The organism is Lactobacillus juensis (assembly GCF_036246285.1).
Lineage (GTDB): Bacteria > Bacillota > Bacilli > Lactobacillales > Lactobacillaceae > Lactobacillus > Lactobacillus juensis.
Genome location: NZ_BTTS01000004.1, coordinates 57,497 through 115,167 on the forward strand (window position 1 = coordinate 57,497; position 57,671 = coordinate 115,167).

Genomic DNA, 57,671 nt, shown 5'->3' on the forward strand with positions numbered 1-57,671 from the left:
CTTGGAATTTTATAATACCAATCCACAGCCTTATCCCTTTGTTACTAGCATAATGCTGGCTATGTATGATAGCGGTCAAAGCGAAAATGATGTTCAAGCTATTAAGATGGCATTGATGGGACCTTTAGCTGGTATCGGTGATGCACTATCACAGTTTGCTTTAGCTCCACTGTTTTCTACTATTTTTGCTTCACTTGCTTTACAAGGTATCATTTATGCACCATTAATGTTCTTCGCCTGTTTATTTGGAATTACATTTGGTGTTAGATGCTTAATGGGCTATTTAGGTTGGAAAGTCGGTACAAGTATCATTGATACTTTGAGTGACAAAATGGCTGTCATTGCTGATATTGCCAGTACAATTGGTTTAACTGTTATAGCAGGATTATCTGTTTCATTCGTAAAAGTGAATCTGGGACTTAAATATTCCGCTGTAATTAAAGGAAAGACGCAATTAGTCACAGTTCAGGCATTTTTAGATAAAATTATGCCGTATTTATTGCCAGTGTTGTTAATTTACTTTGTTTATTGGCTGATTACTAAGAAAAAGTGGACGGTTTATAAGATTATTCTTTTACTATTAGTCTTGGGAATAGCACTTTCTGCTATGGGCATATTAGTTCCTTGAGGTAAATAATTATGAAATATGATGTATGTATCATAGGACATGGTAATTTTCCTTCTGGAATAAGGTCAGCTGTTAAATTAATTGCTGGAACTTGTGACAGAATCGCATGTTTTAATTTGAACGAAGAAACAACTCATGAACAATTTGAGAAAGATATTGATCAATATCTTAAAGCACATGATAATGTGATATTTTTTGCTGATATGATTGGGGGAGCTCCATATCAAATCGTCGCTAAAAAGATTTTGTTGCAAAACGATAAAAATAAGTGTGTCGTTGCTGGAGTTTCATTAAATTTAGTCTTAGATATATATCTTAAAAATATGTCTGATCAGCTAACTACTCAAAACATTGATGAAGTAATTATGCATGTAATTACTGAATCAAAATCTTTAATGAAAGAAATTACTTGTCGAAAAGATTTAGAAAAAGAGTGCTAAAAAGTGTCGTGGATTAACATTTTAATAACCATCATGGTAATTATATTGATAATTCTTTATTTTGTAGTTATTCCCATTGCCAGAAAAAAGAGCAACGAAAGGAAAAAAACAGAAATGGATAACTTTTTTTCTTCGTTACAGAATGGTGAAAAAGTAATGCTGCTTAGTGGCGTTGTAGGAACCATTAAAAGCATAACTAAAGACTATATTAATTTAAAAGTTACAGATAATGCCGTAATCAAAGTCAATAAGCATGGTATAGCTTCGAAAGTCAAAAATGAATCTGAATAATATGGAAGAAAAACGAAAAATCAATTTAAAGAGCTTGGTTCATGAAGGCAGAATTTCATATGCAAAAGACTATTTGCAAAACGCAAAATTAGTCTTGAACAATCAATTTCGATTTCAACATGCTTATGATATGGAGCCGAGCCCCGAAATTTATCAGTTAAATAGTTGGTTAAAGTCACCTAATGGTGATCCTGAATGGCTTTATGTTTTAAAACGTCAAGAATACTTACAGGATCTTTTATATTCTTATCTTCAAACAAATGAAGTTAAATATTTATTTGAAATAAAAACTTTAATTTTTGAATGGCTAAAAAATAATGATATGCAAGACTCAATACGGTATAAAACTTGGCGAACAATTGATACAGGAATAAGGTTATTGAATTGGTCAAAACCTCTCAGTTATTTAATTAGCAAGGAAATTATTAATTTAGAAGAAATCACTCAAATTAATGACTCAGTAAAACGTCAAGCTAAGTATTTAAGAGATAATTACATTGAAAAGTATGATTTAAGTAATTGGGGCGTATTAATAACTACAGGAATACTAACTTTTTCTGCTGAACATCCTGATGTAATAAGCAGTCAAATTGCAGATTGGGCTTTAAAGAAATTAATTCAAGAGTTAAAACTGCAAATTGATGAAACAGGTCTGCAATGGGAACAGTCACCACTTTATTTTATTGAAGTGTTTAGAAGTTCGTTATCTGTTGTGGCCAGTTTTAAAGCTAATGGCGAGCCTGTCCCGCAAGATATTATAGTTGTTTTGAAAAGAATGCTTCAAGTATGTGATTACTTGGTTAAACCAAATGGCCAGCTTTTACAGCAAGGTGACACAGATTCAATTAAAATTGACGACTTAATTGCCACAGCAAAATACCTTTTAGATGGTCAATATTATCCAGATGCGTATTATGATTTTTTATTAATTTCTCTTGCAGATAATGCAGAAGTAGATTTTGCTTCACAAGATTTAACTACTAAAAAATATTATGATTCAGTTATTTCAGGGAACTTTTTCTTTAAGGATACGAGTAAAAAAGATTATTGGCATATATATAATGGCAATTTAGGAAGTGGTCATGGTCATGCAGCTTCCGGTCATATAGATCTGGTCATTAATAATGAAGACATTTTTCTTGATCCTGGAAGATACACATATGTTAATTCACATGAGCGGAGAAATTTGAAGTCGGGCTATTCACATAATGTTGTTCTGGTAGATAATTCTTTTCCTACTGTTCCTTTAAATTCTTGGAAGTTTAGCACAGTGGTCTCAAATCAAAGGAACGAAGTACAGCATTTTAAGAAATTTGACAGTGTTAAATGTTCGTATATTGATAAAAAGGCAAAATACATTGTAACGAGATATTATATCTGGATTAAGGCTCATGAAATAATGGTTGTTGTAGATGTTTTGGAAAATACTGGTAAACATCTACAGAGTGATAACTGGATTTTTAGCCCTATGTGCAAAATGAAAGAAATAACCCGAAGCCAAATTAAAATTAGCACTGAGAAAAATGAATATTATTTATTTCATTCGCTAAAAAAGGTTGAATTTGAAAAGCAAATCATTTCAGATAGGTACAATCAATTACAGGACACTTTTAAACTAATTATTTCGGATAAATTTGAAAACAACAATGTTTCCTACACAGTAATTGGCAAAAAAGATGTGATTGAAAATGTTGAGCATGTTAATTCAGTAAGAAATGGTAAAGTTGATACCAGCGATATTCACAATTACGGTTTAGTCATTTCTTTAAAAGGGAAAAAGAAGATAACTGTTGACATTCAGCATCAAAATACTATTAAAGGAAATAAATTATATTTTATAAATAATTTGCCTTTTTACGGCAACATAGGCGTTAAAGAAGGGTCCAATAAGGAAGAGGTGAATTAAAATGAAAAAGAAACAAACCCTTTCTTTTATAATAACTATAGTTTTAGCTGCTTTTGGCATAGCTTTTACCCAAACAGATGTTAAGGCGGCTACATATTATGTTGATCCTAAGGGAGCAGACTCAAACAACGGGTTGAGTAAAAACCACGCTTGGAAAACTCTGGGTAAAGTAAATTCTGTTAAATTTTTACCTGGCGATAAAATTTTATTTAAGAGTGGAGCTACATGGAATGGTCAACTTCATCCTCAAGGAAACGGTAATGAAAATCAACCAATTGCAATCAGCAAATATGGTGGAAAAATAAAGCCTCTTATTAATGGTAATGGTACAGCTAATTATGTTAGAAATTCTGGGACTGTGATGTTAATTAATCAACATGATTGGATTATTAAAAATCTGGAAGTTACAAATTATAGTACCACGGTTCATTCGCAAAGATCGGGAATCTTAGTTATCAATAATACCAATACACCTGAAAAGAATATTACAATTACTCGTAATTTTGTTCATGATGTTAATTCTGATACACAAGTGGATCACGCCTGGAAAGTAACAGGTGGAATCGTACTGATTGGAATAAATGAAGATCTTAATGGCAAAATCAACAAAAGCAAAAACTTCGGATTTCAGAATGTTTCGGTAACAGATAATCAAGTCAAGAATGTGGCTACCGCTGGAATTAGGAATAAAACAACGATGCTTTATTCTAATGGTTCGGAAAGTTATCCCAAGTTAAATAAAAATATTAATTATGAAAATAACACTGTCGACGATGTGTTTGGTGATGGAATGATTATCTCTGAAGTCGCAAGTGAAGGCACAGTCAAAAACAATGTTGTTAACAAGTTCTGTAATGCAAATACTAATTATAACTATGCTGGATTATGGGTAATGTCTTCAGACAACGTTGTAGTTGAAGGAAATGAAGTTGCCAACGGCATGTATGGTAGTAACGATGGCACAGCTTTTGATATTGACTTAAATTGCAAAAACGTTATTGTTCAGCACAATTATTCTCATGATAATGCTCGCGGCACAGTGTTATTTATGAATTATTCTAGAAATGGAGTATTCAGATATAATGTCAGCATTAACGATGGGTGGGACAATAATAAGTTAATTTCTTACTTACCGGATGTTGATACAGAAAAGGTTGACATTTATAACAACTTGTTTATTACCAATCCCAACACAGCTGAAATTTTTAAGACAAGTTCTCAAAATAGAGCTCTGAAATTCGTAAATAATGTCCTTGTGTCTAAATCAGGAACAATAAAAGCTTTTAATGATGATAATATGACTGGTGATATAGATATTTCTAATAATGCTACTTACGGTTTTAATGACAGATGGTTTGTTAATAGTCAAAATATTAAGTTAAAAAATCCGGAATTTGTAGCACAATTACTAGCTGATATTCAAAATAGCAATCCAGGAATAAAAAATATCAACATCGCTGAATTATTGCAAATGAAAGAGTTACAAAATTCTGGTACAAGAATAGCAAATAATTTAACAGACTTTTATGGGAATCCTGTTTCTGTAACGCCTTCAATTGGGCCCTTAGAATTAAAGTAATATAAGAAAGGTTTTTATTTTATGAAAATGAATATTAATTATGGTCATAATCCTGAAGATATAAAAAATTATTCAACTTCAGATTTAAGAGATCAATTTTTAGTTGAAAAAGTATTCGAACCAGGAAAAATAAATTTGACTTATACATACAATGATCGAATGATTCTTGGTGGAGTAATGCCCACCAAGAAGCCCCTAGAAATAGTTTTAAATAAGGATTTAGGAGTAGAATATTTCCTTCAAAGACGGGAATTAGGAATTATTAATTTAGGAGGCGATGGAGCTTTAGAAATTGACGGTAAGAAAGAACAAATGACCAAACATGATGGCTTTTATATTGGTAAAGGAAATAAGCATGTAGTATTCACTTCTACAAATGTTAAAGATCCCGCAAAGTACTATGTTGTATCAACACCAGCACAGAAAACATATCCTAATAAAAAGTTGTTATTTAAAGATGCTCTCAAGAAGTGCTTGGGGGATCAAGAACACATGAATAAACGGACTATTTATAAATACATTGATGCTAGTCAGATGGATACCTGTCAATTACAGATGGGATATACCGTTTTAGATAGTGGTTCAGGGTGGAATACGATGCCTGCACATACTCATGCTAGACGTATGGAAACTTACCTCTATTGTGAGTTTGCTTCTTCAGATACTCGTGTGTTTCACATTTTAGGTAAACCAAATGAAACCAAAGAAATAGTTATCAGGAATGAACAAGCTGTAATCAATCCCAGTTGGTCGATACATTGTGGAGTAGGCACAACAAACTATGCTTTTATTTGGGCTATGGCCGGTGAAAATCAAACTTATGACGATATGGATACAATTCCAATGGAAGATTTAAATTAAAAGAGGATAAAAATGGAACAATCAAAAGAAGAAATCAAGAATAATGAAAAAGCACTAGACAAGTTTAAAATGAGTTATTTTGATTTGTCAGGTAAGGTAGCTATTATTACTGGCGGTAATACTGGTTTAGGACAAGGATATGCAATTGCTTTGGCAGAAGCCGGAGCAGATATATTTATTCCTACTTTTGGCACACTTGAATGGGATAATACTCGCGCAATGATTGAAAAGCGTGGACGGAAAGTAGAATTTATGGATGTTGATTTGACTAAGCCAGGTGTTCCCCAACAAGTTATAGAAAAAGCACTAGAAACTTTTGGTCATATTGATATCTTAATTAACAATGCTGGCATGATCAGACGTAACCCATTGCTTGAATCAAAAGATGAAGATTGGGATAAAGTTATTAATATTAATTTGAATGCAGTTTACCATATGTCCATGGCAGCAGCTAAAGTAATGGCCAAACAAAAGTCTGGTAAAATCATAAATATCGGTTCTATGTTATCGTTCCAAGGTGGTAAATTTATTCCCTCATACACAGCTTCAAAGCATGGTGTTGCAGGACTCACCAAATCTTTTGCCAGTGAACTAGGTGCTTATAATATTCAAGTTAATGCTATTGCACCGGGTTATATTAAAACAGCTAACACTGCTCCGATTCGTGCTGACAAAGATCGTAACCAAGAAATTCTTGATCGAATTCCAGCCGGTCATTGGGCAGAGCCATCAGAATTAATGGGAGTAGCAGTTTTCTTAGCTAGTGCTGCTTCAAACTATGTTAACGGTATTATTTTACCAGTTGATGGAGGTTATTTAGTAAGATAGGATGATAGGGAGCGGCTCAAATGCCGCTTTTTTATTGGTGAAAAATAATGGAGTCTATAAAGAATAAAGTCTTAACGGTTGGTGAACCAATGATTGTATTTAGTTCAAGAGATTTGGATCAATCATTGGTTGATTCTGAACATTTTACAACATTTCCCTCTGGGGCAGAGCTAAATGTAGCTGTTGGTTTAGAAAAGTTGGGTATAAAAACAACATATTTATCAAATGTAGGTAATGATCTTTTAGGTAAGAAAATTGTCAATTTTCTGCAAAAACAAAAGATAGATGTTAGATATTTACGACAAGATAATGAATGGCCAACGGGGTTTTACTTTAAAGAATTGGTATCAAAAGGGGATCCTCAAATTGCATATTGTCGCAAAAATTCAGCTGCTTCTCACTTGTGCTGTTCAGATTTAGCGAATATTAATTTGGCTGACTATCAGGCAGTGCATGTGACAGGTATTTTAGCTGCACTATCAACTAATGCTTTAGATTTAACTAAAAAAATTTTAACAGAAGCAGAAGACAAAAAAATTCTTAGTTTTTTTGATCCTAATATTCGACTGTCTCTATGGAAAGACCAAACTACAATGATTCACATACTAAACGATCTGTCATTTCAAGCTAACGTTGTTTTGCCAGGGGTTAATGAAGGAAAAATTTTGGCTGGTACATCTGATCCAGAAGAAATTGCGGATTTTTATCTCAGTAAAAGTAAAATTACAAACTTGGTTGTGGTTAAGCTAGGTGCTAAAGGTGCTTATTACGAGACAAGAAGTGGCAACAGAGAATACATTGACGGTTATTATACAAGCAAAATTATTGACACAGTTGGTGCAGGTGATGGCTTTGCGGTGGGTCTAATTTCAGGATTGATTTCTGGTTTAAAAATAAGTCAATCAGTAAAGAGAGCCTGTGCAATTGGCTCTTTAGCGATTCAGTCACACGGTGATAATGATGGCTATCCAAACGTAAAGCAATTAGAAAGGTTTATGAGGGAAAAAAGTAATGAGAATAAAGATTAGCTTAAAAGATGTGAATTCGAATGTCTTATTAGAACGAACTCAGAATGATATAGTAACACTTGCTTTTAAAAAAAGGTATCAATTAGGAGATTATTATGAAATTGAACTGGAAAGCCCTTCTTCGTATTTAGTCGTTCAGCTCGATCCTGTTTTGAATCCTACTCTGATTTTTATACCAAATAAGTGTTGGAGATATAATATACCATTTAATTTTCAACGTTATCCTTCCATGCCAGACTTTTCTTTCGGTGGTATTGCACATTATGCATGCGTAAGAAAAGCAACAAAAGAAGAAATATCAAGAGAACAAAACTTAGCTTTTAATTCACATGATCAACTTCAAAATAATGGTGCATTTCCTCATGTTACTGCTAATGCTGAAACCAGAAATGAAGACGCTTTCTTAGCAAAAAATGTTATTGATGGTTATTTGGCAAATGATGGACATGGTCGTTTTCCTTTTCAGTCTTGGGGAATAGATCAAAGAGATGATGCTGAACTAAAACTGGATTTTGGTCGTAATGTATTAGTCACAAAGATTGGCTTACTTTTGCGTGCGGACTTTCCCCATGACAATTATTGGACCAAAGCAGATATAGAATTTTCTGATAAAACAAAAATCACAGTTAATTTAAAAAAGACAGATAAAATTCAGTACTTTACTGTTACAGAGAAAAAAATAAATTATCTCAAAATTACTCATTTACGCAAAGCAACAAATGGTGATAATACTTTTCCTTCTCTAAGTCAATTAATAGTTTGGGGCTCAAATAGACCTTGATTTTAATATATACGAAGTAATTTTTTAAAAAAGCGTTTGCAATTTTGCTCGCCTTTAAATATAATAGCAATAGACAAGCGAACAAAAACTAACATAATCAAACAAAAGCGAAAACTTGTCTATTGTTAAGGAGGGCCTAATTTGTGAAAGAAAATAACTTGTTTTCTGCAAATGCAGTATTTGTAAGTGATGCATCAGATCCGACCACAATTTTTAAGGAAGTTTCGGATAAATTACTTGCTCTTGATTTGGTCAACGATGGCTTTTTCAATGGAATTAACCAGCGTGAGCAACAATATCCGACCGGAATAGATACTTCACCTATTGCAAAGGAATTACCAAACATTGCTGTACCGCATACTGAAGGAGAGTTTGTTAAGACTTGTTTGATAGTACCTGTTGCTTTAAAAGCACCAGTATCTTTCAAAAACATGATTGCACCTGATCAGAGCTTATCGGTAAAATTTCTGTTTATGATTTTGAATAATAATCCAGAAGGACAGGCAAACATTTTAGCACAAATTATGGACTTTCTTAGACTTACATCCGTTTCAAAGTTACAAACATTATTCAATCTTACCGAGACTGATAAAATTTATCAGTTCTTAAGTGAGAATTTTAGTCAACAGTAGGAGGGCTTTTTATGAGCAGAGAAGTAAAATTTATAGCTGCATGTGGTGCTGGGGTAAACTCATCTCACCAAATTAAAGATGCAGTTGAAGAAGAAATGAGAAAGCGTGGCTATAACGTCAAAGTTGATGCCTATATGATTAAGGATGTCAATGAAGATCTTTTATCGCACTATGATGGTTATTTGACAATTGCCAAGACTGATCTTTCCTTTAAACCAAAAATTCCGTTAATTGATGCAGGAGCAATTTTATACCGTATACCTGCTATGGCTAAACCAGTTTATGACAATGTGGAAAAAGTTGTTAAAGAAATTAATGCTAAATAAGATTTCATGAGGAAATAAAAAATGAATGGGATAATTAGTTTTGCTAACTCACTTTTTAAACCTTTGATTGATATGGGTGCAGCTACAATAATGTTAATTGTTTTGACATTAATCGCTGTACTGTTTCGAGTCAAGTTCACCAAGGCCTTAGAAGGTGGTTTGAAATTAGCTATTGCTATTACAGCGATAGGTAATGTTATGAATATGCTGACGACAGCATTTCAAAAGCCAATGATGCAGTTTGTTAAGCACACTGGCATCCACATGGATATGCAGGATATGGGTTGGGCCCCACTTGCTACCATAACTTGGGGATCACCATATACCTTGTTTTATCTGTTAGTTTTAATTATTTTAAACGTTGTTCTACTGGTATTAAATAAAACTAACACGCTTGATGTGGATATCTTTGATGTTTGGCACCTGGCATTTGATGGTTTGTTCTGTGTTTATGTTGGTGCACCATTGTGGCTATCAACTTTGTTAGTTCTTTTCATTGGCACAATGAAGATTATTAACTCTGACCTAATGAAGCCGACATTTAATGATTTACTGGATGCTCCTGAAGGCAATCCTATGACTACTACTCATATGAACTATATGATGAACCCAATTATCATGGTGTTTAACAAGTTCTTTGACAAGTGCCTGCCTTGGCTTGATAAATTTGACTTTGATTCTACGAAACTGAATGAAAAAATCGGCTTTTGGGGCAGTAGATTTGCTATCGGTGTTTACCTTGGTGTGTTCGTTTCCTTGCTAGCTGGTAATAACTTTGCAACTGAGCAGGGATGGAAAGATATGTTTACACTATCATTTATTGGTGGTTCATGTATTGAATTATTCTCTGTAATTGGTTCATGGTTCATCGCATCCGTTGAGCCTTTGTCTCAAGGTATTGCCGATTTTGCTACTAAGAAATTCTCTGGCCGTACCTTTAATATCGGACTTGACTGGCCATTCTTAGCTGGTCGTTCCGAAATTTGGGCAGCCGCAAATGTTTTGGCTCCGATTATGATGCTTGAGGCAATGGTTTTACCTGGTAACAGATTAATGCCCTTAGGCGGTATTATCGCTATGGGTGTTACTCCTGCTTTGCTAGTTGTTACTCGTGGTAAAATTATTCGGATGATTATCATTGGAACCGTTGAATTACCTATCTTCCTTTGGGCTGGTACTATGGTTGGTCCATTTGTTACCAACATGGCTCACTCAGTAGGTGCCGCTATTCCTGCACATACATTGGTTTCAGACACTACTATGGAGGGTCCAGTTGAAAAATTCTTGGCTTACCTGGTAGGAAATGCTTGGAAACAACAAGGAATGTTTATTGTTTATGCCTTAATCGCTTTGGCAGTTTACCTTCTGTTATTTATCTGGTATGCAAAACAAATGAAGAAGAGAAATGCAGAATACGCTGCAGCTAAAAAGGCTAATTAATCATTAATAATGTATTTGGCTTAAGGGTGACTAAATTGAAGAAAACAAAAGTAACGGCTAAGGAAAAGGCAAGAAGGAATCGTATCCTTTTTTGGGCAGTTGTTGTAATTGTGGTTAACTTGCTACAAATTTTATTTAAAAACTGGATAACAAGCTTAATTGCTATGGTTGGTACAATTTATGCCTTATATAGAATCGTTGTTTTTGATAATCCTAAAAATCGCCTTAGTCAAAAATATTATGATTGGAAAGGCAATAAGCTAAGTAAATAAATTTATTAAATACCATTGAGAAACTCACTCTCAATGGTATTTTTATGTAAAAACCACTTTTAATTAGTAATATTTTGTAAAAATCAAATTGCAATAAACCGCTTTCTCTGATACACTTTAAGTGGTATCTACCAGTTAGCTAAGGAGGGGGAATTCATGGCAAAACCACTTTATCGCCAAGTAATTCTAGACTTGGAAAAACAAATAAAGAATATGAAGCCGAATGCTAAATTGCCAAGTGAAAGACAGTTATTAGTTAAATACGGTGTTAGTCGCAATACAATTAGATTGGCTTTACAAAATCTTGAAGAAAGAGGATTAATATACCGTCTTCATGGTAAAGGCACTTTTGTTTCTAGTACTTTTCTTGATCAACCTAATATTGGTGGGATGTATTCTTTTTCAGAAGAATTGAAACGAACTGGGCAAAAGGCTTCAACTAAAAATCTAAGTTTAGACTTAATTACTCCGAATAAAAATATTGCTGCACAATTGAATTTGGGACCGAGAGAAAAAGCCTACGAGCTGGTTCGTTTGCGTCTTGCTGATAACGAACCACGTATTTTTAGTAAAACTTATTTACCAGAAAAATTATTTTCCAAACTCAATCTAAACGATTTAAATGCTAAGCCACTTTATGATGTCATGAAAGAAAAATATGATCAAATCAGTGTGATGGCTTTTGAAGATGTTGCAGCTGTTTGCCTTAATCAAGAAGAGAGTAAAAATCTGGCTGAAAAAGTTGGTGCACCAAGCTTAAAAATATTTCGGAAGACTATTAATGACAAAAATGTACCAATCGAGTTTACGATTTCTTTGGCTAGAGGCGATAAATTTGTTTATCGTTCGCGTCAATATAATGATTTATTTTAAATAATATAAGGAAGGTAAAATTAATGTTTTCAAAAACAGATGCAGAATTAGCAAAAATGGGTGCAAAAATTACTACTCGTGAAATTGAGCAGCAACCTGAATTATGGCAGCAGACTTGGTCCATTTTTCAGAATAATAAGACCAAAATCATTGATTTTCTAAGCCAGATAAACCAAAAATGGGGTAAAGTTAGAGTTATTTTTACCGGTGCCGGTACTAGTGCATATGTTGGCAATACGATTATGCCGTATTTACAAAAACATGGTGATAGGAAAAAATATGACTTTGAAGCAATTGATACTACCAAAATTGTCTCTACTCCTGAAGATTATCTAGAAAAGGATACTCCGACGATTCTGGTTTCATTTGCACGTAGTGGCAATTCACCGGAATCTGTAGCTACTGTTGAATTAGCTAAAAAATTAGTCACGAATTTATATCAAATAGCAATTACTTGTGCACCAGAAGGACATTTAGCACAGGATTTAGCAGGTGATCCTACTGGACTTGTTTTATTAATGCCCGAAAAGTCTTTAGACCAAGGCTTTGCCATGACAGGTTCGTTTTCTTGCATGAGTTTAATGGCACTTCTAGTCTTTGATACTTTATCTGACGAAAAGAAAGAACATATTGTTAACCAAATTGCTCAAATGGGTAAGAGCGTCATTGCGCGTGAAGATGAAATTCAATCTTTAGTTGACATTGACTTTAATCGCATTACTTATATAGGTAGTGGTAGCTTAGGCGGTTTGGCTGAAGAAACACGTCTCAAAATTTTGGAATTAACTGCGGGAGAAGTTGCAGCATTATTTGATACCTCAATGGGTTTGCGTCACGGTCCAAAATCATTCCTTGATAAGAAGACGATCGTTTTTGATTTTGTCTCCAATAATACTTATACCAGGCAATACGACTTAGATATTTTAAACGAGATCAGGGATGATCAAATTGTTCCGCTCGTGATGGCTGTTGGTCAGGAAAAGGAGGATCAGGATTTCTCAGGAAAATCTTTCATGTTCGCTGAGAAAGAATTGTTGCCTGATGCGTACTTGGCATTACCTGACGTAATGTTTGGTCAGACAATTGCATTGCTCACTTCAATCAAAGTTAACAATAAGCCAGATACACCTTCACCAACAGGTACTGTCAATCGTGTAGTCAAGGGCGTTACCATTCACGAATTTAATTAGTGTGCTTTTGTTGTGGGTACTAACTGTATACATATGTTTTTAATGATAATCGTTTCAAATATAAAAAATACATGTTGACAAAAATTGGTTGGTACCTTATCATAAAAAGTGTGGAAGCGTTTTATATAATATTTAGATTTCCTTAAAAGATATGGAGGAATAAAACATGAATATTGTGGGAGCAAGAGTTGATGAACGCTTGGTTCATGGTCAAGTGGCAAACTTATGGACGCCTCAGTTGCAAGTAGAACGGATTATCGTTCTTGATGAAAAAGCAGCCGAAGATGATATCCAAAAGAGTGGTCTTAGAATGGCTACTCCAATGTCTACCAGATTGAGTGTTTTACCAACTGAGATTGCTGCAGATCACTTAAAGAAAAACCGTTATGGTAAGCAAAGATTGTTTCTGGTTGCCAAAAAACCTGATAAGTTTCTTGATTTGCTTAACATGGGTATCAAGCTTGATACAATCAATGTTGGTAATATGTCTAAGCAAGATGATACTACTGAACTGACTAAGCAAGTTAATATCAATGAGCATGAGGCCGATGTTTTCAGAGAAATTTCTGGCAAGGGCGTTAACTTAATTGCTCAGTTAAATCCTAGTGTTGAGTCACGGGATTTAATGAAATTGATTAATGAAAAGATGAAGTAGGAGGAGAAAAATGGCTTGGTGGCAAATATTACTGCTTACTTTGTATGCAGGATTAGAAATTTTAGATGAATTGCAAATTTATTCATCATTAAACACACCAGTTGGTGCTGGGTTGATCGCCGGTCTGATCATGGGAGATCTGCCTACCGGTCTGTTTATCGGTGCATCAATGCAGTTGACAGTTTTAGGTATCGGTACTTTTGGTGGTGCTTCAAGAATTGACGCTACTACCGGTACAGTTTTGGCTACAGCATTTTCAACTAGTATTAAAGGTATGAGTCCGCAAACGGCTATTTCTTCAATTGCTGTTCCAGTTGCTGCTATTATGATTGAATTGGACGTTTTGGCAAGATTTGCCAACACTTACTTTTCACACAGAATTGATCACTTGATTGATCAAGACAAGATTAACTATAAGGCTGTTGAAAGAAATGTTTTATACGGTGCAATTCCGTGGTCACTTTCACGTGCAGTTCCTGTCTTTATCGCATTGGCCTTTGGTCAGGGATTAGTACAACAGATCGCAAATGCTTTAAATGGAGACCTGTTATGGCTGGGTAATGGTTTGACTGTTGCTGGTGCTACCTTACCAGCTGTCGGTTTTGCTGTTTTACTGCGGTACTTACCAGTTAAGAGACACGCAGCATATTTGATTCTAGGCTTTACAATCACGACATTGTTCTCAGTTCTCTTTAGTGGCATGCAAGCTTTGGGTACCGGCTTATCAGCTGTTAACAAAGGTTTCACTACTATTTTCAACGGCTTACCAATGCTTGCAATTGCAATGCTGGGATTAGCTCTGGCAATTTTGCATTACAAGAATATTCCAATAAATAAAGGTACTGCTCAAGCACAAAGTACTGAAAGTCAAAGTAATAGCGCAAGTTCAAGCTCTGATGACGATGAAGGAGAGATTACTGATGACGAACTCTAAACCTAAATATAAATTAACTGAACAAGATTTTAATCAGATTAACCGTAGATCTTTATTTGGTTTCCAGTTGGGCTGGAACTATGAAAGAATGCAGAATAGTGGTTATTTATACACTATTCTGCCACAATTAAGAAAGATTTATGGTGATGATACCCCTGAATTAAAGGAAATGATGAAGACCCACATGCAGTTCTTTAACACTTCTAATTTCTTCAATACTATTATCACTGGCCTTGATCTTGCTGTTGAGGAAAACGAAGGTATCGAAGGAAAAGACACTGTTACCGGTATTAAAGTTGGTTTGATGGGTTCCTTTGCCGCAATCGGTGACTCGATTTTTGCTTCTTTGATTCCAACTATTTTTGGTGCATTGGCCGCATCCATGGCAACTCAAGGAAACCCAGTTGGGGTTATCATTTGGGTGATTGCCTGCCTTTTGATCTGTGTCTTTCGTTGGAAACAATTACACTTTGCTTATGATAAAGGTGTTTCCCTTGTTACTGATATGAGAGACCGTTTAAACGCTTTAACTGATTCCGCTACCGTTTTGGGTGTATTCATGGTTGGCGCGCTTGTTGCCACTATGGTTAATATCAAGTTCTCTTGGGCACCTAAAATCGGCAAAGTTACTATGAATGTTCAAAATAATTTGGATATGATTCTACCTAAGCTTTTACCAGCTGCTGTTGTGGGCTTTGTCTACTGGCTTCTTGGTAAGAAGGGTATGACTTCTACCAAAGCAATCTTTATTGTTTTAGTACTTTGTATTGTTTTAGGTGGTCTTGGAGTTATTGCTAAGATATAATTAAGTATGGTAATAGCTCTAAGCTAAATAGTATTGAGTATTAAATGGAAAGATAGAGTATGGCAGAAAAGGAATTAATTTTAATTAGTCATGGGAAAATGGCAGAGGGCGTAAAAGCCAGTGCTGAATTAATTATGGGTGAGCAAGAACATGTGCATACAGTGTGTTTGCTTCCATCTGAAGGCCCTGATGATTTTAAGTCAAAATTTGAAGAACAAATTTCAGGAATGAATATCGAAGATATTACAGTTTTTGCTGATTTAATGGGTGGAACCCCAGCTAATGTAGTTAGCCGTATGATTATGGGTGGTCAAAAGATTCACTTAATCTCGGGAATGAATTTACCACTAGTAATTGAATGGCTTAACAGTCAAATGAGCGGTACAGAATCCGATTTTGTGACTGCAGGTAAAGCTGGAATTGTCGATGTTAACGAAATGTTGTCTAGTATGAAAAAGTAAATTGATGTAAATAAATAGCGCCTAGTTCTAAAAAAGGACTAGACGCTATTATTTGTTTATATTAAATTTAGAACAGCAACTGAATAGTTTCAAGTGGTGCTATGGCTTCATCAATAGTAGCAATGCCGTTTTCAACATTAATGTGGACTTTGGTTTTTCTGACAGAGTTATTGACTTTTCTAATAATTGTAGCTTCCTTACCCTTTAGTGGTTCTCCTAAGTGCCATTTTATTTGTTGATAGCCATCTAAAGTAAAGTTGGCTAGCCAAGCTTTTTGACCATCATTTTCAATAAACAGCTTAACATTTGGCATTCCCACTAAATAGTCTACTGGCGTGACACTATCAAGTATTTGTTGCAACAGTCCTTGTTTGTATGTAGTAAATTGAGATTCCCAGCCATAGCGTGGATCTTGATCCATCGGGAGGACAACGATATGCTGGTCGATAACGGCCATAACGTTACCCAATTTTTCATCAAGTGCGTTATAAGCAAAAGACCATACATTTACAGCACTTTGCGGTTGATAGTCAATTTTTAAATAGTTTCCTGTTTGCTGCAACATTGTAATTCGCGGGCTTTCAACTCCGTCAACAATCTGTCCATCTGCCTGTTCAAAAACTTGATAGTTTGAACGAAATGGATGCCAGGCGGCTTTTTCAATATGCAGTAAATTGCCTAAATTTCTGTCTAGTAAAACTTGAATGCATTCACCATCAAGCAACACAAAATTGTTTTTAACTAATTCAGTAACTTGTGATTTTGACAAATTACGTAAAAGCTGGCCAGAAATGGCAACTACTTCATTTTTCAATGAAGTTTTTTTACTGATAGGCAGAATCGCTGTAGCAAAGCCAAAAGCTCCTAAAAGGCTGGCCCAATTCTTTTCGTGAGGTAAAAGTTCCTCGACATTTTTACCAGTTTTAGTTTGCAGATAGTAACTAGAGTCTTGATCAACCAAAACTTTTATTCCTCTTAAGTGGTTTATCGGCAGGCGATTTTCTAATAGTTGGTTAACAAACGGTTTAATTTGGGCGAGCATTTCTGCATAGTGCCAACTATCATTGATACCATTGCCCATCATGTCAAATAAATTAAGCAAAATTCCCTGACTGCCGATTAGGGCAGAAGTAATAATTTGAAATGCGGTAAATGCATTTGACTTGACTAATGGAGAATACATATAGCTTTCTAATTCAGGGTATAGTTCGGCATTTTCCCCTAAAAATGCAGCGGTAATGCGAGTATATTCTTCGAAATATCTGCCATATTGTAATGGTGCAACTTCATTGTAAGCAGGTAAATGAGGCCGGGCCACCTTGGGATGACCTTCTCCAGCCTGTGCCTTAAATAAATTATCCCAATCGCGACCTTCAAGGGCATGCCAATCAGGGTAGGAAGTCATTTGTGCCAAATCTGTTTCGGGACTAACCTTGTGAACAGCCTGCTCAATTATATGTTCGGTTTCAATCATCTCTTGACGAGCCTGATCAAGGTAAACCTGTCTTTCCTTAGTTGGTTCACCAGGCTGCAACATCTTTTTAACAAATTCTCCCCGCGTTTCCTTTTTGCCTAATTTTTCGTTATAAAGTTGCATGTGATAATCACAAAAGCACATTAACTTGAGGGGTGAATGGTTATAATGGCGAAAATCATCTTCTAGCCATAACCTGCGGGGATGGATACTGGCATATTGGGCATAGGTATTTGCTAAATATTTCCGCCATGTTGGATCAGCTGGGCAAGCCATATCCTTGGCCTTATTACCATCTATATCAACGAAAGTATTAAAGCCAATTTCAGGATTAACTTGGTAGCCTCGATCTGAATGCATAATGGTCGTCCAAGGGTTTAAGCTAGTTGTTACACCTATCTCAGATAACTTTTTTTGTAGGGGCTTTATGGCATCTAACCATACCTGAGTTTCAGCTTTAGTTAAGTGGCTATGGTTTAGCTCTTCACCATTTATAAAAAAAGCAACATCGTCAATTTTGCCCCTTTTAACAAATTCAATTAGTTTTTCGTCTTTTTCTGGAGTGTTTGCTCTGGGATCAAGCATGTATCTTAAAGTGTAAATAAAACTCATATTGTAGTTGCTCCTGTGTAAAAATTATTATTCATTTTATCTTAATTTTAGCATAATATGTTACTGCTTATCCTAAGATTTCGGCAGAAAAGAAAATAAGTGGTTGGACAATAATTTGGCTATTAGCTATTTATCCTTTTGCAAATTTAGCTTATAATCAGCTTTATCAAACATTTTAAGAAAGATTAATTTTCTTCTAATATGAAGGAGGAGAGAAAAATTAATAAAGCAACTAACTCAAATCAAAAAACAGAAACTAGTGATTTAGAATTGCAACATATCACTGAGGTAACACAACAAACAGATTATTTTGAGATTCATTATGCACATGGATTGACTGGTCGCCTCTACATACTAGATGCAAAAACATTCAGGTTATATATTGATCCAAGCCAGAAATTTCAGGAGCCGGAACAATCAGAAGAAGGATTGCATGCTCAAATTTTCTTGACAGATATTTATAGCGCCAAAGGAATGAATGGTACCAATCTCCAGACAACCAAAAACGGCTGGCAAATTGATACAGGTGCAGTTGAAATTAATTTAGTTAAAAATGACGCTACTATGAGTGTTACAAAAAAAGGTAGATTAATATTAAAAGAGGCACGCCCGATTGAACTGACAAATTCGGCCACTGCTCAAACTTTAGTTGATCATAATAGTAATTACTTTGGTGGAGGTACCCAAAACGGCCGTTTCACACTAGCAGGAGAAAAAATCGAAATTGTTAATACTAATAACTGGGTTGATCAAGGTGTAGCTTCACCTAATCCTTTTTACTGGTCAACTGCCGGTTACGGTGTAATTCGTAATACTTTTAAGCCCGGACATTATGACTTTAATAGCAATTCGAATGACGAGATTACGACTGTTCATGAAGAAAATCGTTTTGATGCCATTTATTTCTTTGCCAACTCAGCATATAAATTAATTAATGCATATCATAAGCTAACTGGCAGGCCTGCCCTGACACCAGTTTTCGGCTTTTATGAAGCTCATCTAAATGCATATAACCGTGACTATTGGGTTGAGGTCAAATCTGATGAAAAAGGAGCTATCAAATATCCTGATGGCAAGTATTATCGTGAATATCAGCCAAAAGATTTACCGGCAGAATTAAAACCAAAGTCAATCAGAGAAACGTTAAATGGCGAGCACGGTGGTATTTCTTATCAGTTTAGTGCCCGAGCAATGCTCGAACAATATTTGCAAAATGATATGCCTATAGGCTGGTTCTTGCCTAATGATGGTTATGGGGCTGGATATGGTCAGACAGATACTTTGGAAGGCAATCTCAAAAATTTAGCTGAGTTTGTTAAATATGCTAATAGTAAAGGTGTGCAAGTAGGACTTTGGACCCAGCAAAATCTTGCCCCAGTAGATCCTGAAAATCCTAAACCAGATGACCGTGATTTTGAAAAAGAACTGGTAGCCGGCGTCACTGCACTTAAAACAGATGAGGCCTGGGTTGGCCACGGTTATTCGTTCGGCTTAAATGCCACTCAAAGTACTGCCAAGATGATTGCCAAAATCAAAGGTGATCAACTGCGACCATTTATTATTACTGTTGATGGCTGGGCAGGAACTCAAAATACCAGTACAGTTTGGACTGGGGATGAAGTAGGTGGTGAATGGGAATATATTCGCTTCCAAATACCAACTTATATTGGCGAAGGGCTCTCAGGGCAGCCTAATGTTGCGTCAGACATGGATGGTATTTTTGGAGGTCAACAGCCTATTATCAATACCAGAGATTATCAATGGAAAGCTTTCACCCCCATTCAATTAAATATGGATGGCTGGGGGAAAAATCCTAAAAATCCCTTTGTGTTTGGTGGTATTACAAATAAGCTTAACCGCGCATATCTCAAGCAGAAATCAATGATGATGCCGTACATTTATAGCATCGCAGCGCAAGCAACTTTTACCAGTAAGCCCATGGTGCGAGCTATGTTTTTGGAATATCCTGATGTGCCTGAATTTTATACTAATTTGGTCAGATACCAGTATTTGTGGGGAGAGAACTTCTTAGTTGCTCCGATTTATCAAGATACTGCCGTTGATGAAGCGGGAAATGATATCAGAAACGAAATTTATTTGCCTGATGAAAAGCAAATTTGGATAGATTTCTTTACTGGTCAAGAATATCGTGGCGGTCAAGTAATTAATAACTTCGCTGCACCATTATGGAAGTTGCCTGTATTTGTTAAAGCAGGAGCAATCGTTCCAGTAGCACCAGCAACTAACACACCTCAGGAATACCTTGATCTGAAAAAGCAACGGCAATTTGTAGTTTATCCAAGTGGAAACAGCAGCTTTACAGTTTATGAAGATGATGGCTTTTCTGCTAAGTATGAGCAAGATGAATATGCTCAAACCAAAATTAGCAGTCAATTGCTGGGTTCTGTCTTGACTATCAAAATTGACAAAACCAAAGGTACATATGCTGGTTTTGATCCTGAAAAAGCAACAGAAGTTGATATCAGAACTAAAAAGGCACCGGAAGCGATCAAAGCTTTGGTAGGCAACCAAGAAATTAATTTGACTGAAGTAAATAGTATAGCTGAATTTCAAAATCAAGAAAATTGCTATTTCTTTGATCAAAACTACCTAGTTAACCCTTACCTAAAAGAATTTAGTACAGATTTAAAGCAGACATTTTTGAGAATAAAAATAGGCCAGATTAATACTAGTCAAAACGAAATAACTGTTAAAATTACTGGCATTGATACAAGTGCAAGACCGCTTAACAGTTTGCCAGCAGAAGATGATTCTTTGACAACTCCGACTAATTTAGCACAAGATAAGGAAAAAACTACTGCAGATTCCATCACGGTATCATGGCAACCGGTATCTGATTGCGATAGTTATCAGCTTAAAATTGATGATGTCTTATATACTAATATTAAAAAAGCAAGTTATACTTTAAGCAGCCTGAAGTCTGAATCTGAACATACTTTTGAGGTAAGAGCAGTTAAGGACTTAAAGGCATCTCCTTGGGGAACAAGATTTAACTGTAAAACTAAAAAAGCTAAAAAAACTGACAAAGTTGAGCAGAAGTAATTTGTGTAAAGCAAGGTAAATGTTTTCTGAATTATTTATAATTGTGAAAAAGTTTACTAAAATTCTTGCTTTTCTTTAAAAGGCAACTTTATCAGTATATAATAATAGTTGTGCGATTAAAGAAAATGTTAAAGGAGATATATAATGAAAACAATTTCTGCAGCAGTTGCCAAACATATGGCAAACTTGTCAACAACTGATGGTATAATCAGTGCTTTGGCAATCGATCAACGTGGCTCTTTGAAAAAGATGTTAGCAGAGGCCGCTAATAAACCTGCTGATGAAACAACTATTGTTGATTTTAAAAAAGCAGTTTCCAGTGAGTTGACTCCTTATGCTTCATCAATTTTGACTGACCCAGAATATGGTTTACCAGCAACTAAAGTGAGAGACAAAAATTGCGGATTATTACTTTCTTATGAAAAAACCGGGTATGATACAACCGAACCTGGCAGAATGCCTGACTTAATTGCTAATCAGTCTGGATTAAGGATTAAAAATGAAGGCGGAGATGCCATTAAGTTTTTGGTTTACTATGATCCTGACGAAGGTCAAGAAATTAATGATAAAAAGCAAGCTTTCGTTGAGAGAGTTGGTGCAGAAGCAAAAGCAAATGAATTGCCATTCTTTTTGGAAGTTTTGACTTATGACGCAAATATCGCTGACGCTAAGAGTGAAGAATTTGCGAAAGTTAAAGCTGATAAGGTCTTGAAGACAATGAAAGAATTTTCAAAACCTGAATACGATGTAACTGTACTTAAAGTTGAAATTCCGTTTAACATTAAGTTTGTTGCAGGCTTTAATGGAGACAACAACGTTGTTTACACTCAAGAAGAAGCTAAGGATCTGCTTAAAAAGCAGTCTGAGATAACTGATTTGCCTTATATTTTCTTATCTGCTGGTGTAACCAGTGAAGAGTTTATTGCTGAAATTAAAATGGCTGAAGAAGCAGGTGCTGACTTCAACGGTGTTCTTTGCGGTCGTGCTACTTGGAAACCAGCAATCAAGCCATTTGCTGCTGAAAGTGAAGAAGCAGGTAGAAAATGGCTATCAACTCATGGCAAAGAAAATATTGAAAACTTAAATGAGGCTCTAAAAGGAGCTAAATCTTGGCGCGATAAGCTAGAAGTTGCTGAATAATTTTACCTATTAACTAAAAAGCTTTCTATACTTCAATTAGTATAGAAGGCTTTTTATTTGCTCTTATAAAAATCAGACCTGACCGAGTATGCATCACAAAAAATGCGGGTCATTATTTGCAGGGGCAGTCGTGATCTGACCTCATATTCGGGAAAATAGTTGGTTTTAGATTTGTAACCGATAAAGCAGAGAGTGGATAAGGGCAAAATGCTGCCTGATGAATTAGTAGTGAAAGTCAAAATTGGGACTTCATTTTTATTTAGAGCTTTAGCTGCGGTAACCAATTCCTCAGTTTCCCCATTAAGAGTAATAAAAATTACTAATGAGTCTTTTTTTATTTTACAAGCGATCGTCTTAATAATATTCGGGTCTGAATGAAATTCACAATATTTTCCAGTTAATTGCAATTTGACCATCATTTCGTGAGCAATTGATTCAGATAGGCCGCGAGCAAAAATAAAAACGATTTTAGCTTGTTTAGTCAGTGATATACTGTCCTCAATTGTGCTGTAACTTAGGTTATGCAGCGTATTGTTCATTTCAATTTCGTTTTTAGTAATCACGCTTTTGATTTTATCGTCAGCATCATTTAGCACACTAAAAGTAGAATTTGAATTGCTTTTTAGTTTCAAAGATTCGCGGTAAGAGGTGTAACCGCTGTAACCCATTTTTTGCATGGTACGCACAATTGTTGCAGTTGAGACATTTGCAAATTGACTTAGTTTTACTATCGACATATTAGCAATCTTTTGAGGATTATTTTCTACGATATTCCAGAGATGTAATTCTGCTGAGGAAAGTTCTTTATTTGGCATATATACGCTCCTTTTGTAAATAGTTTCCCAATAATTATAGTAAACGCTATCAATTTGGAAAAACGTTACACTTTTTAACTTCTATAATAATAATGCAAAAGGCAAAAAAAAGGGGAGAAATCTTTGATTTACACAATAACGTTGAACCCAGCGATTGATTTGGTAATTGTTACCCAAAAGCTGGAACCAAAGGTAGTTAATAGAACTGAAAAATTTGAATTGCAACCTAATGGTAAAGGAGTCAATGTTTCGTTCATTTTAAAGAAATTAGGCATTGATAGTGTAGCTACTGGTATTGGTGGCGGCTTTACATTAGATTATGTGATCTCAGGTTTAAAGGAAAAGGGAATTCACACCAATTTCTTGAAGGTAAAAGATCTAACCAGGGTTAACGTTTTTACAGACGTTTTAGATGAAAAAACGGAATACAAGCAAGTTAATCCGGGTCCAGAAGTTAGCTTGGAAAAACAAAACCAATTTTTGGATTATCTTGAAAGCACGCTAACTAAGGATGATATGGTAGTTGTTTCCGGCAGTTTTTCTCGGGGAATTAAACCTCACTATTTAGTACAACTGGCTGAGCTAGTTCAAAAACAGGGGGCAAAATTCGTAGTTGACAGTAGTTACCTTGAAGTAATCGATACTTTAAAATATCGACCGTTTTTACTTAAACCCAACGACGCAGAACTTGCAGCTTTCTTTAATTATGAGGGTGAAATGACAGACGAGAAAACAGTCGCTTTTGCTCAAAAGCTAGTTAAACTGGGTTGCCAAAATGTGTTGGTTTCTTTAGGTGCTGCTGGAGCAGCTTTTATTAATGAACGGCATATCCTGTTTGCCAATGCTCCTAAAATACAAGTGGTTAATTCAGCTTGTGCAGGGGATACAATGCTTGGTACCTTCATTGCCTTTTTGGAAAAGAAAAAACCTATTAGTGAAGCTCTCAAAATAGCTGTAGCTGCAGGAAGCGATACGGCTAGCCGCACTGGACTGACAGATTTTTCTTTAGATAATTTATTACCACAAATTTCAGTAAGGGAAAGGATGAATTAAAGTGGCTAAATATGATTTAGTTGGTGCGACTGGTTGTGCAACTGGTGTTGCCCATACATTTATGGCCGAAGAGGCACTGGAAAAAGCTGCAGAAAAGCTTGGTTATACCATTAAAATTGAAACACATGGACAAACGGGTATTGAAAATAATTTAACAAATGCAGAAATTGCAGATGCGCAAGCCGTGGTTGTTGCTTCCGATATTGATGTTGGCTTGGATCGTTTTGCGGGTAAACGTCTAGTTGTAGTTCCAGTTGCAAGAGGTGTTAAAGAGCCCGATGCTTTAATTAAAAAAGCTTTAGCAGCACCAATTTATAAAGAAGGACAGGCAGCTGAAGATTCAAATCCTGACAACGTTGGAAAGCAAAAGCTAGGAAATAAGATTTATACCTCTTTGATGAATGGTGTATCTCATATGTTGCCTTTTGTCGTTGCCGGTGGAGTTTTGATGGCCATCTCATTTTTCTGGGGAATTGATTCGGCTAATCCTAAAAGCAGTGAATATAACCAATTTGCAGCGATGCTAAATACAGTTGGCAGTACTACTATGAACTTGATGGCTCCAGTCTTAGGAGCTTATATTGCTGAAGCTTTGGCTCAACGGACGGGTTTTGTAGTTGGCCTTTCTGCTGGCTTTATCACTTTTAATGGCGGCGGTGGCTTTTTAGGAGCCATCGTTGGCGGTTATCTGGCAGCAATTGTTGTTTTAGGACTGCAGAAACTGTTCCAACCATTGCCTGATAATAAATTTAGGGGATTGAAGTCAATCTTTCTTTTACCTGTTGTTGGTGTCTTAATTACGGGATCAATTATGTACCTGTTAAATACCCCAATTAAAGCACTGAACGTTGGTTTAATGTCCTGGCTTAGAGGTTTTGAGAATACTAATCCGGCATTGCTAGGAATTATTGTTGGCATAATGTGTGCAGCAGACTTTGGTGGTCCGATTAATAAGGCTGCCTATGTTACAGGTACGGTATTACTGGCTCAAGGAAACTACTACTTTATGGCAGGAGTTTCTGCTGCTTGTATTGCTCCACCACTTGCAACAGGATTTGCTGTCTTAATGAATCGCAGAGCATATTCTAAAAGTGAAAGAGCAGCTGGCTATGTCAACTTTTTACTGGGATCTACTCACATTACTGAAGGCGCAATTCCATTTGCCGCCAAACATCCCTTATGGAATATCCCGGCTTTTATGATTGGTTCTTCAGTGGCATCAGTTTTAACCTACCTCACAAAAATCAGTGTGCCTGCTCCTCACGGTGGCTTTATTGTTTTGCCGTTAGTTAATAAACCATTCTTATGGGTATTGTGGATTCTGATTGGATCGGCTATTTCGGGAGCATTACTTGCTCTAATAGCTGGCAGATTTGCTAAAAAAGATGCTTTAGCAACTGCAACTGACCCGGAAATTGCACCTAGTGTTGACGACACATCTGACCAGCAAGCAGAAAGCAAAGTAGAAACTTTTGATCCAAGTGATATTCTTGATTTACAAAATATTAAAGTTGGTGTTGATGTTGCGAGTCGTAAAGATGCACTCAAATATTTAGCAGATTTTGCCGTCAAAAACAACTTGGCTAATGACAGCGAAGCTGTTTACAATAGTTACGTTAAGCGTGAAAAAGAAGGCTCTACAGGGATGACAGACGGTTTTGCCATTCCTCATGCGCAGTCAGCAACAATTGCCAAGTCTTCAATGATCGTTTTAAAACTCAAACAACCAATTGATTGGCAATCATTAGATGGTAAGAAGATTGACACGGTCATTTCTTTTCTGATACCACAAGTCGATAGCAATGCTCACCTGCAATACTTATCCAATACTGCCAAGCTTTTGACTCACGCCGACTTTATTGCTAAGTTAAAAGCAGCCAATACGCCTGCAGAAATTCAAGATTTGTTTGCGAATAATTAATAGGTTAGTAAATATTAGTTTAAATAAAGTAAGTCCCGCAAGTTGTCTAACTTACGGGACTTATTTTGCTTATGTCTTTCAATTTTGAATAATTTTATAATCAATTGGGCTTTATGTTCATTTAAACGCAACTGCTGTTCTAAAAATGCAAAAAAAGAGAGCACATTAGTGCTTCCTAGCTTAAATATTAGTCTTCAACCTTTTTTGCTTCATTTAATGCCTTCATAATTGAAGGATTTTTTGAATGGCAATCTTCAAGCATTTGCAAATCTTTTTCGTCCAGTGTAACTTCGAACTTACTCATTCTGTAATTTCCTTTCTACCAAATTTTAAATTAACTATATCACTTTTATAGCATAAATATGCAAAGCTAGCTAATTTTTTTCATTTATGTTGCAAAAGTGATTTCTTTTTCTTTAAATTGCAACATACAAACGCATGTTCTTGCTAGTAGCAATTAACCGAATAACCTTGTCATGATAAGACTTTGTCAAATTAAATAACAGTTAACTTTGTGTTACAACTGTGACATTTTTACTAAATTAGGTAACTAATTCTTAAAGATTGAGTGATATTCCTGTTATGATTCTGCAACTTTAACGTTGTAGTATTTATAACATCAAATTGAATAGTAGTTTACTATGTTCAATTTGAAAAACATATTATGGATTTTTATTTAAGGAGAGAATTTTTTTGAAGGTAAAATCTATCTTAGTTAAATCAGCAGCAGTAGCAGCATTATCTGCTTCCGGAGTTGCAGTTATGAGCAGCGTTAAAGCAAATGATGTTCAAGCAGCTACAGTAGAAAATGATGCAGCAGTTGTAACTGTTAACTACGTTGATGGCAATTCAATTCGTGTATGGAACAGTTACAAACATCCTGAAGCTACTGGGCAAATTTTACCAAGTAATTCTTCTTGGAAAGTCATTAAAACTGCTTACGACAAAAAGGGTCACAAGTGGTATGACTTAGGCAAGAACCAATGGGTTAAGGCCAAATACGTAAATAAAGGCTACTATCCGGCAAATGAATCCCAAAATTCAGCAGTTGCAACTAGCACCCAAACAGAAAACAGTTCAGTTTCTAATACCAATAATGTAGAAACTACGAATTCTGCAAACAATACAGCAACTGCAAATATTAATTACAATACTGCTTCATCTGATTCAGAAGCTGGAGCAAAAGCATGGATTGCCAGTCGTGAATCTGGCGGCTCATACAGTGCACAAAATGGTCAATACATTGGTAAATATCAGCTTTCTGCCGCATATCTTAATGGAGACTACTCAGCTGCTAACCAAGAACGTGTTGCTAACAACTATGTTACTAATCGTTACGGCTCATGGGCAGCAGCTAAACAATTCTGGCAAGCTAATGGTTGGTACTAATTAGTTAGTCAGTTAAAAACAGAATATTAAAAAAGTAAGCAGACACTAGTTGAAAATGATGTGCTCCCCAAAAATTTGTCCTAATTTTAGGATTCACATCATAAACTAGCGCCTGCTTTTTTATTTTAAAAAATTAATGGTTAACCGCATATGTAAATTTATCGCTGCGAATTATTTCTTGCGTAATATGTAAAGGAAGATCGTGCTCGTCATAAACTAAGTCCTTGATTTGCATTAACGGCGTTTTTTCGTCAACATTAAGTAAAAAAGATTCTTCTCTATTTGCAAACGCAATTTTAAAAGTTTTCTTACCTTTACCGGGATTAATATGAAACTTCTTTTGTAATATCTGATACAAGGGCATATTAAGATCTTCAGCTTTAATAGCATTAAATTTTGGAGCAAGCCAAATCCATTCAAGGCAAAATGGGATATCATCAATATATCTTAACCGTTTAATTTCTATTATTTGTTGCTCATTAGTAGTTTGCAAGAATGTATTTTGTTCATCATTACCTGCAACGCTTTTAATACTAATTAAACGGTTAGAGATTTTTTTCCCAGTTTTAGCGGCGCTGTCTGTTAAACTTGAAAATTTTTGATTTTGAGTTTGAATTTCATTACTTTTGTCAGAAACAAAAGTTCCTTTACCAGGAAGCTTAATTAAATAATTCTCTTCGCTTAAGACTTTAAGAGCCTTGCGAACAGTGGTCCGGCTTACACAATATTCTTTTTGCAACTCCATTTCAGAAGGGATTTTTTTACCCACTTGATATTTATTTTCCGTAATTTTGTTTTTTATAATATTTGCCAAGTTAAGATATAGTGGCATATGATTTTTAGACTTTTTCAACATATTTTTTCTTTCCTGAATAACTAATAACTGTATTATAACAAAAGCTGATTAATTAGGCACCAGTATCTTTTTTAACCATAAAAAGATACTGGTATTTTTAATATGTCCTTTACTTTATCAATAAAGCGCTTTATAATTTTAAATTGAAGATACATGTATCTAAATTAAATACAGGAGAAAAAGATGAAGGTACAAGAAGAAGCTAAACAAGTTGTTCAAAAAGCTGTTAAAAAAATGAAACCTAAAGGAGGTATTAAGCAGGTAATTTGGGTTGGTGCCGGAGGTTCTTTTGGTGGCTTTTATGGTGCAAACTACTTTATGCATCAAGAGTCAAAAACAATTTTTTCCAGTATGTATACCAGTGGAGAATTTATTTATGCTCCGCCAAAGAGTATGGATCAAAATACATTAGTAGTTTTATGTTCTATGAGAGGAACCAGTGAAACTATTGATTCAGCGAAGGTTGCTAAAAATAATAACGCTACGACAATTGCTTTGTATGTTGATGAATCTGAACTCGTGCAGGTTTGTGATTTTGAAATAAAATATGAAAGTTTGGCTCTAGATGAAAGCAGACTTGAACGTGTAAATGGCAGTATTGGAATATGCATAGCGATGAATTTATTGGAACAGCTTGAAGGCTATGAGAATTTTAAAATAGCCATGAAGACTTTTGATTTGCTTGATCCTATCTATCGCAAAGCTGTTGAATATACTACACCTTTGGCAAAAGAATGGGCTGAGCAAAATAAAGATCAAAAAACCATTTATGTTATTGGTAGTGGGCCAGCATACGGTGCAGCTTATGTTTTCTCAATTTGTAATATTGAGGAAATGTTGCAATTAAATTCACCAACTATTCATAGTTATGAATACTTTAATGGTCCATTTGAAGTAACAGATAAGAATAAGTCAATTTTTCAACTTTTGGCTACCGGGAAAACAAGACCAGAAGATGAACGTGCATTGAAATTTGAACAAAGATTTGGTGGCAAAAAATTGTATGTATTAGACGGTAAAGAAATTGGGCTAGATGATATCGAGCCCGCAGTTTCACCGTATTTTAATCACCCAATTTTTTCATCAATTTTAAATAATGTTTATATGAGAGCACTTTCTTATTCTACCCACGAAAGTTATGAAACTCGCAGATATATGTGGAAGGAAGACTACAAATAAATGGATGCTAAAAAGTTAATGTACTTTATTTTTTAATTTCAAACTAAATAAAAGCGCTTTAAAATTATAAAGTAAAAAATATATTTAATTATTTTTAAAGAAACCCTTTACACGATTTTCTTTATATATTATTATATTAAATATACATGTTAATACATCTTATAAATGTACTAACTATGTCTGATTTTGGATTAGGGGTGAAGCTTAGTGAAAATAATTTTAGTTAGCCATGGCAAGCTTGCTGAAGGAATGAAAGATACAGTTGAGATGATCACTGGTAAACAGAAAAATCTCGAGGCATATGAAGCCTACAAAAATGGTACGAGTGATGATAGTTTTATCGGTGAAATCAAGAATTCTATAGATAAGGCTAGTGGTGAAAATACTGTAGTCATTACTGACGTTTTGGGAGGTTCAGTTAATAACGAAATTACCCAGCTATTAAAGGATCACCAAAAGTTAACCGTGTTGACAGGTATGAATTTGCCTTTGGTTATAACTTTGGTTACTACTGCGAATTCAGGCCTAACCCAAGAAGATATAGAGGAAGCTATTAACCAAGGACAGAAGGGAGTTTTGTCGATAAATAAGTTGATGACTGAAGATAATGATGAAGGAGATTTATTATGATAAAAGTAATTAGGGTTGATCACCGATTATTGCACGGACAAGTCATTTTTTCATGGACTAAATTTGCAAATATCGAAAGAGTAATTGTGATTGATACAGCTACAGCAAATGATGATTTTAAAAAAATGTCATTGAAACTGGCTAAACCGGAAGATGTGAGACTAAACGTTTTCAGCGTAGATAAAGCAATTAGTAAAATCGATCAAATTAAGGCTCTAAAAGACAACATTATGTTGCTTTTTGAAAATGTAACTGAACTAAGCAAGTTTATTGATGCATATGGTCCAGTAGAAGAGATTAACTATGGCTTAGTTCCTTCTAAGCCTGATGCTAAACGTTTTAGTAATGCTATATATTTAACTGCTGACGAAGTTAAACTTACTAAGAAAATGTGCGATCAGGGAATTAAGATCTCCATGCAACAAGTTCCTTCAGCTAATAAGGAATTTCTGAATAATTTGATTTAGAAAAAAGGGGGGGTAAAAAATGTTTTGGAAAGCTTTTGTTGTCGGCTTGGTTGGTGTTTTCGCTATGTTCGACTCAAGATTGCTGGGTCGTGAAAACTTCGAGCAGCCATTAATCGTAAGTACACTCGTTGGCTTGGTTTTAGGAGATGTGTCGAAAGGATTATTAGTTGGTGCTACGCTTGAATTAGTTTCAATGGGAATAGTTCAAGTAGGCGCCGCCGTTCCACCAGATATGGTCTTAGGCTCAGTTGTAGCTTCAGCTTTTGCAATTTTGTCACATACCAGTGCACAAGCAGCATTGACCGTGGCTTTGCCGGTAGCAGTGCTAGGCCAGCTAGTGGCTATAGTGATTAGAATGTTGTTTTCATCCTTTAACCAATTGGTTGAGAATGCAATAGATGCAGGCAAATTTAGAAAAGCACGAAGTTACCACATAGTTTATGGACCAATTATTTATGGTTTGTTATATTTTGTTCCAGTTTTTCTGGCAATCTTTTTAGGTACCAATGTTGTAACCAGTTTCGTCAAAATGATTCCGGATTGGTTAACAAACGGTTTGACTTTAGCAAGTAAGATTTTACCTGCTTACGGATTTGCCCTTCTGATGTCAACTATGATTGATAAGAAAAATGCAGTTTACTTATTCTTAGGTTTCTTCATTGCAGCATATGGCAAAATGACTGTTATAAGTGTAGCTATCTTTGCAGTTATCTTCGCTATTATACTCAATAAGTTTATGTCTAATAATGGAAACAATAATGCTACTCCCAAGACCAGCAGTAGCGATGATTTGGATGATTTGGAAGAATTATAGGAGGATAAATTATGGCCGAGCAAAAACATACAGATAAACGATTACGTCATAAGTTTTGGCAATTCTTCTGGAGATCATGGGCTATTCAGACATCTTGGAATTATGAAAGCCAAATGAACATGGGTTTCATGTATGGTATGGCACCAACGATAGATGGGATTTATGGTGAGACACCTGATACACCTGAGAAACTTCAAAAGAAAAAAGAGGCATACCATCGTCATATGGCATTCTTTAACTGTACACCACAACTGACCTCTTTTGTTTTAGGACTATCTTCGGCAATGGAAGAGGAATATGCGGCTAATCCAGATACATTTGATCCAGATTCAATTAATGGGGTGAAAACTTCCTTAATGGGTCCTTTATCAGGTATTGGTGATTCTTTCTTCCAGGGAACAGTTAAAATTATTGCCTTTGGTCTGGGAATCAACATGGCTCAGCAAGGAAACATATTTGGACCGATTTTGGCAATGATTATTTCCATCATCCCATCAGTTATTGTCACTTATTGGGGCGGAAAATGGGGTTACCTCCAAGGTAAAAAGAATATCCAGCGTCTTATTAGTAACGGTACTATTAACAGAATCATGTCTTTAATGAACGTGATTGGTTTGATGGTCATTGGTGCAATGGTAGCAACTATGATCGGGATAACAACTCCGATAAAATTTGGTAAAACTTTTGTTTTACAGAAGACATTAGACTCAATTTTCCCGCAGATGTTATCTCTAGCATTCACATTAGGTATGTTTTACCTAATCAAAAAGAAGGTTAATACTGCGTGGATCATGGTTATCTGTATTTTGGGTGGTATCCTGCTTAGCGTATTAGGTATTTTTAATTAGTTGTTAGTAAGTTTTTAAAATAAGGAGATTATATAAATTATGGATTTTGAAAAAGTTAAATCTATTGTAAGTGATATTAAGGAAAAACAACCTGATATTGATCGTGTAATGTTTGTTGGCTGTGGTGCTTCAATGGCTGACCTGTATCCAGGTTATTACTTTGTTGAGCATGAAAGTACCAAACTGCTTTCCTCCATTCATACTGCAAATGAATTTAACTATGATACTCCAAAAGGAGTGGGAGAACATACTATTGTAATAACTGCTTCTCTTGGTGGTACAACTCCAGAATCAGTAGCTGCAACTAAAAAGGCTAGAGAATTAGGTACTCACCTGATTACTTTATCAATGGCAGATGATTCACCTATTATTAAAGAAACTGAATATAAAGTTATTCATGGCTTCCATGAAAATTATGCTGCTAAAACAGAAAAAATGTCATATTGTTTGGCCTTTGCTATTGAAATTGTTAAACAGTTTGAAGGCTACGAGTTTTATGATGAAGCTGTTGCAGCTTTCAACGGCATGCCTGATTTGATTGAAAATGCAGTAAAATCAGTTGGACCTTCAGCAAAAGAATTTGGTGAAAAGTATAAAGATGAAAAGAAAATTTTTGTACTAAGCAGTGGCGCATCACTTGGTGTTGCATATTCAACTGCATCATTTTTGTTTATGGAAATGCAATGGATTGCTTCTCCAACAGTTCATTCTGGTGAATATTTCCACGGCCCATTTGAACTTACTGAAAAGGATGCACCATACTTATTGTTCATGAATGATGGTAGTACACGTCATCTGGATGCTCGTGCGTTAACATTCTTGCAAAGATTTGATGCGCAAGTAACAAATATTGACGCTAAGGATTATGGCCTCAATGAAGTTGCTAGTGAAAATGTAATTGATTACTTCAATCCAATGATTCATACCGGTGTGATGCGTGTTTATGCTGAGGAGCTTGCTAAGGCTAGAAAGCACCCATTAACTAAGCGTCGTTATATGTGGAAACTTACTTATTAATATAAAGTAAAAATATTTTTAGAGGGATTCTATGAAAGTAGAATCCCTTTATGTTAACTGAAAGTTTTGATGGCGATTTCTCTTTTGGAATGCATATTGTTTCGGGAATACTTTAATCTGATTTTGTTTTATACTATTCTTTGTGAATATAGATCAAAATTAGCTCAAATACATAATTATTCATTAGTCAAATAGTTAGTACATGGGCAAAATTAATATTATGGAAGTGATGATATTTGGTAGCAACAGGTTCTTTGTATTCTCAGGTAATGGAAAAAATAAGACAAAAAATTATTACAGGAGAATATCCAATAGATAGTAAATTGCCGAACGAATTTGAATTAAGTGAGCAGTTTAACGTTAGCCGCGTAACTTTGCGCAAAGCTATTTCCGGATTAGCTGAAGACGGCTTAATTGAAAAGATTCATGGTGTAGGGACATTTGTGCGTAAACCTCATAAAGTAAAAAGAATAATTAGTTCTCCTTCAGCTGAAAGTTTCTCACAAACTGCTGCTAACGAGGGTTTTAAAGCTAGCGCACAAGTAATTAAGATAAAAAAAGTAGAAACACCTGACAAGATAAAAACAATATTAAAAGCAAAAACAGCCCTTTATATTGAACGGGTGCATTTAGTTGATGATGAACCTGTGATGCTTGAATGCAATTATTTTCCTCTGCCTCGCTTTACTGGATTGGAAAAGTTTGACTTAAGTAAATCCTTATACCAGGTTTTACACAGCCAATATCATATAAAAGAACTAAAGTCGCGGGACATGGTTATAAGTATTGCCTTAGCGAGTTTGAGTGAAGCCAGGGTTTTGCAGAAATCTGTTGGTTTTCCTTTATTATTGTTACAAGTAAGCGTTGAAGATGGAAATAAGAACATTGTACATACAGGAAAGCAGTACATTATTTCCGAAAGGTATGAATTTCATGTGTAAAATAAAACCGATCATTTTATAAAAGCTCGTTAACAACAATATTATTTAAAAAATTTCAGGAAAAACTTTAATTTGGAAAAATTTCTTTCAAAGGCTTGTGTTTGTCAATATTTCCATTAAGATTGGTGGCAGTAAAAATACTTAATCTTTAAATACCATCATGACTGGCATTCAGCCATATTCATCACCTATATTATTTAAAATAAGCTAAAAATATTACAAACTGTTTCTTAATTGAAAAAATAATTTAATTGGCAATCTCTCATAATAAGTTTAGAATTAAATTTGTACCATAAAGAGCCAATTTAGAATAACTCTCGAGGAAGAATATGAAGAAAAGCAAATTTGCTATTGCCGTAGTTAATATTATTTTTTTAATCACAATTCCAGGAATAACTATAGGTGAAGCTGAACAAGTAACAGCAGCCACTATCAAGGGCTATGTTAAAGTAAAAAAGAAGAAAAAAGTTCGCCTGTATAAAATTTCTGGAAAACATTCTAATTTTTATGCAGAATCTAAGTATAAGTACCCGTATAGTGCCAAGAAAAAAATTGGCAAGAAAAAAAGAACGGCCTATAAAATTGGCAATAATTCGCATTGGATTTTAGCCAAAGATGTTAAAGTCGTTAAGAAGAATACTAAAAGAGTATATACTCAGGCAAAAATGAAATTGCCTAAAGGTTATACTAAAACTGAACTGTTACTAGCTTATCAAGGTAAACCCAGCAAGAATTTTATCAATGCCTCAATGCAAGGGATGAAAACTAATGATTTTAGTCGTCTCAAAGTGTCGGAAAGTAAAGCTGATGATGTAACTCAGGTTGATTTAAATCAGCTTACGCCGAAACAAATTGGAGATTTAACTGCTTTTTCTCTTCGTCTTATTAATGAAGCGAGAAGAGATTTAAATTTAGCTCCCTGGGTTGAAAGCAATGGAACTGGTAAATTAGCAGCTGATATTGCTTTGGAATATAGCAAAAATAATAAAACAATTAAAGACAGTCACTATGTTCCTGGAATTGTTCGTGCTTGTCATGCCAATGGACTTAACCTTGACGATAATTTTGTTGAAGACATGGCCGGTTTTTATAATATTAGTCCTACAATGACCATGACTGAATTAAAGAAAAGTGTTTATTTCGGCTTGAAACAAATGATTTTTGGTTACGTTGGCAGCGGTGAAGAGCAGAGATCTGAGCGAAGTTATTACCAAGAATGGGAACATGCAGGGGACTTGTTTAACATCCAAGGCTCGCTTCATGACGGTGATTATAATTATTATGGCTTTAGTATTTCGCATAATGATAATATTTGTTCCATGCATTTTATTAGCGTTCCTACGTATGTAGTTAAAAGTAAAAAGTATAATAACGGTTTTCAACCATAAAAAGCAGCCTATTTGAAAGGCTGCTTTTATTGTATAATTATTTTTAAAATAAATTTGTGAAAGTACAGAGGAAAATAAAATGTTAATTTATATTCGTTTGGCTGAAAAAGAAGATTTAGACCAAATTATGAAAATCATTGAAGAAGCAAAAAAATTGCTGAAAAAAGACGGTAATCCTCAATGGCAAAATGGCTCTCCTAACCGCAAAATGCTTGCAGAAGATATATCTTTAAAACGTGCATACTGTCTTGTTGCTAATAAAGAAATTGCCGGTGTTGCCGTTTTACTAACTACACCTGATCCTAATTATGCTGAAATAGATGGGACCTGGAAAAATAATGATGAACAATATGCCACTATTCATAGAATAGCAATTAGTACAAAATTTCGCGGACAGCACCTGAGCCAATTTATGATGTCAAACTTAATATCGCGTGGATTGATGCTAGGCATTCATAATTTCCGTATTGATACACATGTGGTTAATAAGCGCATGCAAGGTTTGATTAAAAGTTTAGGATTTGAATATCGGGGTGTTGTTCAGGTTGATCAAACTGAAAATGGCGCTAGAAACGCATATGAGCTAAATTTATAGCAAGAAAAAAGCTGTTTTCTCTTGACTTGGAGGGCACAATTTCCTATACTATTAAATGTTGAGCATACAAGTAAAAGCTCAGATGGTATTGGGTTATAGCCAAGCGGTAAGGCACTAGTTTTTGGTACTAGTATGCGCTGGTTCGAATCCAGCTAACCCAATTGTTCTTACGAACACCCAACCCGAAAAGAGACAGTTCTGTAATATGAGCTGTTTCTTTTTTTGCAGTAAAATTATACAAAAAATATTTTTGCTTTTTTGGTATTTTACTATTTAAAAATTAGGGAAAAGGGTTTATTATATCCTCTATGTTTGGTTTGTAATGTTTTCTTTTTTTATGAGGTTTAACCAACACAAAAATATGAATAGTGGCAAAAATAAAACAATAGTATTTGGTCATAGAGGATATCCCGTCAAGTTTGCAGAAAACTCAATGGAGGGCTTCCGCAATGCTGTTCAAAATGGGGCAGAGGGGATTGAATTTGACGTCCATTTAACCAAAGACGGCATACCAGTAGTAATGCACGATGAAAAAGTTGACCGAACAACTGATGGCACCGGGTATATTAAGGACTTTACTCTCAACAAACTAAGGCAGCTGCACTTGTCAAATGGTGAGCCGGTTCCAACACTGCAAGAATTATTTGCACTACTGGAAAATAGAAATATTCAGATAAATTTGGAATTTAAAACTGGGGTAATTCATTATCGAGGTATCGAAAATACTGTGTTAAGCTTGGCACAGCTTTATCACTTCGTTCATCCTATTATTTACTCATCTTTTGATTATGTTACCCTAAAGAACTGTCAGGAAATTGATCCTAGCCAGATCTATTGTTACCTGACTGATGAAGAAGTAGTTAATTCAGCTAAATTGGTTAAAGATAACCACTTTGCTGGCATTCACCCAGGCAAATTATTGCCGGGAGAGGAAGCAGTTACAGAGCGTATTTGGACAGTTGATGACCCGCAAATTGCTAAACAATATTTTCAAAAACATGTTGCAGGCATTTTTACTAATAACTATCCCCTGATGATTAAGCTGCGTGATCAAATTCAAGGGTAGGCTGCCTTAAATTAAAATTATCAATATTGAAACACCTTTAACTGGTATAGTCCAAAGGTGTTTTTATATATGAAATTAATTAATAATTAGAAAAATATTGTAGAAAAATAATTTTATTAAAGGTATAATCTATATAATTGAAAAGAAAGTTTGGTGAAAAATATGGTAGATTTAATTAAATATGTACGAAAAGGGCTAGCTGATGCCCCCTCTAATCCGATTTTGAAATTTTCAGATTATGCCGGCAAAATTCCCGATGTAGTTAAGTTTACTTTAGGTGAGCCGGATTTTAATACACCGGATCATATTAAAGAGGCAGCAAAAAGAGGAGTTGATGAAAACCACTCTCATTATGCACCTTCAAACGGGACTATCGGATTGCGCAAGGCAGCCAGTGAGTTTTTAAGTAAAAAATATGGTCAAAATTATAATCCAGAAACTGAGGTTTTGGTTACCAATGGCGTAACTGAATCAATTTTTGATTCTGTGTTGGCTACTTTGAATCCTGGAGATATTATGGTTGTGCCAACTCCATTATTTCCACTTTATATGACTGACGAGGGCGTTATTAATGAAGGCGTTGAAATCGTAAAAGTAAATACAGCAAATGACGGTTTTAAGCTGACACCTGAAAAATTGCAAAAGGTAATTGACAAGTACGGAGACCGGGTACGGATGTTGGTTATGAATTATCCTACAAATCCAACTGGGGTAATGTATAGTCAAGAAGAATTGGATGCTTTGGCGGATGTTATTCGTGATAAGCCAATTTTTGCACTATGTGATGAAATCTACAGTGAATTGAACTATGATCAACCACATGCTTCAATGGAAAAATCATTGCATGACCAAGTTATTTTAATGAACGGCGTTTCCAAGTCATGGGCCATGACCGGTTACCGAATTGGTATTGTTTGTGCGCCAGAAAATATTTTGCAACAAATTGCAAAAGTTCACCAAGCAATAGTTACTACTGAGCCAACACCTATGCAAGATGCAGCCGAAGAAGCCTTTAAAAACGGTATGGATGATGCATTACCAATGAAAAAAGAATTTCAAAAGCGGCGCGATGCTTTGTATTCCGGCCTAACCAAAATAGGTTTTGAGTGTGCTAAACCCCAAGGCGCATTCTACATTTTTGCTAAAATACCTGATGGTTTTGAACAAGATGATAATAAATTTATTTATGAATTGGTTGACAAGGCAAGAGTTGCCGTGACAGCAGGTTCTAGTTTTAGTGAAGGCGGAGAAGGCTATATCAGATTTTCTTACGCTGTTTCAATGGATCAAATTGAAGAGGGGCTAAAGCGCCTAGAAAAATTTGTAAAAGAGAATAAGAAGTAATTTTTAAGCAAATTTTGCTTGCAATCACGTACGTTTTTCGGTATTATAATTAACGTGCGTGACGGAGGAGTAGCGAAGTGGCTAAACGCGGCGGTCTGTAAAACCGCTCTCTCTGAGTTCGGCGGTTCGAATCCACCCTCCTCCATTATCACTGGGTTATAGCCAAGCGGTAAGGCACTAGTTTTTGGTACTAGTATGCGCTGGTTCGAATCCAGCTAACCCAATAAAAAAGACGACTCGTTAGAGTCGTCTTTTTGCGTCAGCTTAAGCTATGTTATTGACCTTAATGTACTTATTTTTAGCGATTATATTATATATCTTATTTTTTATTTTAACAGGAGTACCGTAGACTTGAATTGACTTACCCTTTTTTAAAAGAAGCTTGCGGACTCTCTTACCTTTTTTGTTATAAACGTATGAATTATGTACAATCTTTTTCTTGTTACCTTCAACGTCAGTAACATTAGCAAAAATATCTTGACCGAGTTTATAAAACTTTTGATTATTAATCGTCTCTATACCATAAGTTTCAATAGTCAAACCTGGTTTAAGTATAAAACCTTTAATAGGGCTACCATTTTGATCGTAAACTTGAATTGAACATAGAACTTTACGAGCTAATTTATTAGTATCACTATCTTCTGCTTGGGCAGTTATTGCATTAGATTTAATAGTTGAATCTTTTGCAGGTCCTTGAATCTTTGAACTTTCGGTTGGAACTGAACTTGTGAAGCCACTTGTTTTGTTATCATAATTGGGATTATTAATTTTATTTGCCGGGATGTGTATGTTATTAACGGAACTATCTAAGTCAATCGAACCAACAGGCCAAGTAATTGGCTGGCTGACATATGTTTCTGCTGGGCAATCTTGGTCTTCCTTGTTATATAAATTTGCCAAATCGGTGATAGAAAGAATTTTTCCTGCAGGTTTGGCAGCACTACCCTTGCCTATTGCAATAACTTGAGGCATTTTAAAATTGGCAAATGCTACTGGTTTTAAGCGATGTTTACCTAAACTAAGTACAAAGCCGTCAGAATTACTTCCTAAACCATCAAACATGTTAGTCATTTCAAATATGTTTCCTGTATCCCAGTGGCTTAAGTTTAACTGCTTTAAATTAGGGTCTCTAAACATATAACTCATGTTAGTAACATTGTAAGTTTGCCAGCTGGCAATATCTGGTAATTCCGTAGCCGCGATGCCATTAAACATATAACTCATGTTCTTAACGTTACCGGTTTTCCAGTTGGCTAAGTTTAAAGTGGTTAAAGCTGCGTCACCTTCAAACATGTGACTAAAGTCAAAAACACTATCTGTTCTGAAATTCTTTAAATTAATTCTGGCCAATTTAGTGTCGTTTTTAAACATACTATTCATGTCCCTGTTTGAAATAGTGTCCCAAGAAGTCAAGTCAAGTTCTTCTAAGCTACTGTCGTTTTCAAACAAGTTACTTAAATCACTGGCCTCACTAGCATCGACATTATTGAGATCTTTAAACCCAACTAAATTTGGTAAGTCAGCAAATTTACTACTTGAATTATGTGCTAGTTGAACTTTCAGCTTACTGCCATAGTCGGCAGTTGCAATCTGAAACGCAATATACTGAATATCATTTGGATTGATACCTTTTCCCTGATCATTTTGTTGGCTTTTTACCAACTGACTGATTGGTGTAGAGGATAGTGCTCCTCCCGTAATTGTAAGTGTTTTGTTCTCCTCATCAAAGGACCATTCACATTTGTTATCTGTGCCATGAATAGTATTACTATTTTGTGAATTTATATTGTTGTTATTTTTTAAGACTGAACTTTTTGTATTAGCAGAATTTTTTATTAAAATAGACATTGAATCAGCTTGAACATCAATAGCTTTGTTGCAGGTTCCTAATGCAGTTGCTATTAATGTCGTTGTGAGTAGACTATAAGAAAAAAATCTAATATTGTTATTTTTATAATGAAAACAGTAGTTATTTTTTCGCTTTCTAACATTTTTATTTAGCATAACAAAAACCCCTTGCGTAATTTATACTTTTACCTTTAGCTTAGGGTTATACAGTATTTATTTTTTGCAGTCAACATTTTTAGCTGACCAATATTTAATTTTTGTTATCTAAAATAGGTAAAAAGTTTACTACGATGTGTGACAAATTAATAGTTGCTAATTTAGAAAAAGTCAAAAAACGTTATTTATAAAAACGTATATATTTGGTATAAATAAATATTAATAAAATAATTTAATAAATATAAAAATGTGTATGAATATAATTAAGATTTAAACATTGAAAATTTTTGGCTGAATTAGTTTGTGATTTTTAAACTTTTTAATAATATTTGTTATTTAAAATAACTTTAGTTTTTTGTATAATTTATGCTAAATTTCTTTGAATGAAGTAAATTCAGTTGCTTAAATTTGCCTATTTTTGGTTTATTAATAGTACAATAAAGAAGCTAACTTTGATTAAGAAGGGAAATATATGTCAAGACTTGTGCGAGTTGGTGCCGGAGGTAAAGAAATTAGCTGGCATAATGCCTTAAATGATTTGCGTGCTGATGATGTCTTGCTTCTGGAGCCAGGATTTTATGAAATACCTGCGGGAACTTTTTTAGCTGATATTACGATTAAAGGAACTGGCAATCTTCCTGAAGATACAACGATACTGGGTTATGTGAATGTAGATGCTGGCAGTCAATTTGTTAATTTAGAAAATTTGTGTGTTAATACTGTAAATGATGCTAACAGCTTATTTGTGCCTGCTGCAGCCAATACTTTTTTGTCATTACGCAATTGTATTGTCAAGGGTTTCGGTGGTGATACTGCTACTATAGCTGCTAATGGTAAAGTGACACTGGAGCTGTTTTCGACAGTAATCATGAATGGTTCAGTTTCTTTATTTGCTGATTCCAATTTTCGCTTGGAAATGAATGATTCGACTATCAAAAATGTCGTTCAAGATATTGGAGCTTTGGCACTGGAAGGGCATGGCACTGCTGTTATCAATAACTCTCGCATTCATGGCAGTATTGATACCTTTAAAAAAGCAAATGTTGAATTAGATATAAATAACACCGTTGTTTCCTCACTTCTTATTCAGGGACAGGTCTGGTTGAACATGCTTAACAGCAAGCTTTTGTCACAAGAAGATACCGGAATGTTCATAACCGATGAGAACTGGATTAATATCATTGGCAGTGAGTTTAAGGGTGGCTTTTACTGCGAGAAAAACCCACACATAATTATTCAAAACAGCAGAATAAACCGCTTGATTGCTACAGGGGAAGCGAAGATTACATTTAACAATTCTGTTATTGTCAATCATGCTGATTTTCAGAATGAAGTTGAGTGCAATTCAAGGCGCGTAACTTTCAATGGTGGCAATGAGTACGAGTATTTTTTAGCTTTAAGCGATCAGGCTAAATTTGAAGGACATGATCTTATCTTTAATTCTAATGGTGCAAACTTGGCCGTAGAAAATCAGGCACACTTGCATGCTAGCGTGATTGCCACAAGTGATGATTCGATAACGGTAGAATGTGGACAAAATGCTGAATTTCGTTTATGGGGCATGAAATGGACCACTAAGAAAAATTAGGTTGCTAAATTATAATTTGTAACGTATCATGCAGAGTAGACCAATTTGAATTATAATAAGATGTGTAATGGAGGTGCATTCATGGAAGAACCAATGTACATCAAAATTCACAATCAAATTAAACGTGAAATAGAAAAGCATAATTACAAAGTTGGTAGTAAAATTCCAGCTGAAAGGCAGCTAGCCCAAAAGTTTGGTGTTTCTCGGATGACGTTGCGACAAGCAATTAAAACTTTGGAAGATGAAGGCATTTTAGAACAGCGTGTTGGTAGCGGAACATATGTGGCTAACCAAAAAGTGCAGGAAAAAATGTCGGGAATTATGTCTTTTACCGATATTACCCATGCTAATGGCCAAACGCCTTCAAGTAAGTTGATTTCTTATCGTTTTGGTAAGCCTTCCTTATCTGAAATGGAGCGGTTGAATTTAGATGATACGCAGGAAGTTTTGCGTATGGAGCGTATTCGTTATGCAGATGAGGTTCCGATTTGCTATGAAGTTGTATCTATTCCGCATAGCGTGATTTTAAATATGTCCAAAGCCGATATTTCTTCGCATTTATATCAAACTTTAGAAAAAAATGGTTATAAAATAGGACGTGTAACTGAATATATTTCTGCAGCGGTGGCCAACGAAAATGCGGCTAGATTACTTGATGCCAAGAAAGGTGAAGCATTAATTACTCGCCTGCAAGTAACTGAACTCTCTAATGGCGTACCCTTTGAGTATACTAGAGCCAGCTATGTTGCGGATCGTTTTGAATTTACTTTTGCAAAATAAAAACTCTGAATTAACTTTGTTAGTTAGTTCGGAGTTTTTGTTATTTTAAATCATCTTTGATTTTAGTGGTAGAGATTCCCGGTGTACGAGGCAAATAGACTACTTTGCAGTACGGTGTTAAAAAGTCAAATTTACCTTTCCAGTCATTACCCATGACAAAAGTATCAATATCATATTTTTGAATGTCTTTTATTTTTTGTTCCCAGTCTTTTTCGGGAATAACCTGATCGACGTAACGAATAGCCTCTAGGATATATTTACGCTCAGCATAATTATTATACGATTCCTTGTGTTTTTGAAATTGATTGAATTCGTCGGTAGACAAACCAACAATAAGATAATCGCCTAATTCGCGAGCTCGTTTTAGCAAGCGTACATGGCCATAATGCAATAAATCAAATGTACCATAAGTAATTATTTTTTTCATAGTTCCAGTACTCCTATTAATTTGACGAGTTAATAGTATCATATTTATAGAAAAGGTAAAGCGTATCCTCAATTCGAAATTATTTTGATAAAATAAAGTAAATTGAGGATTAGGAGATATAGTTATGACTAAAGTAAATGTTTTAGGAGTTAGTTTCGATAATAAAAGTTTTAATCAGTTTCAAAATGAATTTGTTGGCAGAATCAATGCTCATCAATCAACCTTTATAGTTACTGCCAATCCTGAAATTGTTATGTCAGCTAATGAAAATCCTGAATTTATGAAGATTTTAACTTATGATGCTGACTATATCACCGCTGATGGCATTGGAATTGTCAAAGCAAGTCACATATTAGGAGAACCGCTTAAAGAACGGGTAACGGGTTATGATCTGTTTTCCTGGCTTATGAAATTGGCAAATGACCGCAGTTTAAAAGTATATCTTATCGGGGCGCGACCCGAGGTGATTCATGCCATTCAAGGCAAAATTGCCCGGGACTATTCTGATATTCAGCTAGTAGGAGCTGAGGACGGCTATTTTAAGGAAGATTTGGAACTTGTTGCTTACCAGATAGAACGTACAGAGCCTGACCTTGTTTTTGCCGCCCTGGGTTCACCACGTCAGGAACAGCTTTTGTCTGTTTTGCGAAGAAACCTGCTGCCCGCTCTTATGATGGGAGTAGGGGGCAGTTTTGATGTCTTTTCAGGAAAGGTCAAACGAGCTCCTCAGATTTGGCAGACTATTCATTTAGAGTGGTTTTATCGTCTTCTTAAAAATCCCTCTCGGTTAAAGAGAATGATGGTTTTGCCACATTTTGTTCACGCAGTTTACCAGTCGAAAAAAGGAAAAGAATAATTATGAAAGTTTTGCACGTTAATGCTGGACTCGAAAATGGCGGCGGTCTGACCCATATCATCAATTTGCTAAAAGAGGCTAAAAATGAGCAACAAAATTTTACTTTATTATGTTTAGCCGAAGGTCCCGTTGCTCAAGCTGCTCGCAGGGCAAAACTGGATGTACAAGTTTTGGGAATAAAAAGTCGTTATGATTTAGGTGGCTTGAATAAGCTGGCTAATTTCATTAATCAAAGGAACTTTAATATAGTTCATACTCATGGAGCAAGAGCAAATTTATTCCTGTCTTTAATTAGGCGAAAAATTACGGCTAAATGGTGCATAACTATTCATTCCGACCCCTATCTTGATTTTGCCGGTCTTGGTTTAAAGGGTAAAATATTTACTAGAGTTAATTTGCATGCAATTAGCCATGCTGATTGTATTTTTGCTATTACTAAAAGATTTGCTAATTTATTAGTTAAAAAGGTAAAAATTAATTCGGAAAAGGTTCATGTAATATATAATGGCACTTTTTTTCATGAGGACAGCCAAATTCCTGCTAAATATGAACATCCCAACTTTAATATAGTAAATGTTGCCAGAGCCGAAAAAGTTAAGGGCCAGGCGCTGCTGCTGCAAGCATTAAAAAAACTAAATAATGCCAATGTTCATTTATTTATTGTTGGGGATGGTACGGAGTTAAGCTCTCTAAAAAATCTAGCGCAACAGCTAAAATTGGGTCCACAAGTAACTTTTCAAGGCTTTATGACGCATAAACAATTGAAAAACTTATATCGGCGTATGGATCTAGCGGTTTTAACTTCATATTCAGAGAGTTTTCCCTTAGTTTTATTGGAAGCAAGCGATAATCTTTTGCCGCTGTTGTCAACTGCAGTTGGTGATATTAAAGTAATGATACCAGATCAAAAGCATGGTTTTGTAGCTAATATTGGTGATGTAGATTCGATTTGTACCCAGTTAAAGCAGGCTGTAGACACCCCTAAAGATCAGCTTAAGGAAATGGCTCAGCGTGAGAAAAATTATGTTGAACGAAATTTTTCATTAAAGAAGCAGTTAGAAAGCATTTTGCAGGTATATAACAAGATTGAATAAATTACTAAGTTTGTTAAAAAATCCACAAATGTTTATAATAAGAAAAAAATATTAGTGGATTATTAAGAGGACAGAATGTTTTACCAAGAATTGGATAAAGATGACTCGTTAACTCTTCATACAGATTTGTATGAAATTAACATGATGTATACCTATTTTAAAAAAGGAATTTCGGAACGTAATGCGGTTTTTGAGGTTTATTACCGTAAAGAACCGTTTGGCAATGGGTATTCTGTTTATGCAGGATTAGAACACGTAATTTTATACTTACAAAACTTAAAATTTAAAGAAAGTGATTTGAAGTACTTAAAAGAAGAAATTGGCTATGACGATGATTTTATTGATTATCTGCGCCAATTGAAAATGGAGCTTACGGTAAGGTCGATGCGCGAAGGAGAAATAGCTTTTGCCAATGAACCTTTGCTGCAAGTTGAAGGACCACTGGCTCAATGTCAATTAGTTGAGACTGCCATTTTAAACATTATTAATTATCAAACCTTGTTAGCAACTAAAGCAGCTCGTGTCAAGCTAGCAGTGCAAGGCGACGGCGTCATGGAATTTGGTACTAGACGGGCACAGGAAGCAGATGCTGCTATCTGGGGTACTCGTGCAGCTTATATCGGTGGTTTTGACTCAACAAGCAATGTTCGTGCAGGTAAGTTGTTTGGGATTCCTGTTTCTGGTACACATGCTCATTCATTGGTGGAGGCATTTGGCAGTGAATATGAAGCATTCAAAGCTTATGCAGAAACGCATAAGGACTGCGTTTTTCTTGTAGATACATATGACACTGTCAGAAGTGGCGTACCAAATGCTATTCGTGTTGCCAATGAAATGGGTGATAGGATAAACTTTCAAGGCGTACGTATTGATTCTGGTGACATGGCTTATATTTCCAAGCAGGTTCGTCGCGAACTGGATAATGCCGGTTATACCAATGCCAAAATTTTTGCTTCAAACGATTTGGATGAAACTACGATTACCAGTTTAAAAATGCAGGGAGCCAAAATTGATGTTTGGGGCATTGGCACTAAATATATTACTGCTTATGACCAGCCCGCTCTAGGAGCCGTTTATAAATTAGTTTCAATTGAAGATGATCAGCACCATATGCGTGATACTTTAAAAATTTCTTCTAATGTGGAAAAGGTTTCAACTCCTGGTAAAAAGCAGGTTTGGCGTATTTCAGCCAATACTGAAAAGAAAAATGAGGGTGACTGGATTGCACGGGCGGGTGTAGATCCGCGAGAATTTGATTCACTTTATATGTTTCATCCTCAGTATACTTATATCAATAAAGTGGTAACGGATTATATTGCTGAGCCGCTTTTAAAAGATATTTTTGTAAATGGTCAATTGAAATATCACAAGCCTAAATTAACAGATATCAAAAACTTTTGTGCTGCTAATTTAGATGGTCTTTGGGATGAATATAAAAGAAGTTTGAACCCACAGGAATACCCTGTTGATCTTTCTCAAGATTTGTATGACAGTAAAATGAACATCATCCAGGATATTCGCACTAAAATCAATAAGGGAGATACTGCACAATGAGACCACTGCAAAAGGAAATTATAAAATATGAACATGTTTTGCCTCAAATTGATCCGCAAAAAGAAATTAGATGTTCAGTTGATTTTTTGAAAGATTATCTTAAAGCAAATACATTTTTGAAGTCTTATGTGTTGGGTATTTCTGGCGGGCAAGATTCCACGCTGACTGGGAAATTATGTCAGATGGCAATTACTGAAATGCGTAAGGAAACGGGCGACAATTCATATCAATTCATTGCGGTTCGTTTACCCTATGGCGTTCAAGCAGATGCACAAGATGCAGCTGACGCTGTGGCATTTCAAAAACCCGACCAGGATTTAACAGTCAATATTAAACCGGCTGTTGATGCTTTAGTAGCTAGTTTGAATGAAGCTGGGCAAAAAATTACAGATTTCAATAAAGGCAATGTAAAAGCGCGCGAGCGTATGGTAGTCCAATATGCTATTGCAGGAGCTAATAACGGAGCTGTTGTTGGGACAGATCATGCGGCTGAAAATTTTAGCGGCTTTTATACTAAATACGGTGACGGTGCGGCAGATTTAACGCCACTATTTCGCTTAGACAAACGTCAAGGTAAGCAGATGCTCAAATTTTTAAATTGTCCAGAGCATTTGTACCAAAAGGCACCAACGGCAGATTTGGAAGAAAATAAGCCAGGCTTACCTGATGAAGTTGCACTCGGTGTTAGCTATCAGGATGTTGACAACTATTTAGAAGGGCATGAAGTTTCTGAAACAGCCGCTGAAAAAATTGAATCTCTATGGCGTAAAAGTGAACATAAAAGGCATTTGCCCATAACTGTTTTTGATGATTTTTATCGTAAATAAGGACTAGATATTTGGAGCTTGATTTTTCCTCAGTAGGCCTGTTATTGACAAAAACTGTGCAAGTAGTACAATTACTGATAACTTAAGATATGTTTTTTAAGATTAGCAGTTCAAAGAGAGAATCGCCTGGTGAAAAAGATTTACTGCTATTTAAAAAATGCTCCTTACAGTTCAAATAAATAAAAATAATTAAGAGGTAACAAGCACTGTTGCAATTGAGGTGGTACCGCGTTTTAAGGCGTCCTTAAGATAAGCAACAGTGTTTTTATTTTGGCAAAAAGGGAGATATATTTGATGAAGAAACTGACAAGTTCAGAATTTAGACAGATGTTTTTGGATTTCTTCAAGCAGCACGGCCATATGGTATTGCCCAGTCAATCATTGATTCCGCAAGATGACCCCACCTTGCTGTGGATCAATTCCGGTGTGGCGACGATGAAGAAATATTTTGATGGCTCAGTAGTGCCCAAAAATCATCGCATTACCAGTTCACAAAAGTCAATCAGAACCAATGATATTGAAAATGTTGGTAAAACAGCCAGACACCAAACTTTTTTTGAAATGCTCGGCAACTTTTCTGTGGGCGATTATTTTAAAAAAGAGGCAATTACTTGGGCCTGGGAATTTTTGACCAGTCCCGACTGGCTTGATTTAGATCAGGAAAAACTTTACTGTACTGTTTACCCTAAAGATACAGAAGCACATAAAATTTGGCTTGAAGTTGGTATGCCCGAGGATCATATCGTTAAACTGGAAGAAAATTTCTGGGATATTGGTGAAGGTCCTTGCGGTCCTGACTCTGAAATTTTTTATGATCGTGGTCAGGAAAATAACGATGTGGCAGAAGATGATCCAGAAAACTTCCCTGGTGGTGAAAATGCCCGTTATTTGGAAATTTGGAATATTGTCTTTTCACAATATAATCATTTGGCAAATGGCAAGTATGTTGATCAACCACATAAGAATATTGATACCGGTATGGGCTTAGAGCGCGTTTTGTCTATTTTGCAAGATGCGCCAACTAACTTTGAAACTGACCTCTTTTTGCCGATTATCCATGAAACAGAAAAAATGACTGCTGCTAAAAAATATGGCACAAATAAGGCAGATACCACTGCTTTTAAGATTATTGCAGATCACGTCCGTACTGTCAGTTTCGCCATTGCAGATGGTGCACTGCCATCAAACACAGGGCGTGGCTATGTTTTACGGCGCCTAATTCGGCGTGCCGATTTAAATGGTCAGCGTTTAGGCATTAAGGGTGCATTTCTTTATAAACTTGTACCAGTGGTTGGTAAAATTATGCAGAGTCATTACCCAGAAGTGACAGAGCAAAAAGATTTCATTGCCAAAGTAATCAAGAATGAAGAAGAAAGATTCCAGTTAACTCTTGAATCAGGATTAACTTTACTTGATGACTTAATTGCAAGTGCACAAAAGTCAGAAGATAAAACTATAACTGGTAAAGATGCGTTCAAGTTATTTGATACCTATGGCTTTCCTTATGAACTAACTTTTGAGACTGCACAGGATGCAGGTTTAAAAGTTGATCAAAAAGGCTTTGATGCTGAAATGGCTGCCCAAAAAGAACGTGCTCGTAAAGCTCGTGGTAATTTGCAATCAATGAGTTCTCAAGATGAAACCCTGATGAACTTAAAGGATAAGTCAGAGTTTGAATACGGTGTTTATGAAGAAAAGCACGCAAAACTAGTTGATATTATTGTCAATGATCAATTGGTTAATAGAGCAGATGGCGATAATGCCGTTTTGATTTTTGATAAGACTCCTTTTTATGGTGAACGTGGTGGTCAGGTGGCTGATCACGGCAATATTTATGATCAGGAAGGAGAACTAGTTGCCCAAGTAACTGATGTGCAACATGCGCCTAATGACCAAAATATGCATTTTGTCGATGTGATTTTACCTCTGACAAAAGGTGAGGAATATACTCTAAAGATCGACAGAGTTCGCCGCGAAGGTCTGCGCCACTCACACACGGCTACTCACTTGTTGCATGCAGCTTTGAGAAGCGTACTGGGTGAACATACTCATCAAGCCGGCAGTTTGGTTGAACCCGATTATTTGCGCTTTGACTTTACTGCGCTTGAACCAATGACTAAAAAAGAAATTAAGTCCGTTGAAAACCTGGTAAACCAAAAAATCTGGGCAGCTATTGATGTCAAAACTACCATCACTGACCCTGATACTGGTAGAAAAATGGGCGCTTTGGCTTTGTTTGACGGTAAATACGGTGATCAAGTTCGGGTTGTGCAGATGTCTGATTTTTCTATTGAGTTCTGTGGTGGTACTCATTGCGCCAATACTAACCAAATAGGTATTTTTAAGATTATTTCTGAATCAGCTATTGGTGCAGGAATGAGAAGAATTGAAGCAGTTGTTTCTAAGAAAGCATATGAATACTTAGCCAATAGGTCTGAACTGTTAGATGAGATTCAAGCAGAAGTAAAGTCAACTAAACCAGAAGATATTATTGATAAGGTTGATTCGCTTGAAAAGGACCTGCATGACAGTCAAAAGCAGGTTGAAGATTTGAATTTGCAAATTAATCAAAGTAAAGCCAACTCTATTTTTGATAATATAGAGCAGGTCGGTGATCTTTCTGTTATTGCCCAAAAAGTTGATGTTAACGGAATGAATGATTTGCGTGAATTTGCCGATACTTGGAAGAGTGGCAAAAATTCAGATGTGCTGATTTTGGCCACTGCTAGTGACGGCAAGGCCAATATGATCATTAGCCTAGGTAATAAAGCATTAGCCAAGGGCCTTAAAGCAGGTGATTTAATTAAGCAAGCTGCTCCAATCTTTGGAGGAGGAGGAGGCGGTCGCCCAGATATGGCTCAAGCCGGAGGTAAAAAACCTGAAGGTCTTGAAAAGGCTATTCAGACAGTGATCACAGCGATTTCAAAAAATTAATTGATTGAGTTTATACTGTTTTTCAAGTAAAATTGTGCTAGGAGGAATGATTATGAGTTCGCTAGATAAGACAATGCACTTTGACTTTAATGAAAATAAAGGCAAAAACGTTCATGATACTCTGCAAGATGTTTATAATGCTCTGGAAGAGAAGGGCTATAATCCAGTTAATCAGATTGTCGGGTATTTGTTGTCTGGCGATCCAGCCTATATTCCACGGCATAATGATGCTCGTAATTTAATTTTAAAACACGAACGTGATGAAATTATTGAAGAGCTTGTCAAAAATTATCTTGGAAAAGATAAATAATGCGATTAGTTGGTTTAGATGTTGGATCAAAGACAGTAGGCGTTGCAGTCAGTGATGAATTAGGCATCACTGCACAAATGCTTGAAACTATCCCTATTGATGAAACGCGTTATAATTTTGGTATGCGTGCAATTAAAAAGATTGTGCGCCAATATGAACCAGCGGGTTTTGTTTTAGGTTTGCCCAAAAATATGGATGGCTCTTCAGGTGCAGCGGTTGCCCGAAGTAAGGCATACGGTGAAAGGCTTAAAAAGAAGTTTGGTTTGCCAGTGCACTATTCTGATGAGAGACTAACTACAGTTGAATCTGAACGTGTTTTAGTTGAAGAAGCAGATATGCACAACCGCCACCAACGTAAAAAAGTGATTGACCAAATGGCCGCTGTCTTGATTTTACAAAATTATTTGGATCTAAACCGAAAGGATTAATATGACACAAGAAGTTAACGGTGATGACCGTCAAATTACCTTGATTGATGATCAAGGCAACGAAGAATTATATGAAATTTTATTTACATTTCATTCTGATGACTATGATAAATCATATGTTCTGCTTTATCCGGCAGCTGCCAGTGATGATGAGGAAATTGAAGTTTTGGCTTTTAGTTATGACTCCGATGCCGCAGGTGATGTCACTAGCAGTGACTTACACGAGATTGAAGCGGATGATGAATGGAATATGGTCCAAGGAGTTTTGAACACATTTTTGGACGACGACCGATTGAGTGGTGAATAAAAAAGACTGGCTGGGCCAGCCTTTTTTATTCAAGATTAATAATTTAGAAACTAATGAATGATAAGATATTAGAAACTTTAGAATTTGCAAAAATTACTGAACAACTGCAACAAATGGCGATTACTACACCAGCTAAAATGGCAGCTGAGAGTCTTGTACCAAGTGATAACTTTGCTCAAGTCGAACTGGCACTGAAGCAGACTTTGGCAGGTGCTGATATTTTGCGGATCAAGGGACAACTGCCCTTAACAGATTTTGCTGATGTTGAGCCGAGTATTAAGCGTTTGCGGATCAAAGCAAATTTGAATGCAAAGGAATTAGGCAACTTATTGCTGGTTTTAGCACTTGCTAATGAAATCAACGACTTTTTTAGTGATGTTGATGATGAAAAATTGGATTTAACGGCAATAAATTCGATTTTAACGCAATTGGACGTGCCTCAGTCACTGTTTAAGCAACTTAAGCGTTCACTGGATTTTGACGGGGAAGTTCTTGATACTGCATCTGCTGAATTATCCCATTTACGTCGCGAAATCAAAAATAATGATGCAGAGATTAAAGATAAAATGGATAGCTACACAAAAGGTAATAGCAGTAAATATTTATCTGAACAAATAGTGACTATTCGTGACGAAAGATACGTTATTCCGGTTAAGCAAGAATACCGCAATAAATTTGGTGGCGTTGTTCATGACCAGAGTGCCAGCGGGCAAACGCTTTTTATTGAGCCGAGTGCAGTTTTAAATCTTAACAACCGTCAGCAAAATCTTTTGGCGCAAGAAAAAAGGGAGATTAGTCGGATTTTACGCAATCTGTCAGATTTAGTGCGCCCAGAAGTTGACAGTATAGATGCTATTGCAAGCTCCTTGGTTGAGCTTGATTTTATCCAGGCAAAGGCAAAATTGGCTCATGCTATGAAAGCAACTGAACCAAAGTTGACTCATGATCAGTCACTTTTATTTTTACAGGCGCGACATCCTTTAATTGATCCCAAAAAAGTAGTTGCAAACGACATTCGCCTTGGTGAAGATTACGATACGATGCTGATAACTGGTCCCAATACTGGTGGAAAAACTATCACATTAAAAACTGCAGGAATTTTACAATTGATGGCCCAGTCAGGGTTATTTATCCCGGCAGCAGAAGGCAGTAAAGCGGGCGTCTTTAAGGATATTTGCGCTGATATTGGGGATGAACAATCTATTGAGCAATCACTCAGCACATTTTCTTCACATATTAACGATATTGTTAAAATAATGAAAAATGTTAATGCTGAAACTCTTGTTTTGATTGATGAAATTGGAGCGGGGACGGATCCAGAAGAAGGAGCCAGTCTTGCAATTAGTATTTTGGATTTTTTACGGCAAAAGAAAGCTAAAATTATCGTCACTACCCATTACCCAGAACTTAAACTTTATGGTTATAATCGTAAAAGAACGACTAATGCCTCTATGGAATTTGATCTAAAAACACTGTCTCCAACCTATCGTTTACAAATTGGTATTCCTGGTCACAGTAACGCCTTTGCTATTGCTCGCAGGCTAGGGATGCGTGAGGATGTGGTTAAAAACGCTCAAGGGTTAATGAGTGACGAAAACGTTGATATTAACCAAATGATTACCGAGTTGACCAAACAAACTAAAGCTGCTTCAGATGCGCGTAGTCATTTAACAACTAGTCTTGATCGAGCTAAAAAACTTGAACTAAAGTTGCAGCAAGCATTGGATTGGTATAATCAGCGTGTGCAAAAGCAGCTGGAATTTGCCCAGGAAAGAGCTAATGAAGTAGTCACAAAAAGTCGTAAAAAAGCTGATAAAATCATAGCTCAGCTTGAAGAGCAAAAGGGCAATGTCAAACAAAATGAAGTGATTGCAGCTAAGGGTGAATTTAATCAACTTGCACGGCAAAATGAGAATTTGGCTCACAACCGTGTTTTGCAACGTGAAAAAAGACGTCATCATGTCAATGTAGGTGATAAGGTAAAAGTGTTGTCTTACGGACAAACTGGTACGATTACTAAAAAATTATCCGAACATGAATATGAAGTACAAATGGGCATCATTAAAGTTAAAGTCAGTGATCGCGACATTGAAAAAATTGGTTCTCCAAAAGAGTCGCGCGCCCACCAGCAAGTTCGCGCTGTTAGCGCAAGCAGAAGGAGCAATGTGAGAAGTGAGCTTGACTTGCGCGGTCAGCGTTATGATGAAGCAATGACTAATCTTGATCGCTATATTGACTCTGTACTGCTCGCAGGCCTTGATGTTGTCACGATTATTCATGGTATTGGAACTGGTGCAATTAGAAAAGGTGTTTGGCAGTATTTAAAGTCAAGCAAGCATGTAAAAAGTTATAATTACGCTCCAGCAAATGAGGGTGGCAATGGTGCTACTATTGTTCATTTACAATAAAATGCTTTACTTGTAAAAAGTAAGTCTGCTTGCTATAATGAAAATATCAATAGATAACTATTTTTTCCTTAAAGGAGGGTTTTTCATGGTTGATGAGCTTACAGATCAAAACTTTGAAGAAGAAACAAAAGACGGTGTCGTTTTAACAGACTTTTGGGCAACCTGGTGTGGTCCTTGTAAAATGCAATCACCAGTTGTTGATGAACTGGCTGAAGAGCGACAAGACGTTAAATTTACCAAAATGGATGTTGATCAAAATAAGGAAGTGCCAAGCTCTTTGGGTGTAATGGCCATTCCAACTTTATTGATTAAAAAGAATGGTGAAATTGTGGACCGAATTACTGGCTATACTCCAAAAGCAAAACTGAGTCAGATTTTGGATCAATACACAAAATAAAAAATTCCTGCTTGTGCAGGAATTTTTTTAATTGCTTTTTTCTTTTAATAAATCGCGTATTTCCTTGAGATAGTCTTCCGCAGATGGACCAGCAGGTTGTTGCTGCTCATTGTGTCTCATTACTTTATTGACAGCTTTGACTAGTAAGAAAACTATGAATGCTATAATCAGGAAATTAATTACAGTATTGATAAACTCACCGTATTTAAATGTGGCACCACCGGCTTTAAATACCAAATTGGATAGATCAATTTTTCCAATAAACAACCCTAAAAGTGGGTTAATCAAATTATTTACCAAAGAATTAACAATGTTGGTAAAAGCTCCACCAATAATTACACCTACAGCCAGATCAATAACATTACCACGTTGAATAAATTCTTTAAATTCTCTAAGCATTTTATTTCCTCCATTCTTACTTTAATCATATTGCAAAAATAGCAAAAGACTAAATTATTTGTTTCTGGAAGTTTAATCAAACTTAGCGATTAATTTAACTTCTTTTTTTCGCTCATCAACTTTGATTTCGCACTCAGTTGTGCGACCAGTTTCCTTTTCAATTGCTTCTGCAATGATGCCAGCTTCAAGAGAAAATTCTCGACTGCCACTGTTAATCCGATCGGTCACGTTTTGCCCTTTGAGCTTAAATACTTCTTCGCTGTGATGGGTCCTTGTCTTTTCTAAGCTGCCAAATTCTGTAGTTGCAAAGAAACTAACTACATCTTCAAATGACAACAAATCATATTTGCGGGCAATTCGTTTGCCGCCCCAATAAAGAATGGCTTCATTGTCTTCACCTAAAATTGTTGGCAGTAAGAAATCACGATAAAGTTGATTTACAAAATAAACATGTTCGTGTTGCTCGTTATTGTTTTGCATAAAGAAATTCATCCCTTTTATTTTCTTTTATTTTACCGTAAAATTGACTGAAGTATAAATTATTTAGGGGAGACTTTTATAATGGATAACCGACCAATTGGCTTGCTAGATTCTGGTGTTGGCGGGTTGACAGTAGTCAAAAAAATTATTGCCAAAATGCCACACGAGGCGACCGTTTTTATTGGTGATAATGCTCATATTCCTTACGGTGATAAGTCTAAAGCAGAAATTATCGCTCTTACTAAGCAGAGTGTTAACTTTTTATTAAGTAAAAATGTCAAATTAATCATTTTTGCATGTAACACAGCCACGGCAGTGGCTATGAAAGCAATTCAAAAAGAAATTGAACCACAAATTATTGGTGTAATCCAATCAGGTGCTGTAGCAGCAGCAAATGCGACCAAAAACAAAAATGTTGCAGTCGTGGCCACCAAGATGACTGTTGGCTTACATGCATATCAAAAGGAAATACAGGTACGTGATCCTGAGATAACTGTGAACGAGATAGCTGCTCCACAAATTGTACCCCTAATTGAAGCCAATGCGGGACATCAAGCTTATGTAGCTGCACTTAAAAAGATTTTATTACCAATAAACAATTTAAGTGTTGATACTTTAGTCTTAGGATGTACTCATTATCCAATTATCCGCAGTGAATTTACCCAGTGCTTGAAACCCGATGTACAAATAATTGACCCTGCCGATCAAGTTGCCCAGTATACATATAATATTATGAAACGTGATCAGATGTTCACGGATAGTTCAGCTGAGGGGAAACACAAATACTATACTACAGGTGATGTCAAAATGTTTGATGAACTTGGTAAAAAAGTATTACAGGATCAGAAATTTAGTGCACAGCACCTTTAGTAAAGGAGAAAAAATGGAAATATTATTTGCTACCACCAATAAAGGAAAAGTCAAGGAGCTAAAATCAGCATTTAAAACGGCTGCAATTAATGTTAGCCTCAAAACCAATGCTGATTTAGATAGACCACCTGTAGTTGATGAATATGGAATAACTTTTGAGCAAAACGCTAAGTTGAAGGCCCACGAGTTAGCAGATTACAGCCATATGTTGACAATAGCAGACGATTCCGGGTTAATTGTTGATGCACTTGATGGTGCTCCTGGAGTTCATTCTGCACGTTTTGCCGGCCCCGAACATAATGACCAAAAAAATAATGCCAAATTGCTAGCAGAACTTGGCGGAGTACCCTTAAAAAAACGGACTGCTAGATTTAATACTACAATCGTAGTTTCTAAGCCAGGTCATTTTGACCAGGATTTAGTTGTTTCAGGACAATGCGAAGGCTTGATTTTGCCAGCTCCTCAAGGCGATGATGGATTTGGTTATGATCCGCTTTTTTATGTACCAGAAAAACAGAAAACATTTGCAGAGATGACAATTGCAGAAAAAAACAGCCTTTCTCATCGAGGGAAAGCGATATCCCAACTGCTCAAAGAATTACCTCAATGGCTGGCTCAATTTGAATAAGTAAAAAACTGATAAAAATCTCAAGTACTATTTCAACAAGAATAATAATTTCGTTGAATTTGTCTGATGTGATGTTTATCAGTTTTTGTTTTATTCTGCCAGTAAAATTTTATTTTGAGGTAATATTTTTAAATATTGTGTGAGGTACTCATCTTGGACTTCTTTTTCATGGCCAGGTTTAACTTGAAAATGAATAACATAATTGACAGTTTGTGCTGTTTGTTCTGTGATTCCAACTATTTTGGGCTCCTGCACTAAAAAGTTAATATTAGTGCTTAAATTTTTATTAACTTGATTGATAAGTTCATGAACTTTTGCAAAGTCATTATTGGCTTTAAGCTGCATTGTTATATCCAAACCAATGCCGCCATGGGCCAAATTTTGGACTATTGAAATGTTGCGGTTAGGAATGTAGATAATAGAACCATCCGATCCTTTAAGTCTGGTAGTTCTTAAACCCAACTGAACAACAACTCCTGTTTGATTGTTGATGGAAACAATGTCACCCACATCAAACTGATCTTCGCTTAAGATGAAAAAGCCATTAACCAAATCACTGACAAATCCTTGCGCTCCCATACCTAAAGCTAGTGAAAAAATACCGGCACTTGCAAGCAGAGTTCCAATTGGAATGCCTAAAATGGATAAAACCGCAAATAAGTAAAAGAAGATTACTGTATATTCAAAGATACTGTTAATTAATGCTGTAACAGTTTGTGTTCTCTTATTTTGTTTTCTTTTACTGCGCTTCAAATAATGGCTGATAATTTTTTTGCCAAAATGGTCAATTAAATAAAAAACTAAGGAAGAAATTGCTAACTGCCAGACAATTGCCAAA

57 protein-coding genes and 3 tRNA genes (2 of these 60 running past the window's edge) are annotated in these 57,671 nt (G+C 35.7%); 52 read left to right on the top strand and 8 right to left on the bottom strand.

All coding sequences use genetic code 11. From position 1 onward, the window contains the following. The 19 genes from AAA926_RS09385 to AAA926_RS09475 form a co-directional block, all read left to right on the top strand. Positions 1 to 628: the 3' portion of a PTS system mannose/fructose/sorbose family transporter subunit IID gene (locus AAA926_RS09385; RefSeq protein ID WP_034980604.1), read on the top strand. 188 nt of this gene lie to the left of the window's left edge; the window shows 628 of its 816 coding nt (coding positions 189-816); its start codon lies off the left edge, out of view; it ends in the stop codon at positions 626 to 628. Positions 629 to 639: 11 nt separating this feature from the next. Further along, entirely contained in the window at positions 640 to 1,068 is a 429-nt protein-coding gene (locus tag AAA926_RS09390) for a PTS sugar transporter subunit IIA (protein WP_198181112.1), read from the top strand. Positions 1,069 to 1,071: 3 nt separating this feature from the next. Next, the gene (gene yajC, locus AAA926_RS09395; RefSeq protein ID WP_081945362.1) at positions 1,072 to 1,359 is read left to right on the top strand and encodes a preprotein translocase subunit YajC; all 288 of its coding nucleotides are present in this window, start codon (positions 1,072 to 1,074) and stop codon (positions 1,357 to 1,359) included. Further along, positions 1,346 to 3,265, top strand: coding sequence for a heparinase II/III family protein (locus tag AAA926_RS09400; protein WP_198181113.1), 1,920 nt, complete (start codon positions 1,346 to 1,348; stop codon positions 3,263 to 3,265). The genes yajC and AAA926_RS09400 overlap by 14 nt, the downstream gene beginning before the upstream one ends. 1 nt (position 3,266) lies before the next feature. Next, a complete protein-coding gene (locus AAA926_RS09405) occupies positions 3,267 to 4,844 on the top strand; it encodes a right-handed parallel beta-helix repeat-containing protein (RefSeq protein ID WP_198181114.1) in 1,578 nt (525 codons plus the stop codon). 27 nt (positions 4,845 to 4,871) lie between these two features. After that, complete coding sequence (kduI, locus tag AAA926_RS09410; protein ID WP_198181169.1) at positions 4,872 to 5,705, top strand: 5-dehydro-4-deoxy-D-glucuronate isomerase; 834 nt, start codon at positions 4,872 to 4,874, stop codon at positions 5,703 to 5,705. Between the two features lie 12 nt (positions 5,706 to 5,717). Then, on the top strand, positions 5,718 to 6,533 hold the full coding sequence (gene kduD / locus AAA926_RS09415; protein ID WP_034980612.1) for a 2-dehydro-3-deoxy-D-gluconate 5-dehydrogenase KduD: 816 nt from the start codon (positions 5,718 to 5,720) through the stop codon (positions 6,531 to 6,533). Positions 6,534 to 6,580: 47 nt separating this feature from the next. Then, positions 6,581 to 7,561 carry a sugar kinase gene (locus AAA926_RS09420; RefSeq protein ID WP_198181115.1) on the top strand — a complete coding sequence of 327 codons (981 nt, stop codon included), beginning with the start codon at positions 6,581 to 6,583 and terminating at the stop codon, positions 7,559 to 7,561. Further along, positions 7,545 to 8,342: a hypothetical protein gene (locus AAA926_RS09425; protein WP_198181116.1), complete on the top strand. Its 798-nt coding sequence runs from the start codon at positions 7,545 to 7,547 to the stop codon at positions 8,340 to 8,342. The genes AAA926_RS09420 and AAA926_RS09425 overlap by 17 nt, the downstream gene beginning before the upstream one ends. Before the next feature lie 143 nt (positions 8,343 to 8,485). Then, a complete protein-coding gene (locus AAA926_RS09430) occupies positions 8,486 to 8,974 on the top strand; it encodes a PTS sugar transporter subunit IIA (RefSeq protein ID WP_198181117.1) in 489 nt (162 codons plus the stop codon). An 11-nt stretch (positions 8,975 to 8,985) separates the two neighbouring features. Beyond that, positions 8,986 to 9,300, top strand: a complete 315-nt coding sequence (locus tag AAA926_RS09435; RefSeq protein WP_045927619.1) for a PTS sugar transporter subunit IIB — start codon at positions 8,986 to 8,988, stop codon at positions 9,298 to 9,300. A gap of 21 nt (positions 9,301 to 9,321) precedes the next feature. Next, positions 9,322 to 10,740 carry a PTS transporter subunit IIC gene (locus AAA926_RS09440; RefSeq protein ID WP_045927620.1) on the top strand — a complete coding sequence of 473 codons (1,419 nt, stop codon included), beginning with the start codon at positions 9,322 to 9,324 and terminating at the stop codon, positions 10,738 to 10,740. A 26-nt stretch (positions 10,741 to 10,766) separates the two neighbouring features. Continuing rightward, positions 10,767 to 11,012, top strand: a complete 246-nt coding sequence (locus AAA926_RS09445; protein ID WP_239386412.1) for a hypothetical protein — start codon at positions 10,767 to 10,769, stop codon at positions 11,010 to 11,012. A gap of 156 nt (positions 11,013 to 11,168) precedes the next feature. Continuing rightward, positions 11,169 to 11,885, top strand: a complete 717-nt coding sequence (locus AAA926_RS09450; RefSeq protein ID WP_198181118.1) for a GntR family transcriptional regulator — start codon at positions 11,169 to 11,171, stop codon at positions 11,883 to 11,885. Between the two features lie 23 nt (positions 11,886 to 11,908). Further along, positions 11,909 to 13,075: an SIS domain-containing protein gene (locus AAA926_RS09455; RefSeq protein WP_198181119.1), complete on the top strand. Its 1,167-nt coding sequence runs from the start codon at positions 11,909 to 11,911 to the stop codon at positions 13,073 to 13,075. A 166-nt stretch (positions 13,076 to 13,241) separates the two neighbouring features. Then, positions 13,242 to 13,730, top strand: coding sequence for a PTS sugar transporter subunit IIB (locus AAA926_RS09460; RefSeq protein ID WP_198181120.1), 489 nt, complete (start codon positions 13,242 to 13,244; stop codon positions 13,728 to 13,730). A 10-nt stretch (positions 13,731 to 13,740) separates the two neighbouring features. After that, positions 13,741 to 14,664 carry a PTS mannose/fructose/sorbose/N-acetylgalactosamine transporter subunit IIC gene (locus tag AAA926_RS09465; RefSeq protein WP_034980636.1) on the top strand — a complete coding sequence of 308 codons (924 nt, stop codon included), beginning with the start codon at positions 13,741 to 13,743 and terminating at the stop codon, positions 14,662 to 14,664. Continuing rightward, entirely contained in the window at positions 14,651 to 15,469 is an 819-nt protein-coding gene (locus AAA926_RS09470) for a PTS system mannose/fructose/sorbose family transporter subunit IID (RefSeq protein WP_198181121.1), read from the top strand. Before AAA926_RS09465 ends, AAA926_RS09470 begins: the two co-directional genes overlap by 14 nt. Before the next feature lie 59 nt (positions 15,470 to 15,528). Beyond that, on the top strand, positions 15,529 to 15,930 hold the full coding sequence (locus tag AAA926_RS09475; RefSeq protein WP_198181122.1) for a PTS sugar transporter subunit IIA: 402 nt from the start codon (positions 15,529 to 15,531) through the stop codon (positions 15,928 to 15,930). 67 nt (positions 15,931 to 15,997) lie between these two features. Here AAA926_RS09475 and AAA926_RS09480 read toward each other — a convergent pair whose 3' ends face one another. After that, a complete protein-coding gene (locus AAA926_RS09480; protein WP_198181123.1) occupies positions 15,998 to 18,016 on the bottom strand; it encodes a hypothetical protein in 2,019 nt (672 codons plus the stop codon). Between the two features lie 201 nt (positions 18,017 to 18,217). Here AAA926_RS09480 and AAA926_RS09485 point away from each other — a divergent pair, with 201 nt between their 5' ends. Continuing rightward, entirely contained in the window at positions 18,218 to 21,079 is a 2,862-nt protein-coding gene (locus tag AAA926_RS09485; protein WP_198181124.1) for a TIM-barrel domain-containing protein, read from the top strand. Positions 21,080 to 21,223: 144 nt separating this feature from the next. Continuing rightward, positions 21,224 to 22,219, top strand: coding sequence for a tagatose 1,6-diphosphate aldolase (locus AAA926_RS09490; protein ID WP_198181125.1), 996 nt, complete (start codon positions 21,224 to 21,226; stop codon positions 22,217 to 22,219). A gap of 53 nt (positions 22,220 to 22,272) precedes the next feature. On the opposite strand, the gene AAA926_RS09495 is transcribed toward AAA926_RS09490, so the two are convergent. Next, complete coding sequence (locus AAA926_RS09495) at positions 22,273 to 23,034, bottom strand: MurR/RpiR family transcriptional regulator (protein WP_198181126.1); 762 nt, start codon at positions 23,032 to 23,034, stop codon at positions 22,273 to 22,275. A gap of 123 nt (positions 23,035 to 23,157) precedes the next feature. On the opposite strand from AAA926_RS09495, the gene pfkB reads away from it, so the two are divergent. From pfkB to apf, 3 genes are all read left to right on the top strand, one after another. Next, positions 23,158 to 24,087 (top strand): 1-phosphofructokinase, encoded by a 930-nt coding sequence (pfkB, locus tag AAA926_RS09500; protein ID WP_198181127.1) that lies wholly within the window; start codon positions 23,158 to 23,160, stop codon positions 24,085 to 24,087. A gap of 1 nt (position 24,088) precedes the next feature. Further along, entirely contained in the window at positions 24,089 to 26,008 is a 1,920-nt protein-coding gene (locus AAA926_RS09505) for a fructose-specific PTS transporter subunit EIIC (protein WP_198181128.1), read from the top strand. 693 nt (positions 26,009 to 26,701) lie between these two features. Beyond that, the gene (apf, locus tag AAA926_RS09510; RefSeq protein ID WP_198181129.1) at positions 26,702 to 27,397 is read left to right on the top strand and encodes an aggregation-promoting factor; all 696 of its coding nucleotides are present in this window, start codon (positions 26,702 to 26,704) and stop codon (positions 27,395 to 27,397) included. 133 nt (positions 27,398 to 27,530) lie between these two features. Here apf and AAA926_RS09515 read toward each other — a convergent pair whose 3' ends face one another. Continuing rightward, entirely contained in the window at positions 27,531 to 28,253 is a 723-nt protein-coding gene (locus AAA926_RS09515; protein ID WP_198181130.1) for a GntR family transcriptional regulator, read from the bottom strand. Positions 28,254 to 28,436: 183 nt separating this feature from the next. Between AAA926_RS09515 and AAA926_RS09520 the strand changes: the two genes are divergently transcribed. The 14 genes from AAA926_RS09520 (at position 28,437) to AAA926_RS09585 (ending at position 38,766) form a co-directional block, all read left to right on the top strand. Then, the gene (locus AAA926_RS09520; protein ID WP_198181131.1) at positions 28,437 to 29,432 is read left to right on the top strand and encodes an SIS domain-containing protein; all 996 of its coding nucleotides are present in this window, start codon (positions 28,437 to 28,439) and stop codon (positions 29,430 to 29,432) included. 207 nt (positions 29,433 to 29,639) lie between these two features. After that, the gene (locus AAA926_RS09525; protein ID WP_198181132.1) at positions 29,640 to 30,062 is read left to right on the top strand and encodes a PTS sugar transporter subunit IIA; all 423 of its coding nucleotides are present in this window, start codon (positions 29,640 to 29,642) and stop codon (positions 30,060 to 30,062) included. Next, positions 30,059 to 30,529, top strand: coding sequence for a PTS sugar transporter subunit IIB (locus AAA926_RS09530; protein WP_198181133.1), 471 nt, complete (start codon positions 30,059 to 30,061; stop codon positions 30,527 to 30,529). Before AAA926_RS09525 ends, AAA926_RS09530 begins: the two co-directional genes overlap by 4 nt. A gap of 19 nt (positions 30,530 to 30,548) precedes the next feature. Beyond that, the gene (locus AAA926_RS09535) at positions 30,549 to 31,343 is read left to right on the top strand and encodes a PTS mannose/fructose/sorbose/N-acetylgalactosamine transporter subunit IIC (RefSeq protein ID WP_198181134.1); all 795 of its coding nucleotides are present in this window, start codon (positions 30,549 to 30,551) and stop codon (positions 31,341 to 31,343) included. A gap of 11 nt (positions 31,344 to 31,354) precedes the next feature. Further along, positions 31,355 to 32,191 (top strand): PTS system mannose/fructose/sorbose family transporter subunit IID, encoded by an 837-nt coding sequence (locus AAA926_RS09540; protein WP_198181135.1) that lies wholly within the window; start codon positions 31,355 to 31,357, stop codon positions 32,189 to 32,191. Positions 32,192 to 32,230: 39 nt separating this feature from the next. Then, positions 32,231 to 33,208, top strand: coding sequence for an SIS domain-containing protein (locus AAA926_RS09545; protein WP_198181136.1), 978 nt, complete (start codon positions 32,231 to 32,233; stop codon positions 33,206 to 33,208). Positions 33,209 to 33,444: 236 nt separating this feature from the next. Then, the gene (locus AAA926_RS09550; protein WP_198181137.1) at positions 33,445 to 34,149 is read left to right on the top strand and encodes a GntR family transcriptional regulator; all 705 of its coding nucleotides are present in this window, start codon (positions 33,445 to 33,447) and stop codon (positions 34,147 to 34,149) included. A gap of 329 nt (positions 34,150 to 34,478) precedes the next feature. Continuing rightward, positions 34,479 to 35,537 (top strand): SEC10/PgrA surface exclusion domain-containing protein, encoded by a 1,059-nt coding sequence (locus tag AAA926_RS09555; RefSeq protein ID WP_198181138.1) that lies wholly within the window; start codon positions 34,479 to 34,481, stop codon positions 35,535 to 35,537. Positions 35,538 to 35,616: 79 nt separating this feature from the next. Further along, positions 35,617 to 36,132, top strand: coding sequence for a GNAT family N-acetyltransferase (locus AAA926_RS09560; RefSeq protein WP_198181139.1), 516 nt, complete (start codon positions 35,617 to 35,619; stop codon positions 36,130 to 36,132). Positions 36,133 to 36,221: 89 nt separating this feature from the next. Next, a tRNA-Gln gene (locus AAA926_RS09565) sits at positions 36,222 to 36,293 on the top strand. Between the two features lie 176 nt (positions 36,294 to 36,469). Then, entirely contained in the window at positions 36,470 to 37,198 is a 729-nt protein-coding gene (locus AAA926_RS09570) for a glycerophosphodiester phosphodiesterase family protein (protein ID WP_370466844.1), read from the top strand. 162 nt (positions 37,199 to 37,360) lie between these two features. After that, the gene (locus AAA926_RS09575; protein WP_198181141.1) at positions 37,361 to 38,542 is read left to right on the top strand and encodes an aminotransferase class I/II-fold pyridoxal phosphate-dependent enzyme; all 1,182 of its coding nucleotides are present in this window, start codon (positions 37,361 to 37,363) and stop codon (positions 38,540 to 38,542) included. Between the two features lie 63 nt (positions 38,543 to 38,605). Next, a tRNA-Tyr gene (locus tag AAA926_RS09580) sits at positions 38,606 to 38,687 on the top strand. A gap of 7 nt (positions 38,688 to 38,694) precedes the next feature. Continuing rightward, a tRNA-Gln gene (locus tag AAA926_RS09585) sits at positions 38,695 to 38,766 on the top strand. Positions 38,767 to 38,806: 40 nt separating this feature from the next. On the opposite strand, the gene AAA926_RS09590 is transcribed toward AAA926_RS09585, so the two are convergent. Next, positions 38,807 to 40,546, bottom strand: a complete 1,740-nt coding sequence (locus AAA926_RS09590) for a BspA family leucine-rich repeat surface protein (RefSeq protein WP_198181142.1) — start codon at positions 40,544 to 40,546, stop codon at positions 38,807 to 38,809. A gap of 472 nt (positions 40,547 to 41,018) precedes the next feature. On the opposite strand from AAA926_RS09590, the gene AAA926_RS09595 reads away from it, so the two are divergent. Both AAA926_RS09595 and AAA926_RS09600 read left to right on the top strand, forming a co-directional pair. Then, positions 41,019 to 42,134 (top strand): hypothetical protein, encoded by a 1,116-nt coding sequence (locus tag AAA926_RS09595; protein ID WP_198181143.1) that lies wholly within the window; start codon positions 41,019 to 41,021, stop codon positions 42,132 to 42,134. Positions 42,135 to 42,215: 81 nt separating this feature from the next. Next, entirely contained in the window at positions 42,216 to 42,914 is a 699-nt protein-coding gene (locus tag AAA926_RS09600) for a GntR family transcriptional regulator (protein WP_198181144.1), read from the top strand. 40 nt (positions 42,915 to 42,954) lie between these two features. Here the strand turns inward: AAA926_RS09600 and tagD are convergent, their stop codons facing one another. Continuing rightward, positions 42,955 to 43,341: a glycerol-3-phosphate cytidylyltransferase gene (gene tagD, locus AAA926_RS09605; RefSeq protein ID WP_198181145.1), complete on the bottom strand. Its 387-nt coding sequence runs from the start codon at positions 43,339 to 43,341 to the stop codon at positions 42,955 to 42,957. 124 nt (positions 43,342 to 43,465) lie between these two features. On the opposite strand from tagD, the gene AAA926_RS09610 reads away from it, so the two are divergent. From AAA926_RS09610 to trxA, 10 genes are all read left to right on the top strand, one after another. Beyond that, positions 43,466 to 44,197, top strand: a complete 732-nt coding sequence (locus AAA926_RS09610; RefSeq protein WP_198181146.1) for a WecB/TagA/CpsF family glycosyltransferase — start codon at positions 43,466 to 43,468, stop codon at positions 44,195 to 44,197. Between the two features lie 2 nt (positions 44,198 to 44,199). Next, positions 44,200 to 45,291, top strand: a complete 1,092-nt coding sequence (locus AAA926_RS09615; RefSeq protein ID WP_338207394.1) for a glycosyltransferase — start codon at positions 44,200 to 44,202, stop codon at positions 45,289 to 45,291. Between the two features lie 75 nt (positions 45,292 to 45,366). Further along, positions 45,367 to 46,845 carry a nicotinate phosphoribosyltransferase gene (locus AAA926_RS09620; RefSeq protein WP_198181148.1) on the top strand — a complete coding sequence of 493 codons (1,479 nt, stop codon included), beginning with the start codon at positions 45,367 to 45,369 and terminating at the stop codon, positions 46,843 to 46,845. After that, positions 46,842 to 47,672 (top strand): NAD(+) synthase, encoded by an 831-nt coding sequence (gene nadE / locus AAA926_RS09625; protein ID WP_198181149.1) that lies wholly within the window; start codon positions 46,842 to 46,844, stop codon positions 47,670 to 47,672. The genes AAA926_RS09620 and nadE overlap by 4 nt, the downstream gene beginning before the upstream one ends. 294 nt (positions 47,673 to 47,966) lie before the next feature. Next, positions 47,967 to 50,606 carry an alanine--tRNA ligase gene (gene alaS, locus AAA926_RS09630; protein ID WP_198181150.1) on the top strand — a complete coding sequence of 880 codons (2,640 nt, stop codon included), beginning with the start codon at positions 47,967 to 47,969 and terminating at the stop codon, positions 50,604 to 50,606. A gap of 52 nt (positions 50,607 to 50,658) precedes the next feature. Further along, the gene (locus AAA926_RS09635; protein WP_038521496.1) at positions 50,659 to 50,916 is read left to right on the top strand and encodes an IreB family regulatory phosphoprotein; all 258 of its coding nucleotides are present in this window, start codon (positions 50,659 to 50,661) and stop codon (positions 50,914 to 50,916) included. Continuing rightward, complete coding sequence (gene ruvX, locus AAA926_RS09640) at positions 50,916 to 51,344, top strand: Holliday junction resolvase RuvX (RefSeq protein WP_198181151.1); 429 nt, start codon at positions 50,916 to 50,918, stop codon at positions 51,342 to 51,344. The genes AAA926_RS09635 and ruvX overlap by 1 nt, the downstream gene beginning before the upstream one ends. 1 nt (position 51,345) lies before the next feature. Further along, positions 51,346 to 51,651 (top strand): DUF1292 domain-containing protein, encoded by a 306-nt coding sequence (locus tag AAA926_RS09645; protein ID WP_045927649.1) that lies wholly within the window; start codon positions 51,346 to 51,348, stop codon positions 51,649 to 51,651. A gap of 53 nt (positions 51,652 to 51,704) precedes the next feature. Continuing rightward, positions 51,705 to 54,059, top strand: coding sequence for an endonuclease MutS2 (locus AAA926_RS09650; RefSeq protein ID WP_198181152.1), 2,355 nt, complete (start codon positions 51,705 to 51,707; stop codon positions 54,057 to 54,059). 85 nt (positions 54,060 to 54,144) lie between these two features. Then, positions 54,145 to 54,456, top strand: coding sequence for a thioredoxin (trxA, locus tag AAA926_RS09655; protein WP_034980713.1), 312 nt, complete (start codon positions 54,145 to 54,147; stop codon positions 54,454 to 54,456). A 27-nt stretch (positions 54,457 to 54,483) separates the two neighbouring features. Here trxA and mscL read toward each other — a convergent pair whose 3' ends face one another. Together mscL and AAA926_RS09665 are read right to left on the bottom strand one after the other, a co-directional pair. Further along, positions 54,484 to 54,855 (bottom strand): large-conductance mechanosensitive channel protein MscL, encoded by a 372-nt coding sequence (gene mscL / locus AAA926_RS09660; RefSeq protein WP_046331689.1) that lies wholly within the window; start codon positions 54,853 to 54,855, stop codon positions 54,484 to 54,486. A 72-nt stretch (positions 54,856 to 54,927) separates the two neighbouring features. Beyond that, positions 54,928 to 55,347: a YslB family protein gene (locus AAA926_RS09665; protein WP_198181153.1), complete on the bottom strand. Its 420-nt coding sequence runs from the start codon at positions 55,345 to 55,347 to the stop codon at positions 54,928 to 54,930. 69 nt (positions 55,348 to 55,416) lie between these two features. Between AAA926_RS09665 and murI the strand changes: the two genes are divergently transcribed. After that, positions 55,417 to 56,205, top strand: coding sequence for a glutamate racemase (gene murI, locus AAA926_RS09670; protein ID WP_198181154.1), 789 nt, complete (start codon positions 55,417 to 55,419; stop codon positions 56,203 to 56,205). A 13-nt stretch (positions 56,206 to 56,218) separates the two neighbouring features. Beyond that, positions 56,219 to 56,833, top strand: coding sequence for an XTP/dITP diphosphatase (locus tag AAA926_RS09675; RefSeq protein WP_198181155.1), 615 nt, complete (start codon positions 56,219 to 56,221; stop codon positions 56,831 to 56,833). 90 nt (positions 56,834 to 56,923) lie between these two features. Here the strand turns inward: AAA926_RS09675 and AAA926_RS09680 are convergent, their stop codons facing one another. Beyond that, positions 56,924 to 57,671, bottom strand: the 3' portion of a protein-coding gene (locus AAA926_RS09680) for a mechanosensitive ion channel family protein (RefSeq protein WP_198181156.1). 68 nt of this gene lie beyond the right edge of the window; only the last 748 of its 816 coding nucleotides appear in the window; its start codon lies off the right edge, out of view; the stop codon is at positions 56,924 to 56,926.

What these genes read in the sequence shown, in the direction of transcription:
- AAA926_RS09420 (WP_198181115.1), top strand. Translation starts at nt 6,581, where the DNA reads ATGGAGTCTATAAAGAATAAAGTCTTAACGGTTGGTGAACCAATGATT.
- AAA926_RS09570 (WP_370466844.1), top strand. Translation starts at nt 36,470, where the DNA reads ATGAGGTTTAACCAACACAAAAATATGAATAGTGGCAAAAATAAAACA.
- AAA926_RS09555 (WP_198181138.1), top strand. Translation starts at nt 34,479, where the DNA reads ATGAAGAAAAGCAAATTTGCTATTGCCGTAGTTAATATTATTTTTTTA.
- AAA926_RS09650 (WP_198181152.1), top strand. Translation starts at nt 51,705, where the DNA reads ATGAATGATAAGATATTAGAAACTTTAGAATTTGCAAAAATTACTGAA.
- AAA926_RS09400 (WP_198181113.1), top strand. Translation starts at nt 1,346, where the DNA reads ATGAATCTGAATAATATGGAAGAAAAACGAAAAATCAATTTAAAGAGC.
- tagD (WP_198181145.1), bottom strand. Translation starts at nt 43,341, where the DNA reads ATGAAAAAAATAATTACTTATGGTACATTTGATTTATTGCATTATGGC.
- AAA926_RS09465 (WP_034980636.1), top strand. Translation starts at nt 13,741, where the DNA reads ATGGCTTGGTGGCAAATATTACTGCTTACTTTGTATGCAGGATTAGAA.
- nadE (WP_198181149.1), top strand. Translation starts at nt 46,842, where the DNA reads ATGAGACCACTGCAAAAGGAAATTATAAAATATGAACATGTTTTGCCT.
- AAA926_RS09675 (WP_198181155.1), top strand. Translation starts at nt 56,219, where the DNA reads ATGGAAATATTATTTGCTACCACCAATAAAGGAAAAGTCAAGGAGCTA.
- AAA926_RS09435 (WP_045927619.1), top strand. Translation starts at nt 8,986, where the DNA reads ATGAGCAGAGAAGTAAAATTTATAGCTGCATGTGGTGCTGGGGTAAAC.
- AAA926_RS09545 (WP_198181136.1), top strand. Translation starts at nt 32,231, where the DNA reads ATGGATTTTGAAAAAGTTAAATCTATTGTAAGTGATATTAAGGAAAAA.
- AAA926_RS09540 (WP_198181135.1), top strand. Translation starts at nt 31,355, where the DNA reads ATGGCCGAGCAAAAACATACAGATAAACGATTACGTCATAAGTTTTGG.
- AAA926_RS09665 (WP_198181153.1), bottom strand. Translation starts at nt 55,347, where the DNA reads ATGAATTTCTTTATGCAAAACAATAACGAGCAACACGAACATGTTTAT.
- AAA926_RS09575 (WP_198181141.1), top strand. Translation starts at nt 37,361, where the DNA reads ATGGTAGATTTAATTAAATATGTACGAAAAGGGCTAGCTGATGCCCCC.
- AAA926_RS09440 (WP_045927620.1), top strand. Translation starts at nt 9,322, where the DNA reads ATGAATGGGATAATTAGTTTTGCTAACTCACTTTTTAAACCTTTGATT.
- AAA926_RS09590 (WP_198181142.1), bottom strand. Translation starts at nt 40,546, where the DNA reads ATGCTAAATAAAAATGTTAGAAAGCGAAAAAATAACTACTGTTTTCAT.
- AAA926_RS09475 (WP_198181122.1), top strand. Translation starts at nt 15,529, where the DNA reads ATGGCAGAAAAGGAATTAATTTTAATTAGTCATGGGAAAATGGCAGAG.
- AAA926_RS09405 (WP_198181114.1), top strand. Translation starts at nt 3,267, where the DNA reads ATGAAAAAGAAACAAACCCTTTCTTTTATAATAACTATAGTTTTAGCT.
- AAA926_RS09620 (WP_198181148.1), top strand. Translation starts at nt 45,367, where the DNA reads ATGTTTTACCAAGAATTGGATAAAGATGACTCGTTAACTCTTCATACA.
- AAA926_RS09615 (WP_338207394.1), top strand. Translation starts at nt 44,200, where the DNA reads ATGAAAGTTTTGCACGTTAATGCTGGACTCGAAAATGGCGGCGGTCTG.
- AAA926_RS09520 (WP_198181131.1), top strand. Translation starts at nt 28,437, where the DNA reads ATGAAGGTACAAGAAGAAGCTAAACAAGTTGTTCAAAAAGCTGTTAAA.
- kduD (WP_034980612.1), top strand. Translation starts at nt 5,718, where the DNA reads ATGGAACAATCAAAAGAAGAAATCAAGAATAATGAAAAAGCACTAGAC.
- AAA926_RS09595 (WP_198181143.1), top strand. Translation starts at nt 41,019, where the DNA reads ATGTCAAGACTTGTGCGAGTTGGTGCCGGAGGTAAAGAAATTAGCTGG.
- ruvX (WP_198181151.1), top strand. Translation starts at nt 50,916, where the DNA reads ATGCGATTAGTTGGTTTAGATGTTGGATCAAAGACAGTAGGCGTTGCA.
- murI (WP_198181154.1), top strand. Translation starts at nt 55,417, where the DNA reads ATGGATAACCGACCAATTGGCTTGCTAGATTCTGGTGTTGGCGGGTTG.
- AAA926_RS09495 (WP_198181126.1), bottom strand. Translation starts at nt 23,034, where the DNA reads ATGCCAAATAAAGAACTTTCCTCAGCAGAATTACATCTCTGGAATATC.
- AAA926_RS09390 (WP_198181112.1), top strand. Translation starts at nt 640, where the DNA reads ATGAAATATGATGTATGTATCATAGGACATGGTAATTTTCCTTCTGGA.
- AAA926_RS09485 (WP_198181124.1), top strand. Translation starts at nt 18,218, where the DNA reads ATGAAGGAGGAGAGAAAAATTAATAAAGCAACTAACTCAAATCAAAAA.
- AAA926_RS09560 (WP_198181139.1), top strand. Translation starts at nt 35,617, where the DNA reads ATGTTAATTTATATTCGTTTGGCTGAAAAAGAAGATTTAGACCAAATT.
- AAA926_RS09645 (WP_045927649.1), top strand. Translation starts at nt 51,346, where the DNA reads ATGACACAAGAAGTTAACGGTGATGACCGTCAAATTACCTTGATTGAT.
- mscL (WP_046331689.1), bottom strand. Translation starts at nt 54,855, where the DNA reads ATGCTTAGAGAATTTAAAGAATTTATTCAACGTGGTAATGTTATTGAT.
- AAA926_RS09515 (WP_198181130.1), bottom strand. Translation starts at nt 28,253, where the DNA reads ATGTTGAAAAAGTCTAAAAATCATATGCCACTATATCTTAACTTGGCA.
- AAA926_RS09530 (WP_198181133.1), top strand. Translation starts at nt 30,059, where the DNA reads ATGATAAAAGTAATTAGGGTTGATCACCGATTATTGCACGGACAAGTC.
- AAA926_RS09455 (WP_198181119.1), top strand. Translation starts at nt 11,909, where the DNA reads ATGTTTTCAAAAACAGATGCAGAATTAGCAAAAATGGGTGCAAAAATT.
- trxA (WP_034980713.1), top strand. Translation starts at nt 54,145, where the DNA reads ATGGTTGATGAGCTTACAGATCAAAACTTTGAAGAAGAAACAAAAGAC.
- AAA926_RS09600 (WP_198181144.1), top strand. Translation starts at nt 42,216, where the DNA reads ATGGAAGAACCAATGTACATCAAAATTCACAATCAAATTAAACGTGAA.
- AAA926_RS09470 (WP_198181121.1), top strand. Translation starts at nt 14,651, where the DNA reads ATGACGAACTCTAAACCTAAATATAAATTAACTGAACAAGATTTTAAT.
- AAA926_RS09635 (WP_038521496.1), top strand. Translation starts at nt 50,659, where the DNA reads ATGAGTTCGCTAGATAAGACAATGCACTTTGACTTTAATGAAAATAAA.
- AAA926_RS09425 (WP_198181116.1), top strand. Translation starts at nt 7,545, where the DNA reads ATGAGAATAAAGATTAGCTTAAAAGATGTGAATTCGAATGTCTTATTA.
- AAA926_RS09610 (WP_198181146.1), top strand. Translation starts at nt 43,466, where the DNA reads ATGACTAAAGTAAATGTTTTAGGAGTTAGTTTCGATAATAAAAGTTTT.
- AAA926_RS09480 (WP_198181123.1), bottom strand. Translation starts at nt 18,016, where the DNA reads ATGAGTTTTATTTACACTTTAAGATACATGCTTGATCCCAGAGCAAAC.
- AAA926_RS09535 (WP_198181134.1), top strand. Translation starts at nt 30,549, where the DNA reads ATGTTTTGGAAAGCTTTTGTTGTCGGCTTGGTTGGTGTTTTCGCTATG.
- AAA926_RS09460 (WP_198181120.1), top strand. Translation starts at nt 13,242, where the DNA reads ATGAATATTGTGGGAGCAAGAGTTGATGAACGCTTGGTTCATGGTCAA.
- alaS (WP_198181150.1), top strand. Translation starts at nt 47,967, where the DNA reads ATGAAGAAACTGACAAGTTCAGAATTTAGACAGATGTTTTTGGATTTC.
- AAA926_RS09490 (WP_198181125.1), top strand. Translation starts at nt 21,224, where the DNA reads ATGAAAACAATTTCTGCAGCAGTTGCCAAACATATGGCAAACTTGTCA.
- AAA926_RS09450 (WP_198181118.1), top strand. Translation starts at nt 11,169, where the DNA reads ATGGCAAAACCACTTTATCGCCAAGTAATTCTAGACTTGGAAAAACAA.
- kduI (WP_198181169.1), top strand. Translation starts at nt 4,872, where the DNA reads ATGAATATTAATTATGGTCATAATCCTGAAGATATAAAAAATTATTCA.